At 71.2% G+C, this 56,976-nt stretch carries 47 protein-coding genes and 2 pseudogenes (1 of these 49 only partly in view); 21 read left to right on the top strand and 28 right to left on the bottom strand.

Annotation, left to right across the window (positions count from 1 at the left end; genetic code table 11):
• Positions 1-400 carry the 3' portion of a hypothetical protein gene (locus ACIREO_RS03860; protein WP_404104603.1) on the top strand. It extends 155 nt beyond the left edge of the window, so 400 of the gene's 555 nt are visible here — the last part of the coding sequence; its start codon lies off the left edge, out of view; it ends in the stop codon at positions 398-400.
• Here the strand turns inward: ACIREO_RS03860 and ACIREO_RS03855 are convergent.
• Positions 366-971 carry a DUF4291 domain-containing protein gene (locus tag ACIREO_RS03855; RefSeq protein WP_404104600.1) on the bottom strand — a complete coding sequence of 202 codons (606 nt, stop codon included), beginning with the start codon at positions 969-971 and terminating at the stop codon, positions 366-368. The two genes, ACIREO_RS03860 and ACIREO_RS03855, sit on opposite strands and share 35 nt — an antisense overlap.
• 47 nt (positions 972-1,018) lie before the next feature.
• Complete coding sequence (locus ACIREO_RS03850) at positions 1,019-1,654, bottom strand: TetR/AcrR family transcriptional regulator (RefSeq protein ID WP_404104597.1); 636 nt, start codon at positions 1,652-1,654, stop codon at positions 1,019-1,021.
• Positions 1,655-1,725: 71 nt separating this feature from the next.
• On the opposite strand from ACIREO_RS03850, the gene ACIREO_RS03845 reads away from it, so the two are divergent.
• Together ACIREO_RS03845 and ACIREO_RS03840 are read left to right on the top strand one after the other, a co-directional pair.
• Entirely contained in the window at positions 1,726-1,959 is a 234-nt protein-coding gene (locus ACIREO_RS03845; protein WP_404104595.1) for a hypothetical protein, read from the top strand.
• Positions 1,959-2,117: a hypothetical protein gene (locus ACIREO_RS03840; RefSeq protein ID WP_404104593.1), complete on the top strand. Its 159-nt coding sequence runs from the start codon at positions 1,959-1,961 to the stop codon at positions 2,115-2,117. Before ACIREO_RS03845 ends, ACIREO_RS03840 begins: the two co-directional genes overlap by 1 nt.
• A 67-nt stretch (positions 2,118-2,184) precedes the next feature.
• Here the strand turns inward: ACIREO_RS03840 and ACIREO_RS03835 are convergent, their stop codons facing one another.
• The 9 genes from ACIREO_RS03835 to iolC form a co-directional block, all read right to left on the bottom strand.
• Positions 2,185-3,225 carry an aminoglycoside phosphotransferase family protein gene (locus ACIREO_RS03835; protein ID WP_404104590.1) on the bottom strand — a complete coding sequence of 347 codons (1,041 nt, stop codon included), beginning with the start codon at positions 3,223-3,225 and terminating at the stop codon, positions 2,185-2,187.
• Between the two features lie 46 nt (positions 3,226-3,271).
• Positions 3,272-4,339: a FecCD family ABC transporter permease gene (locus tag ACIREO_RS03830; protein ID WP_404104588.1), complete on the bottom strand. Its 1,068-nt coding sequence runs from the start codon at positions 4,337-4,339 to the stop codon at positions 3,272-3,274.
• The gene (locus ACIREO_RS03825; RefSeq protein ID WP_404104586.1) at positions 4,336-5,373 is read right to left on the bottom strand and encodes a FecCD family ABC transporter permease; all 1,038 of its coding nucleotides are present in this window, start codon (positions 5,371-5,373) and stop codon (positions 4,336-4,338) included. Before ACIREO_RS03825 ends, ACIREO_RS03830 begins: the two co-directional genes overlap by 4 nt.
• Positions 5,374-5,395: 22 nt before the next feature.
• Positions 5,396-6,439, bottom strand: a complete 1,044-nt coding sequence (locus ACIREO_RS03820; RefSeq protein WP_404104583.1) for an iron-siderophore ABC transporter substrate-binding protein — start codon at positions 6,437-6,439, stop codon at positions 5,396-5,398.
• A 107-nt stretch (positions 6,440-6,546) separates the two neighbouring features.
• Positions 6,547-8,046 carry a CoA-acylating methylmalonate-semialdehyde dehydrogenase gene (locus tag ACIREO_RS03815; protein WP_404104580.1) on the bottom strand — a complete coding sequence of 500 codons (1,500 nt, stop codon included), beginning with the start codon at positions 8,044-8,046 and terminating at the stop codon, positions 6,547-6,549.
• Positions 8,047-8,058: 12 nt separating this feature from the next.
• Positions 8,059-9,975: a 3D-(3,5/4)-trihydroxycyclohexane-1,2-dione acylhydrolase (decyclizing) gene (iolD, locus tag ACIREO_RS03810; protein ID WP_404104578.1), complete on the bottom strand. Its 1,917-nt coding sequence runs from the start codon at positions 9,973-9,975 to the stop codon at positions 8,059-8,061.
• On the bottom strand, positions 9,972-10,853 hold the full coding sequence (gene iolB, locus ACIREO_RS03805) for a 5-deoxy-glucuronate isomerase (protein ID WP_404104576.1): 882 nt from the start codon (positions 10,851-10,853) through the stop codon (positions 9,972-9,974). The genes iolD and iolB overlap by 4 nt, the downstream gene beginning before the upstream one ends.
• 29 nt (positions 10,854-10,882) lie before the next feature.
• Entirely contained in the window at positions 10,883-11,773 is an 891-nt protein-coding gene (locus ACIREO_RS03800) for a deoxyribose-phosphate aldolase (protein ID WP_404104574.1), read from the bottom strand.
• Positions 11,770-12,798, bottom strand: a complete 1,029-nt coding sequence (gene iolC / locus ACIREO_RS03795; protein ID WP_404104571.1) for a 5-dehydro-2-deoxygluconokinase — start codon at positions 12,796-12,798, stop codon at positions 11,770-11,772. The genes ACIREO_RS03800 and iolC overlap by 4 nt, the downstream gene beginning before the upstream one ends.
• Positions 12,799-12,967: 169 nt before the next feature.
• Here iolC and ACIREO_RS03790 point away from each other — a divergent pair, with 169 nt between their 5' ends.
• The 4 genes from ACIREO_RS03790 to ACIREO_RS03775 all read left to right on the top strand — a co-directional run bounded on the left by ACIREO_RS03790 (position 12,968) and on the right by ACIREO_RS03775 (position 16,573).
• Positions 12,968-13,894, top strand: a complete 927-nt coding sequence (locus ACIREO_RS03790; RefSeq protein WP_404104568.1) for a sugar phosphate isomerase/epimerase family protein — start codon at positions 12,968-12,970, stop codon at positions 13,892-13,894.
• A 168-nt stretch (positions 13,895-14,062) separates the two neighbouring features.
• Positions 14,063-14,254 carry a helix-turn-helix transcriptional regulator gene (locus ACIREO_RS03785; RefSeq protein ID WP_404104565.1) on the top strand — a complete coding sequence of 64 codons (192 nt, stop codon included), beginning with the start codon at positions 14,063-14,065 and terminating at the stop codon, positions 14,252-14,254.
• Between the two features lie 274 nt (positions 14,255-14,528).
• Entirely contained in the window at positions 14,529-14,834 is a 306-nt protein-coding gene (locus ACIREO_RS03780; protein WP_404104563.1) for a heavy-metal-associated domain-containing protein, read from the top strand.
• Between the two features lie 836 nt (positions 14,835-15,670).
• Positions 15,671-16,573, top strand: coding sequence for an alpha/beta fold hydrolase (locus ACIREO_RS03775; protein WP_404104560.1), 903 nt, complete (start codon positions 15,671-15,673; stop codon positions 16,571-16,573).
• A gap of 156 nt (positions 16,574-16,729) precedes the next feature.
• Here the strand turns inward: ACIREO_RS03775 and ACIREO_RS03770 are convergent, their stop codons facing one another.
• Positions 16,730-18,028 (bottom strand): citrate synthase, encoded by a 1,299-nt coding sequence (locus ACIREO_RS03770; protein WP_404104558.1) that lies wholly within the window; start codon positions 18,026-18,028, stop codon positions 16,730-16,732.
• Positions 18,029-18,225: 197 nt separating this feature from the next.
• Positions 18,226-20,457 (bottom strand): ATP-dependent RecD-like DNA helicase, encoded by a 2,232-nt coding sequence (locus ACIREO_RS03765; protein ID WP_404105722.1) that lies wholly within the window; start codon positions 20,455-20,457, stop codon positions 18,226-18,228.
• Between the two features lie 111 nt (positions 20,458-20,568).
• Between ACIREO_RS03765 and ACIREO_RS03760 the strand changes: the two genes are divergently transcribed.
• Entirely contained in the window at positions 20,569-20,847 is a 279-nt protein-coding gene (locus tag ACIREO_RS03760; protein WP_404104555.1) for a type II toxin-antitoxin system Phd/YefM family antitoxin, read from the top strand.
• 45 nt (positions 20,848-20,892) lie between these two features.
• A pseudogene (locus tag ACIREO_RS03755) lies at positions 20,893-21,012 on the top strand (Txe/YoeB family addiction module toxin); the annotation flags it as partial.
• Between the two features lie 21 nt (positions 21,013-21,033).
• Here the strand turns inward: ACIREO_RS03755 and ACIREO_RS03750 are convergent.
• Positions 21,034-21,444 (bottom strand): hypothetical protein, encoded by a 411-nt coding sequence (locus tag ACIREO_RS03750; RefSeq protein ID WP_404105769.1) that lies wholly within the window; start codon positions 21,442-21,444, stop codon positions 21,034-21,036.
• A 58-nt stretch (positions 21,445-21,502) separates the two neighbouring features.
• Positions 21,503-21,793 (bottom strand): annotated as a pseudogene (locus ACIREO_RS03745) (hypothetical protein); the annotation flags it as partial.
• On the opposite strand from ACIREO_RS03745, the gene ACIREO_RS03740 reads away from it, so the two are divergent.
• From ACIREO_RS03740 to ACIREO_RS03730, 3 genes are all read left to right on the top strand, one after another.
• Positions 21,707-21,997: a hypothetical protein gene (locus ACIREO_RS03740; RefSeq protein ID WP_404105767.1), complete on the top strand. Its 291-nt coding sequence runs from the start codon at positions 21,707-21,709 to the stop codon at positions 21,995-21,997. The pseudogene ACIREO_RS03745 and the gene ACIREO_RS03740 sit on opposite strands and share 87 nt — an antisense overlap.
• Before the next feature lie 410 nt (positions 21,998-22,407).
• Entirely contained in the window at positions 22,408-25,953 is a 3,546-nt protein-coding gene (locus tag ACIREO_RS03735; protein WP_404104552.1) for an NB-ARC domain-containing protein, read from the top strand.
• 272 nt (positions 25,954-26,225) lie between these two features.
• On the top strand, positions 26,226-26,963 hold the full coding sequence (locus tag ACIREO_RS03730) for a class I SAM-dependent methyltransferase (RefSeq protein ID WP_404104549.1): 738 nt from the start codon (positions 26,226-26,228) through the stop codon (positions 26,961-26,963).
• A 286-nt stretch (positions 26,964-27,249) separates the two neighbouring features.
• Here the strand turns inward: ACIREO_RS03730 and ACIREO_RS03725 are convergent, their stop codons facing one another.
• The 4 genes from ACIREO_RS03725 to ACIREO_RS03710 form a co-directional block, all read right to left on the bottom strand.
• A complete protein-coding gene (locus ACIREO_RS03725) occupies positions 27,250-28,329 on the bottom strand; it encodes an NlpC/P60 family protein (protein ID WP_404104547.1) in 1,080 nt (359 codons plus the stop codon).
• A gap of 282 nt (positions 28,330-28,611) precedes the next feature.
• Entirely contained in the window at positions 28,612-29,445 is an 834-nt protein-coding gene (locus ACIREO_RS03720; RefSeq protein WP_404104545.1) for a sugar phosphate isomerase/epimerase family protein, read from the bottom strand.
• Positions 29,442-30,584: a dihydrodipicolinate synthase family protein gene (locus ACIREO_RS03715; protein WP_404104542.1), complete on the bottom strand. Its 1,143-nt coding sequence runs from the start codon at positions 30,582-30,584 to the stop codon at positions 29,442-29,444. Before ACIREO_RS03715 ends, ACIREO_RS03720 begins: the two co-directional genes overlap by 4 nt.
• Positions 30,581-31,732 (bottom strand): Gfo/Idh/MocA family protein, encoded by a 1,152-nt coding sequence (locus tag ACIREO_RS03710; RefSeq protein ID WP_404104540.1) that lies wholly within the window; start codon positions 31,730-31,732, stop codon positions 30,581-30,583. Before ACIREO_RS03710 ends, ACIREO_RS03715 begins: the two co-directional genes overlap by 4 nt.
• Before the next feature lie 110 nt (positions 31,733-31,842).
• On the opposite strand from ACIREO_RS03710, the gene ACIREO_RS03705 reads away from it, so the two are divergent.
• Entirely contained in the window at positions 31,843-32,910 is a 1,068-nt protein-coding gene (locus ACIREO_RS03705) for a LacI family DNA-binding transcriptional regulator (protein WP_404104537.1), read from the top strand.
• 60 nt (positions 32,911-32,970) lie between these two features.
• Entirely contained in the window at positions 32,971-33,759 is a 789-nt protein-coding gene (locus ACIREO_RS03700; protein WP_404104535.1) for a sugar phosphate isomerase/epimerase family protein, read from the top strand.
• A gap of 1 nt (position 33,760) precedes the next feature.
• Here ACIREO_RS03700 and ACIREO_RS03695 read toward each other — a convergent pair whose 3' ends face one another.
• Positions 33,761-34,672, bottom strand: coding sequence for an EamA family transporter (locus ACIREO_RS03695; RefSeq protein ID WP_404104533.1), 912 nt, complete (start codon positions 34,670-34,672; stop codon positions 33,761-33,763).
• 99 nt (positions 34,673-34,771) lie between these two features.
• Here ACIREO_RS03695 and ACIREO_RS03690 point away from each other — a divergent pair, with 99 nt between their 5' ends.
• The 3 genes from ACIREO_RS03690 (at position 34,772) to ACIREO_RS03680 (ending at position 38,429) form a co-directional block, all read left to right on the top strand.
• The gene (locus ACIREO_RS03690) at positions 34,772-35,680 is read left to right on the top strand and encodes a LysR family transcriptional regulator (protein WP_404104531.1); all 909 of its coding nucleotides are present in this window, start codon (positions 34,772-34,774) and stop codon (positions 35,678-35,680) included.
• 166 nt (positions 35,681-35,846) lie between these two features.
• Positions 35,847-37,703, top strand: a complete 1,857-nt coding sequence (locus tag ACIREO_RS03685) for a glycoside hydrolase family 3 protein (protein WP_404104529.1) — start codon at positions 35,847-35,849, stop codon at positions 37,701-37,703.
• Between the two features lie 99 nt (positions 37,704-37,802).
• Entirely contained in the window at positions 37,803-38,429 is a 627-nt protein-coding gene (locus ACIREO_RS03680) for a hypothetical protein (protein ID WP_404104527.1), read from the top strand.
• A 31-nt stretch (positions 38,430-38,460) separates the two neighbouring features.
• On the opposite strand, the gene ACIREO_RS03675 is transcribed toward ACIREO_RS03680, so the two are convergent.
• The 7 genes from ACIREO_RS03675 to ACIREO_RS03645 form a co-directional block, all read right to left on the bottom strand.
• A complete protein-coding gene (locus ACIREO_RS03675; RefSeq protein WP_404104524.1) occupies positions 38,461-39,933 on the bottom strand; it encodes a S28 family serine protease in 1,473 nt (490 codons plus the stop codon).
• Between the two features lie 77 nt (positions 39,934-40,010).
• Positions 40,011-40,466, bottom strand: coding sequence for a hypothetical protein (locus ACIREO_RS03670; RefSeq protein ID WP_404104522.1), 456 nt, complete (start codon positions 40,464-40,466; stop codon positions 40,011-40,013).
• A gap of 97 nt (positions 40,467-40,563) precedes the next feature.
• On the bottom strand, positions 40,564-44,334 hold the full coding sequence (locus tag ACIREO_RS03665; protein WP_404104519.1) for an ABC transporter ATP-binding protein: 3,771 nt from the start codon (positions 44,332-44,334) through the stop codon (positions 40,564-40,566).
• Between the two features lie 150 nt (positions 44,335-44,484).
• Positions 44,485-45,360: a serine hydrolase gene (locus ACIREO_RS03660; protein ID WP_404104516.1), complete on the bottom strand. Its 876-nt coding sequence runs from the start codon at positions 45,358-45,360 to the stop codon at positions 44,485-44,487.
• 214 nt (positions 45,361-45,574) lie between these two features.
• Positions 45,575-47,257, bottom strand: a complete 1,683-nt coding sequence (locus ACIREO_RS03655; protein ID WP_404104513.1) for a thiamine pyrophosphate-binding protein — start codon at positions 47,255-47,257, stop codon at positions 45,575-45,577.
• A complete protein-coding gene (speB, locus tag ACIREO_RS03650; protein ID WP_401623364.1) occupies positions 47,254-48,222 on the bottom strand; it encodes an agmatinase in 969 nt (322 codons plus the stop codon). Before speB ends, ACIREO_RS03655 begins: the two co-directional genes overlap by 4 nt.
• A gap of 85 nt (positions 48,223-48,307) precedes the next feature.
• Positions 48,308-49,771: a sodium:solute symporter gene (locus tag ACIREO_RS03645; RefSeq protein ID WP_404104511.1), complete on the bottom strand. Its 1,464-nt coding sequence runs from the start codon at positions 49,769-49,771 to the stop codon at positions 48,308-48,310.
• A gap of 120 nt (positions 49,772-49,891) precedes the next feature.
• Here ACIREO_RS03645 and ACIREO_RS03640 point away from each other — a divergent pair, with 120 nt between their 5' ends.
• Positions 49,892-51,439 carry a PucR family transcriptional regulator ligand-binding domain-containing protein gene (locus ACIREO_RS03640; RefSeq protein WP_404104509.1) on the top strand — a complete coding sequence of 516 codons (1,548 nt, stop codon included), beginning with the start codon at positions 49,892-49,894 and terminating at the stop codon, positions 51,437-51,439.
• A 46-nt stretch (positions 51,440-51,485) separates the two neighbouring features.
• On the opposite strand, the gene ACIREO_RS03635 is transcribed toward ACIREO_RS03640, so the two are convergent.
• Positions 51,486-52,154, bottom strand: a complete 669-nt coding sequence (locus ACIREO_RS03635) for a TetR/AcrR family transcriptional regulator (RefSeq protein ID WP_404104506.1) — start codon at positions 52,152-52,154, stop codon at positions 51,486-51,488.
• Positions 52,155-52,263: 109 nt separating this feature from the next.
• On the opposite strand from ACIREO_RS03635, the gene ACIREO_RS03630 reads away from it, so the two are divergent.
• The 3 genes from ACIREO_RS03630 (at position 52,264) to ACIREO_RS03620 (ending at position 56,737) form a co-directional block, all read left to right on the top strand.
• Positions 52,264-53,310, top strand: a complete 1,047-nt coding sequence (locus ACIREO_RS03630; RefSeq protein ID WP_404104503.1) for a medium chain dehydrogenase/reductase family protein — start codon at positions 52,264-52,266, stop codon at positions 53,308-53,310.
• Between the two features lie 221 nt (positions 53,311-53,531).
• Positions 53,532-54,194 (top strand): ABC transporter permease, encoded by a 663-nt coding sequence (locus ACIREO_RS03625; protein WP_404104500.1) that lies wholly within the window; start codon positions 53,532-53,534, stop codon positions 54,192-54,194.
• A gap of 605 nt (positions 54,195-54,799) precedes the next feature.
• Complete coding sequence (locus ACIREO_RS03620; protein WP_404104497.1) at positions 54,800-56,737, top strand: N-acetylmuramoyl-L-alanine amidase; 1,938 nt, start codon at positions 54,800-54,802, stop codon at positions 56,735-56,737.
• Positions 56,738-56,976 lie beyond the last annotated feature (239 nt).

The following is a 56,976-nucleotide window of genomic DNA, read 5'->3' as shown; positions in this document are numbered from 1 at the left end:
CGCCGGGGACCCGCACTGCTCGGCGATCACCGAGGCCAACCTGACGGCGATGTGGCGGAATTTCGCGGCACTCGGCCATCACCGTCTCGTGTACACGAACACGGTGAGCGTACTGTCCGGCACGGCGCCCATGTTCGAGCGGGCACTGGGCCCCGGCGTCCGCATCATCCGGGCGCTCCTCACCGCGTCGGACGCCACGGCGGTGGCCAGGCTCTCGGCCCGTGAGATCGGCTCCGCCCTGGATCGCGAGGTCGCGGGCAGTGCGCGCAAGGCCCGGCTCCTGGACGAGCATGCCCCGCCGGACACGGCGCGGGTGCCCACGGACGGCCGCACGGTGGTGGAGATCGCCTCGGACGTGCTGGAGCTCACGGGGTGGTGGGAACCGGGCGAGGAGCGCTGAGATCGAGCGGTGTCTCCACGGGCAGCAGAGCGATGGCCCTCTCCCGCTCCCCCGCCCGGACCGCCGCGTGCACCTCTCGGGCCAGAGGTGTGACATCGCGGACGGACACGGTCCATTCATCGGCGTACCGCCGGGCGGCTTCCCCGGAGAGCCCGAGCTGGAGCGAGCGGTACGGAAGCGGGTTCAGGTCCAGATCGCGCTCGGGGTCCCATTGGACGCGCGCGGGAGCGGACCGCAGCGCCTGCTTCCAGGCGTTCTGGTCCTCGTGCACCTCGCGTACGTAGTGCGAGAGTTCGGCGTTCTCCAGCGCCCAGGCGAAGCCGTCGCGGGTGATCTCGACGGCGAGCACGCTCTCCTGGCCCTCCTTCGTGCCCCAGCCGCAGCGGTACATCATCCACAGGAAGCTCGGCTTGATCCACGTCATGCGGTCGCGCTTCCAGGCCGGCGGGAAGCGCCCGTCGCGGGCGGCGGGCAGCCCGATGGCCGGTGGGTAGGCCTGGTAGACGGTGACCGTGGTGGCCGTGTGCTGGGCACGGATCTCGTAACGGGGCGGGTGGGTCCGGTCGTTCATACGCCACAGGATGCGGGACCTCGGCGCGTCACAGCATCTCGTTTTCGCTACGCGGTGCTGCCGGTGGGCCGTGACAGATCCCCCAGGTGTGTGAGCAGCACATCGGCACATGCGCGTGGGGACAGGATCTCGGGGTGCAGGACTGCGCTGAGGCCGAGTCCGTCCAAGAGGGCCGTAAGCCGCTCGCTCTCGAGGTCGAGGTCGAGGCCGGGGCGCAGGGTGTCTGCCGCGTCGAGCCGGGTGAGCACGCGGTGCGTCAGCGTTCTCGTGCCGTTGGCTGCCTGGCTCGACAGGTCGGCGAAGGCCGGGTTGGTGCGGGCGGCGGTGTTGAAGTCCAGGAAGACGGCGACTTCGGCACGGCGGTGTCCGTCGAGCGGCAGAAGTTCGGACAGGAGCCCGGCCGCGAGCTGGAGTTGCTCGGGGCGTGGGTAGCCGCCCAGGTCTCCGATGCGCTCCACGTGTTCGAGCAGCCGGCTGCCTACCCGGTCGAGCATCGACTGCATCGCGAACCGCATCAGATCGTGCTGACTGGCGAAGTAGTGGCGCAGGGAGCCGATGTTGAGCTGGGCCTCGTCGGCGACGGTCCTGAGCGAGGCGCGATGCAGACCTTCGCGGGCTACGACCCGGAACAACGCGTCGACGACGTGGCGACGGCGAGCGACCGGGTCCACATACTTGGGCATGGACCCTTTCTATCACGTCTGTGATACAACGGATGTATCACAGACGTGACAGAACGAGTGGAGGCCTCTTCGTGGAGACGTACCTCAATCTCATGCTCATCAGGTTCGGCCTGGTGGTGGCCGGTCTCGTGGTGCTGGCACTGCTGGTCTTCGCCATCGCTCTGACCCTCAGGCGCAGGGGCAAGCTCGACGAGGTGCGCCGGCACGCGGACCCCGTGGTGAGGGCCGGCCTGCGCGCCGCTGCCCGGCGGCTCGAGGGCCGGACGCACGGGGCGGTCCGGTCCCGGTGGCAGGACGGACGATGATGACAAGCCTCGGAGCGGGCTCGTCGGACCTCCTCCAGCACCTGTTGCTGGACCGTGCGCTCAAGGCTGTCATCGTGGTGGCGGCACTGAGCGTCCTGGCGCTCGGGATGGCGGTGATCTGGCGAAGGACCGGACGGGCGGAGAAGCGCCCTGACTGAGCCGACGGCACCCGGCCGATTTCACAGCTCCGGCCACGCGGTCGAGCCGGCGGCCGGAGTCCGGGGACTACGGGCGCCGCTCAGGCACCGGACGTACCGTAGGCCACCGGTCCAGGACTGCACGGCGCAAGTCCGCCGCGAGAGACCCGAGATGCCGCAGATCCCCGTCGTCCGTGGTCATGTCGGCGACCACCCCGAGCCGGTGGGCAAGTCGTTGGCGGGCGGTCGCCGTGCCCCAGGTCCAGTCCTCGTCCGGGAGCCGGGCCAGGTGGTCGGTGGTGGAGCGGTGGGCGCGCTGGACCAGGGCGTCGCCCCTGATCAGCCAGCCCGCGCAGGCGTCGGCGAGGCCGCTGTCCGGGAGTGGCGTGCCGGTCTCGGTGTGCCAGGCTGTGCGGTAGGCGGCCTCGGCCCGTTCCAGCAGGGGGCCGGATGCTCTCGTGACGCACCAGCAGGTCGGGAAACCGATGCGGAGGTAGGCGAGTTCCATCAGGCCGCTGCCGAGGGACGCCTGCTCGAAGTCGATGAACCTGACACCGTCCGGGGTGTGCAGATCGTTGCCGGGGCACGGGTCGCCGTGGAGCAGCGCGGTTCCCTCCGCCCGGCCGAGGCGGTCCACGAGGGCGTGGAGCTCGTCCCGTACTCCCTGGGTCGCGGCGACCCCCAGGGCCTCGGCCAGCGTGAGGAACGACGTGACGTCGGCGGCCGTCGGGCCCTGCCAGCGGGGCAGCGCTCCCACGTCGCCGGGGCCTGCCGTGGCGTGCAGCCTCGCGAGGGCCGCCGCGTAGTCGACGATCCAGTCGGCGGACGGCCGCCCCTCGTCGAGGTGTTCGAGGACCAGCACCCGCTCGGCCGGGTCGGTGCCGAGGAGTGCGGGCACGACCGGGGTGCCGGACGCCCGGCCGGCGATGCGCAGGGCGGCCACCTCGCGCTCGTACCGCTCGTCGGCCTCAGGACCTGCCACCAGCTGTTTCAGTACGGCCGGGCGCCCCGCGAGCTCGATGCGCCAGACCCGTGAACGGGGACTGCTCTCCAGCACGGTGGGGCATGCGGGCGGGCCCAGGCGGTCCCTCAGGGTCTCACCGAACGGCAGCTGCGGTGTCGTCACCATGCCGTCAGCCTTCCACCCGGGCACCCACCGTGAAGGTGTTACGCGGCTAGAGAGATCCGTTCCGCCATTCCCGGATCAGCAGATATCCGAGGTAGGCGCCGCCGATCGCCATGGTGTAGATGCCCACGGGGAGGTCGTCGAAGAGCGGGAGCTGCTGGGAGCAGAGGTCCGCGAGGACCAGCAGCAGCGCACCGGTCAGCGCGGAGAGCATCAGGTGCGGGCCCGTTCCCCGCGTGACGCGCCGGGCGATCTGCGGCGCGGTCAGGGCGATGAAGGAGATGGGTCCGGCGACCGTGACGGCTGCGGCGGAGAGCGCGATCGCGAGGAGCACGGCCGCGGTCTTGGTCCGTTTCGGTTCGGATCCGAGGCCGGTGGCGATGTCGTCGCCCATCTCGGCGATGTTCAGCCGCCGGGACATCAGGGCGGTCAGCGGGGCCACGGCCAGCAGGACCACCCAGATCATGGTGGTGTCGTCCCAGGAGCGGGCGGTGAGACTGCCGTTGACGTAGGCGGTGAGGGCGGAGGCCTTGTCCCGTTCCATCGCGTAGACGACGTACTGCGTGAGGGCCGTTCCCATAGCGGCCACCCCGATGCCGGCGATGACCAGGCGTGCGGGGTTGCGGAAGCCGGTCCCTGTGGACACATAGACGAGAGCCATGGCCAGGAGCGCGCCGGCGAGTGCGCCGACGACTGCCGGGACGGTGCCGGGGAACATCAGCGCCGAGAAGGCGGCCCCCGCTCCCGCGCCGGCGCCGAGTCCGATGACGTCCGGGCTGCCGAGCGGATTGCGGGTGACGGACTGGAAGAGCGCGCCCGAGAGGCCGAGGGCGGCACCGGTGCCGATGGCGACGGTCAGCCTGGGCCCGCGCAGCCGGTTCAGGACGAAACGGTTCTTCCCTTCGGCGTTCCCGAGGAGCGCGGCCGGCAGATCGGCGAGGCCGACCCCCAGGCGGCCTGCCGTGAGTGTCGCGACGGCGGCGGCCAGCAGAAGCAGCAGGAGTACGGAGGCCGTGACCACCGAGGCGCGGCGGACCGGAACGGCCACACGGGCGCCGATTCTGAGATATCCGCCGTGCGTGGCCGTCTCCACGCCGGACCCGCGTCGGTACGTCATGTGGCAGCTCGCATCCTGCGTACGGCGATGAGCAGCGCGGGAGCGCCGAGGAAGGCGGTCACGACCCCCACCATGAGTTCGCTGGGCCGCATGACGACCCGTCCCACCACATCGGCGAGGAGCAGCAGGGTGGGGCCGAGGATGGCCGAGAAGAGGATCTGGACACGGAAGTCGATGCCGACGAGGGCCCGTACGACGTGGGGCACCGCCAGGCCGACGAAGGCCACGGGGCCGACGGCCGCTGTCGCGGCGGCGCTCAGCAGGGTTGCCGCGACGAGCCCTCCCGCGCGCACCCGGCCCGGGTGTGATCCCAGGGAGGCGGCGGTGGCGTCGCCGAGTGCCAGCGCGTTCAGGCCGGGGCCGAGGCACAGGGCGAGGAGGAGTCCGGCCCCGGCGAACGGGAGCACCGACCACAGGACGTCGAAGTTCCTGCCGCCGAGCGCCCCCACGACCCAGTACCGGTAGCTGTCGAAGACCTCCGGCTTGCTGAGCGTGACGGCCTGGATGAAGGCCATCAGTACGGCGCTCAGTACGGCCCCGGCGAGAACCAGACGCACCACGCTCGTGCCCGACCCCGCCGAGCCGACGAGGTGGACGGCCACCCCGGCGAGCAGCGCCCCGGGCAGTGCCCACCACATGGTCGCGACGGAACCGGAGACACCGAACCAGGCGGTGGCGGCGACGACGCTCGCGGAGGCGCCGGCGTTGATGCCGAGAAGTCCGGGCTCGGCCAGCGGGTTGCGTGAGATGCCCTGCATGAGCGTGCCGGCGACGGCCAGGCACAGGCCGGCCAGGACGCCCAGCGCGGTGCGCGGACAGCGGCTCTCCACCACAGCGGTGACCTCGGGGCCCGCGCCCCCGGTGAGGACGTCGACAACATCACTCACGGAGGTGCTGCGACTGCCGAACATGACACTGGCGCAGAGCGCGCAGGCCAGGGCCGCGAGCCCCAGCAGGAGAAGAGTCGCCCACCGGGCGGCGCGGGTACGGGAGCCGCCCGCGGCGCCCGGTCGCACGACGGTCGTGTCGGCCATCGGAACGGTCCGTCCCCCGCGTCTACTTGCCGGCGGCTTCGACGGCCTTGTCGATGATCGGCAGGTAGCGCTCGATCGTCCAGGGAACGGTCAGCGGGTTGATGATGGAGGACGCGGTGACGAAGGAGTTGTCGCTGCTCGCGATGACCGCGCCCTTCTTGACCGCGGGGATCCCCGAGTACAGCGGCTGCGCCTCGATCTCCTTGCGGGTCTTGTCGTCGCTGTAGAAGGTGAAGACCAGGTCGCTGTCCTTGAGCTTCCCGGCGTTCTCCAGCCCGATGAGCGCGGAGTCGGTGCCCTCCGTCTCCTTGAAGGAGTTCACCACCGGGTCGACGGTCAGCCCGAGCGAGGAGACCATCTTGACGCGCTGCTCCTCGGGCTTGAAGACGCCCAGGGTGCCGGGGCCGGTGGTGTAGATGTACGAGAACGTGACGTTCTTGTAGTCCGGCCGGGTGGCTGCCGCGTCGGCGAGCTGCTTCTCGATCGTGTCCTTGAGACCCTCGGCGTCGTCGGTCCGGCCGAGGGCCTTGCCGATGATGTCGATCTGCTGGTCCCAGTCCGTGCTCCACGCCTGATCGGGGTAGGCGACCGTGGGTGCGATGTCCTTGAGGACGTCGTACTGCTTCTGTGTGACGCCCGACCACGGGGCGAGGATGACGTCCGGTTCCAGCTCCATGATGGCCTCGAAGTCGATCTCCTCACCGCCCGTGAACTGCTTGGGGAGCTTGTCGCCCGACTTCTCGACGGCCTCGTGGATCCACGGGAGGTAGCCGGTCTTGTCGCTGCCCCACTCGTAGCTCTCCATGCCGACCGGCGTCTGCCCGAGGGCTATCGCGGTCTCCGCCGACCCCTGGCCCAGGGTGACGATGCGTTCGGGCTTCTCGGTGATCTCGGCGGTGCCGAGCGTGCTCTTGATCGAGACGGGGAACGCGCCGGCGCTCTTCGCGGAGTCCTTGCTCTTCCCCTCGCCGCTGTCCGTGCCGGACGAGCAGCTGGTGAGGGCCAGCGCCAGGGCGGCGGCAGTGACGGCAAGGACGGAACGGGACAGGCGGGTCGGTCCGGGCATCGGTATTCCCTCGTCAAGTGAAAGGCAGTAAGGCCACCCTAAGTGAGAGATGGGGGTGGCTTCCGGCCACCCCCTCCGTAATGCCCCGCGCTCGTCGGGCAGCGGCCTCAGTGGTTACGGGGAAAGCCCAGGTCCACGCCCGCCGGGGCGTCGGCCGGGTCGGGCCAGCGCGTGGTGACGACCTTGCCGCGGGTGTAGAAGTGCACGCCGTCGTTGCCGTAGATGTGGTGGTCGCCGAAGAGGGAGTCCTTCCAGCCGCCGAAGGAGTGGTAGCCGACGGGCACCGGGATCGGGACGTTGACGCCGACCATGCCCGCCTCGATCTCCAGCTGGAAGCGGCGGGCCGCACCGCCGTCACGGGTGAAGATCGCGGTGCCGTTACCGAAGGGCGAGGCGTTCATGAGGGCGACGCCGTCCTCGTACGTTTCGACGCGCAGGACGCACAGGACGGGGCCGAAGATCTCGTCGCGGTAGGCGTCGGAGTCCGTGGAGACTTTGTCCAGGAGGGACAGGCCGATCCAGTGGCCGTCCTCGAAGCCCTCGACCGTGTGCCCGGTGCCGTCGAGGACGACGTCGGCGCCCTGCGCGGCGGCCCCCGTGACGTAGGAGGCGACCTTGTCGCGGTGGGCGGCGGTGATCAGCGGGCCCATCTCGGAGGTGGGGTCCGCGCCGGGGCCGATCTTGATCTTCTCGGCGCGCTCGCGGATCTTCGCGACCAGCTCGTCCGCGACGGAGTTCACGGCGACGACCGCGGAGATGGCCATGCAGCGCTCGCCCGCGGAGCCGTACGCGGCCGAGACGGCGGCGTCGGCCGCGGCGTCCAGGTCGGCGTCCGGGAGGACCAGCATGTGGTTCTTCGCGCCGCCGAGCGCCTGGACGCGCTTGCCGTTGGCGGAGGCGGTGGCGTGGACGTACCGGGCGATGGGGGTGGAGCCGACGAAGGAGACGGCGGAGACGCCGGGGTGGGCGAGGAGCCCGTCCACGGCGACCTTGTCACCGTGCAGGACGTTCAGCACACCGTCGGGCAGCCCCGCCTCGGCGGCCAGCTCAGCAAGGAGGTTGGCGGCCGACGGGTCCTTCTCGCTGGGCTTGAGGACGAAGGTGTTCCCGCACGCGATCGCCAGGGGGAACATCCACATCGGCACCATGGCCGGGAAGTTGAACGGCGTGATGCCCGCGACGACACCGAGCGGCTGCCGGATCGAGGAGACGTCGACCCGGCTGGAGACCTGCGTCGACAGCTCGCCCTTGAGCTGGGTGGTGATGCCGCAGGCCAGCTCGACGATCTCCAGGCCACGGGCGACCTCGCCCAGCGCGTCGGAGTGCACCTTGCCGTGCTCGGCGGTGATCAGCGCGGCGATCTCGTCGCGGTGGGAGTCCAGCAGGGCCCGGTAGCGGAAGAGGACGGCGGTACGGGCGGACAGCGAGGAGGTGCCCCACGTCGCGTACGCGGTCCTCGCGGCGGAGACGGCGGCGTCGACCTCCTCGGTGGAGGCGAGCGCCACCTGCGTCGTGACGGCGCCGGTCGCCGGGTCGGTGACCGGACCGTAATTGCCCGACGTGCCCTCGACGCTCTTGCCACCGATCCAGTGGTTGACGGTCTTCATGAGCGTGCTCCTTCACAGGTGGCGGCGTCGGGCTGCGATCTGCCGGTCGTACTCTTTCCTGGCCTCGACCGCCGACGGACGGGTCGCGGTTTCGGCTACCGGAACATCCCACCACGCCTGTGCCGGGGGCGGCCCCGACACTGTGTCTGCCGTTCCGGTCTCGACGTAGACACAAGTGGGACGGTCCGCGCCGCGCGCCTCGGCGAGCGCCCGGCGCAGCTCCGCCACCGACCCGGCGCGCAGTACGTCCATGCCGAGGGAGGCCGCGTTGGCGGCGAGGTCGACGGGCAGCGGGGCGCCGGTGAACGCCCCCTCCTCGGTGCGGTGCCGGTAGGCGGTGCCGAAGCGTTCGGCGCCCACGGACTCGGAGAGGCCGCCGATGGAGGCGTACCCGTGGTTCTGGAGGATGACGAGCTTGACGGGCAGGCACTCCTGCACGGCGGTGACGATCTCGGTGGGGTTCATCAGATACGTGCCGTCGCCGACGAGCGCCCAGACCGGCCGGCCGGGTGCCGCGAGCTGGACCCCGAGGGCGGCGGGGATCTCGTATCCCATGCAGGAGTAGCCGTATTCGACGTGGTACTGGTGCGGGGAGCGGGTCCGCCACAGCTTGTGGAGGTCGCCTGGGAGGGAACCCGCCGCGTTGATCAGGATGTCGTCCTCGGTGACCAGCTCGTCCAGCAGCCCGAGGACCTGTGCCTGGGTCGGGCGGGCGTCCGGGTCGCCGGTGGCGAAGGCCGCGTCGACGCGCCGCTCCCAGCGGTCCTTGGCGTCGGTGTACTCGCTCTCGTAGGCGGGGTCGACGTGATGTCCGCGTGCGGCGAGGGCCTCGCTGAGGGCTTCGATCGCGGTGCGGGCGTCACCGACGAGGGGCAGGGCGGCGAGCTTGTGGGCGTCGAAGCCGGTGATGTTCAGGTTGAGGAAGCGGACGGCCGGGTCGGCGAAGAGGGTGCCGGAGGCGGTCGTGAAGTCGGTGTAGCGGGTGCCGACACCGATCACGAGATCGGCCTCGCGGGCGAGCGCGTCGGCCGTGGCGGTGCCGGTGTGGCCGATGCCGCCGACGTCGGCGGGGTGGTCGTGGCGCAGGGATCCCTTGCCGGCCTGGGTGGAGGCGACGGGGATGCGGGTCGCTGCGGCGAACGCGGCGAGGGTCTCCTCTGCTCCGCTGTGGTGGACGCCGCCACCCGCGACGATCAGGGGGCGGCGGGCGGTGCGCACCGCCCGGACGGCCTGTTCGAGCTCGTACGGATCGGGGGCGGGCCTTCGTACGTTCCAGACGCGCGTCGCGAAGAACTCCGCCGGCCAGTCGTACGCCTCCGCCTGCACGTCCTGCGGCAGCGCGAGCGTGACGGCGCCTGTCTCCGCCGGGTCGGCGAGGGTCCGCATGGCCTGCAGGGCGGCCGGGATCAGGGCCTCGGGGCGGGTGATCCGGTCGAAGTAACGGGAGACGGGCCGCAGACAGTCGTTGACCGATACGTCGCCCGAGTGGGGCACTTCGAGCTGCTGGAGCACGGGGTCGGCGGGGCGGGTCGCGAAGGTGTCGCCGGGCAGGAGCAGCACGGGCAGGTGGTTGACGGTGGCGAGCGCGGCGCCGGTGACGAGGTTGGTGGCGCCGGGGCCGATGGAGGTGGTGACGGCGTGGGCGGAGAGCCGGCCGGACTGGCGGGCGTAGCCGACGGCGGCGTGCACCATGGCCTGTTCGCTGCGGCCCTGGAGATACGGCATAGCGGGGCCGGACTCCACGAGTGCCTGCCCGATGCCCGCGACGTTGCCGTGGCCGAAGATGCCCCAGGTGGCGTTGATCAGGCGGTGGCGCCGGCCGTCGCGCTCGGTGTACTGGCGGGCGAGGAAGGCGATGAGGGCCTGGGCGGTGGTGAGCCTGCGGGTGGGCTCCGGGGCGCCGCGGGGCGTGGAACGTGGTGTGGTCACCGGGAGGCCTCCGCTTCGGTGAGCGGCAGCCGTGGGTCGACGGGCTGCGTGGGCCAGGTGTCGCGGATCCAGCGGTGGTCCGGGTGGTCGCTGATCAGCCACTCGCGCTGCTCGCCCGGGCCGGCCATCACGTTCAGGTAGTACAGGGTGCGGCCGGGCGGGGCGATGGACGGGCCGTGCCAGCCGTCGGGGATGAGGACGGCGTCACCCGTGGCGACCTCGGCGAGTACGTCGGTGCCTCCGGGGCGGGACGGGGAGACCCGGTGGTAGCCGAGGCCGTCGCCCTCGACCTCGAAGTAGTAGATCTCCTCGAGCACGGACTCGGTGCCGGGGTGGTGCTCGTCGTGCTTGTGCGGGGGGTACGAGGACCAGTTGCCGCCGGGGGTGAGGACCTCGACGGCGATGAGCCGGTCGCAGTCGAACGTGTCGGCGGCGGCGAAGTTGTTCACCTGGCGTGAGCAGGAGCCGGCACCGCGGAGCTCGACCGGTACCTCCGGCGCGGGGCCGTAGCGAGCGGGGAGTCGTCGCTCGCACTTCGCTCCTGCCAGGGCGAAGCGGCCTCCTGCGCCGGAGGCGATCTGGGCGCGGGCGTCGCGTGGGACATACGCGAAGTCGGTCGCGGCGCTGAACACGTCTTCTCTGCCCAGCAGTTCAAAGGTCTCATCTGCCGTCTGCACCGTACAGCCGCCGGACAACGGCAGGATGATCCATTCACTCCCGCCGGTTACGAGGGTATGAACACCACCTGGTCCGAGCTCCAGGACGCGCAGGCTCGACCGCTCCCACCCGGCGCGCTCCGGGTCGATGTCAAGGGCGTAGGGGCCGCGTGCGGCCTGCCCGGCCCTGAGGTGGTGCCTGTGCTCGTCGGTCGTCGTCATGCCTGATCCCTACCCGTCGTCCGGCTCGTTCACAGAAGTCCTACGGCCGTGTCGACCGCCTCCGCCACGTCGCCGTCGGCGGGGTAGAGCAGCGAACGCCCGACCACCAGCCCCTGGACGGTCGGCAGCCGCAGCGCGCCGCGCCATTTCTCGTACGCCGTGTCGGGGTCGCCCGTGACCTCGCCGCCGAGCAGGACGGCGGGGAGCGTCGAGGCCCGCATCACCCGCTCCATGTCTTCGGGATCGTCGGTGACGGGGACCTTGAGCCAGGTGTACGCGGACGTCCCGCCCAGGCCCGAGGCGATGGCGATGGAGGTGGTGACGGCGGTGGCGCCCAGGTCGGTGCGGAGTCCGGCGGGGGTGCGGTGGCAGAGGAACGGTTCGATGAAGACCGGCAGCCGGAGGGCGGCCATCTCGTCCACGGTGCGCGCGGCGGTGTGCAGGGTGTCCAGGGAGCCCGGGTCGTCGTGGTCGATCCTCAGCAGGAGCTTGCCCGCGTCGTAGCCGTGGCGGGAGAGATCGGCGGGCCGGTGGCCGGTGAACCGGTCGTCGAGTTCGAAGGCGGCTCCCGCGAGTCCGCCGCGGTTCATGGAACCGAGGACGACCTTGTCCTCCAGGGCGCCGAGCAGCAGCAGGTCCTCCAGGACGTCCGCGCCCGCGAGCACCCCGTCGACGCCGGGCCGGGCGAGGGCCAGGGAGAGGCGTTCCAGCAGGTCGAAGCGGTCGGCCATGGCCAGGTCGTCGTCGCCGACCGCGAGGGCCCCGCGGGCCGGGTGGTCCGCCGCGATGATCATCAGGCGTCCGGTGGGGCCGACGAGGGGGCGTCTGCGGCGCGCGGCGGCGGCCTCGGCGACGGCTTCGGGGCGGTGGGCGCGGAGCCGGACGAGATCGACGACGCCTGCTGCGGCGGGCGGGGTCACGGGGTGGCCTCCGAGGGTGCCGCGGCTCCCGTCTCCGCGTCCACCGCGCCGTCGGTGAGGGCCTGTTCGACCTCGTGCGGGAACGGCATCGCGGACGAGCAGGCGAGGCGGGAGGCGACGATGGCCCCGGCCGCGTTGGCGTAGCGCATGACGTGTGCGGTGTCCCAGCCGGAGAGAAGGCCGTGGCAGAGGGCGCCGCCGAAGGCGTCACCGGCGCCCAGGCCGTTGACGACGTCCACGGGGAGGGGCGGGATCTCGGCGGTGGTGCCGTCGCGGTGGACGGCGAGGACGCCGGCCGGTCCCTGTTTGACGACAGCGAGTTCGGGGCCGGCGGCGAGCAGCGCACGGGCGGCCGCGTACGGTTCGCGTTCTCCGGTGGCGATCTCGCACTCGTCGAGGTTGCCGACGGCGACCGTGGCGTGGGCGAGCGCCTCGCGGTAGTGGGCGCGGGCGGCTACGTCGCTCCCGTTCTTCTCCTCGCCCCAGAACATGGGGCGCCAGTCGAGGTCGAAGACGGTGAAGCGCGGAGGCCCGGACGCGTCCGCCGTGCCCCGGGCGCGGAGCGCGGTGAGGGTGGCGGTGCGGCTGGGCTCCGCGCAGAGTCCGGTGCCGGTCATCCAGAAGACCCGGGCGGCGCGTACCGCGTCCAGGTCGAGCTCCTCGCCCCGGATCTCCAGGTCGGGGGCCTTGGGCTGCCGGTAGAAGTAGAGCGGGAAGTGGTCGGGCGGGAAGATCTCGCAGAAGGTGACGGGGGTCGGATACTCCGCCACGGCGCTCACCCACCGGTCGTCCACCCCGAACTCCCCCAGCGCCTGATGGAGATAGTCGCCGAACGGGTCCTGTCCCGTCCGGGTGATCACAGCCGTGCGCCGCCCCAGCCGGGCGGCCGCGACCGCCACGTTGGACGGCGAGCCGCCGAGGAACTTCCCGAAGGTCTCGACCCGGGCCAGCGGTACACCGGTCTGCAGCGGGTAGATGTCCACCCCGATCCGCCCCATGGTGATCACGTCGTACGGCTCAGGCATACGCATCCCTTCGAACCCGGTGCTCCGGCCCGGCGCATCGTCCCGGGAGTCGTCCACGGCCGGGCGGCCGCTCCCAGGTCTAGCCCTCGCCCGGAACCCTGTCAACACTTTGTCCGGACATTCGGACGAACTCTTGACACTCTTTCCCGAGGGCTGGAGGGTGGGCGATATGACCTCCTCCGTACCCTCTCCGGCCCGCATCCGCATCGGTTCGGCACCCGATTCGTGGGGAGTGTGGTTCCCCGACGATCCGCAGCAGGTGCCCTGGGAGCGATTCCTCGACGAGGTCACCGAAGCGGGCTACGAGTGGATCGAGCTCGGCCCCTACGGCTATCTGCCGACCGATCCCGCCCGTCTCGCGGACGAGACCGCCCGCCGGAATCTCGCCGTCTCCGCGGGCACCGTCTTCACCGGATTGCACCATGGCCCGGCGGTCTGGGACCGGACCTGGGAGCATGTCGCGGACATCGCGGCGCTCACCCGGGCGATGGGGGCCGAACATCTGGTGGTCATCCCGTCGTTCTGGCGGGACGACAAGACGGGCGAGGTGCTGGAGGACCGCACACTCACCCCTGCGCAGTGGCGCGACCTCACCACCCAGACGGAACGCCTGGCCCGTGAGGTCCGGGACCGCTACGGGCTGCGGATCGTGGTGCACCCGCACGCGGACACGCACATCGACAGCGAGGAGAACGTCAACCGCTTCCTCGAGGCCACCGACCCCGGCCTGGTCTCCCTCTGCCTCGACACGGGCCACTACGCGTACTGCGGCGGGGACAGCGTGAAGCTCATCAGGACCTACGGAGAGCGGATCGGCTATCTGCATCTCAAGCAGGTCGACCCGGCAGTGCTCGCCGACGTCGTGGCGAACGAGGTGCCGTTCGGTCCGGCCGTGGCGCGCGGCGTGATGTGCGAACCACCGGGCGGAGTGCCCGCCCTGGAGCCCGTGCTGGACGCCGCGCGCGCCCTGGACACCGACCTGTTCGCCATCGTCGAGCAGGACATGTATCCCTGCCCGCCGGACAAGCCTCTGCCCATCGCTCGCCGCACCCGGGAGTTCCTGCGCGTCTGCGGGCCCGCGCGGCCGTCCTCCTGACTCGCCCCCTCAGCCCCACGGCCCCCTCCTGCCGCAGCAGTCACCTCTCTGTCACGTATGTCCGCGTTCAGCTAGGCCTGTGTCACGGGCTCGCGACTCCCCCTGCCCGGCCCAGGCCCCTCTCGTTCACCGGACAGAGGCGCACGGACGTACAGAGAGGTGTCATGCATGACGGACCGAACACTCTGGTCGTACAAGGACATTGCGGCGCACATCCGGGTCCAGCCGGACACGATCCGTTCCTATCGCAAGCACGGGCTTCTTCCGCCTCCCGACGACGTCCGGCACGGGAAGCCCTACTGGTACGTGGAGACCGTCCTCGCGTGGATCGCGTCCCGGCCAAGCAACCGGGGCCGATGAGCCCGGGCGGATCCGGACCGCTCAGACCCCCTTCGCCGGTTCGGTGATCGGCCCCGCCTCCCGTGGTCCGGCGCACGCCGCCCGTCTCCTGACCAGCAGCACGAGTGTGACCGGTCGGGCGCCCTGGAGGATGACACGCCCGATGGAGACGCCAGGACGCGAAAATACCCCCTAGGGGTATAGTTGGGTGTACGGACAGGCGCACGGGGATTCACTGGCACCCCTCGCGTCACATCCGGCACACTCGATCCGTACCTGCGAAGAGGAGAACGTCATGACCGCCGAGACCGACACACCCCGGACCGCCGGCTCCTGCTGCTCGTCCACCGGCTCCTGCAACGACGGGGCGGCAGACGTCCAGGCGGGCGGCGTCACCACGGTGTACGAGGTCAAGGGGATGACCTGCGGTCACTGCGAGGGAGCGGTGTCCGAGGAGATCTCCGGGATCGAGGGAGTCACCTCGGTGCAGGCCGAGGCCGCCACCGGCCGGGTGACCGTCGCGTCCGCGGCACCCCTGACCGACGAGGCCGTACACGCGGCCGTCGACGAAGCGGGCTACGAGCTCGTCGGCCGCGCCTGAAGCGACCCCTCCGGACCGGCGCCGCGATCGACGGGGGCCGCGCACCGGTCCCCTCACGCCGGTTCATGAAGATCTCAAGGTGGCCCCTGCCGCTGACCACCCGCCGAGGCGTACCCTGTGGACCATCAGAAGCAATCCCTCCCGGGCTTGCGGCCACAGCGTGACCGCACTGCCGCACACAGCGTTCAGGCTGCTCAGCGCCATGATCGCGGGTGCGGCGACAACACCCTCACCGGCCCACATCGCGACGGAACGGCCTGGGGTTGTGCTCCTTCACATGATTTCCACAAAGAGACTTAGATCACACCGATTCGAGGGTAACCATCTGATGGGTTGGTGAGTCTAAGAGTGCGATGCCAGGGATGTCTTGGGGGACGTTCCACGGAGTGTCTTGGGGGACGCTCCGGGCAGGCGTTGGCCGGGGCACGTGCACCGGGGAGCTTTGAGCGGCCCTCCCGTGCGTACGTACCCCGGCGGCCGCACAGCAGGACCGAACTGAATACGCACCACCGGATAACAAGGGAGTTCAGGCTCCCGCGCAGACGCCCGGCCGGATCCCGTGGGGGGAATCCGCTCCGGGATATGGGAAGCGCCCCGTCCGTCGACCCGTGGGGGGATCGGCAGACGGGGCGCTTCTCGCGTTCCTGGCCGGGGGGCGTCGGCGGCCGTGTCCCCCACGTGGGGGACGGCCAGGTGTCCACCGCGAGGTGACGATCACGTGCGACGGAATCCGTAGCGTTCCGGGCAACGGCGGAACACCGGCGGAGCAGGGACGACAGTCCGCTCCACCGACCGGCCTCGCCGATTCCCCACCCTTTCCCCGCTCGGAGGACACCATGGCCCGCAAGATCACGATGACCGCCCTGGCCGCACTGTGCTGCGCCGCGCTCGGCGCAGGACTTGTGGCGTGCGAGGAGCCCACCGAGGACGGGTCGCAGCCCTCGTCCGCCGCATCCGCGGCCGGGACCGACAAGCCCGCGTTCTCCGGGACGAAGAAGATCCGCGTCGAGGGCCGTTCGGTGAACGTCTCCTGCTCCGGCGAGGCGGTGGCGGGGAGGCCCGTCGTCGTTCTGATGGCCGGCCTCGGTGACAGCCTGGCCAAGATGGCCGACCTCCAGAAGACCTTGAGCGCGAAGGACCGGGTCTGCTCCTTCGACCGCCTCGGCCAGGGTGCGAGCGACAAGCCGACGGGCCCGCAGACCGTCGCCGACAGCGGAAAGGTCCTCACCGGCGTGCTCGGCCAGGTCGCCGCCGACGGCCCCGTCGTCCTGGCCGGACACTCCCTGGGCGGGCTGCTCGCCGCACGGTACGCCCCCGACCACCAGGGCAAGGTCAAGGGCCTGGTCCTGATGGACGCCACATCGCCGACCACGAACGCAGACATCGCGAAGGTGATTCCCGAGTCGGCCACCGGCCAGGGCGCCGAACTGCGGGCGGGGACCCTCGCGGTGAACGAGGGACAGAACCCGGAGATGCTCGTGAACCCCGACGCGGAGGTCCGCTCCGCCGGAGACATCCCGGTGGAGGTCATCCAGCACGGCGTCCGCTACCTCGGCGAGGTGCCGACGTACGGGGGCGGCCTGGAGCAGGTGTGGTCCGCCGGCCAGAAGCAGTGGCTCGGGGTCTCCACCGGCGCCGGGCTCAGCACCGCCGCGAAGAGCGGCCACGAGATCTACGTCGACCGGGCCGACCTCGCAGTCAAGGCCATCCAGCGCGTCACCACCCAGGCCGCGGGCTGACCGGCCGCCCCTCCCCCGGGCCGTCGGCCCCCCGAACGCCGAATCGCCCCGTACACCGCGCTCGGTGAGCGAGCGCGGCACGGGGCGAAGGCAGTGGGCATCAGAGGCCCGGTACATCGCGGCTCCGGCGAGGCGGAACCGGCGAGTTGTCGGGCGTCAGCGGCCCTCGACCGGGACGAAGTCGCGCAGGACCTCGCCGGTGTAGATCTGGCGCGGGCGACCGATGCGGGATCCCGGCTCCTTGATCATCTCGTGCCACTGGGCGATCCAGCCGGGCAGCCGGCCGATCGCGAACAGCACGGTGAACATCTCGGTCGGGAAGCCCATGGCGCGGTAGATCAGGCCCGTGTAGAAGTCCACGTTGGGGTAGAGGTTGCGCGAGACGAAGTAGTCGTCGGAGAGCGCGTGCTCCTCCAGCTTGAGCGCGATGTCGAGCAGCTCGTCGGACTTGCCGAGCGACGACAGCACGTCGTGGGCGGCAGCCTTGATGATCTTGGCGCGCGGGTCGAAGGACTTGTACACCCGGTGGCCGAAGCCCATCAGGCGAACGCCGTCCTCCTTGTTCTTCACCTTCTGGATGAAGGAGTCGACGTCGCCACCGTTGGCCTGGATGCCCTCGAGCATCTCCAGCACCGACTGGTTGGCGCCACCGTGCAGCGGGCCCCACAGGGCCGAGATGCCGGCGGAGATCGAGGCGAACATGTTCGCCTGCGAGGAGCCGACCAGGCGCACGGTGGAGGTCGAACAGTTCTGCTCGTGGTCCGCGTGCAGGATGAGCAGCTTCTCGAGCGCCGAGACGACGACCGGGTCCGGCACGTACTCCTGGGCCGGGACGGAGAAGGTCATGCGCAGGAAGTTCTCGACGTAGCCGAGGTCGTTGCGCGGATAGACGAACGGATGACCGATCGACTTCTTGTACGCGTACGCCGCGATCGTCGGGAGCTTGGCCAGCAGCCGGATCGTCGAGAGGTGACGCTGCTCCTCGTCGAACGGGTTGTGGCTGTCCTGGTAGAAGGTGGACAGCGCGCTGACGACCGAGGACAGCATGGCCATCGGGTGGGCGTCGCGCGGGAAGCCGTCGAAGAAGCGCTTGACGTCCTCGTGCAGCAGCGTGTGCTGGGTGATCTCGTCCTTGAAGGCCGACAGCTCGTCGACCTTGGGAAGGTCACCGTTGATCAGCGTGTACGCGACCTCAAGGAACGTCGAGCTCTCGGCGAGCTGCTCGATCGGGTAACCGCGGTACCGCAGGATGCCCTGTTCGCCGTCGAGATACGTGATGGCGGATTTATAGGCGGCTGTGTTGCCGTATCCGCTGTCCAGCGTGACCAGGCCCGTATTGGCCCGGAGCTTCCCGATATCGAAGCCCTTGTCGCCGACGGTGCTGTCGATCACCGGGTAGGTGTACTCGTCATCGCCGTACCGCAGTACTACAGCGTTGTTGGTGTGCTCGCTCACGTCATCCCTCACCGACGTAGTGCCTCTTCTTCGAGGTGCCCTGACTGTCTCCACCCTCCCCCATTTGGCGCAGGAGAGTGCACTCGGGGTCGTCCATTGGACCTACCGGCGGCACTGAGTGCCGCCAACTTCCTCATCCTGCCCCCTCCCCTCCGGTTCCGGAAGGGCTCAGTGACGTATCCCACCGTTTTGATCGATCATTTTTCCGGGAAGTCTCCGGGCGCCTCGCCACGGAGCCGGAAATCCAGCGCCGTGCAGCGCCTGCCTGCGGAAACCGTGCGGACTGCCTGGCCGATGGCCTTGCGCGAACCGACCAGTACGACCAGCTTCCTGGCTCGGGTCACCGCGGTGTACAGCAGGTTCCGCTGCAGCATCATCCAGGCACTGGTGGTGACCGGAATGACGACCGCCGGGTACTCGCTGCCCTGCGAGCGGTGGATGGTCATCGCGTAGGCATGGGCGAGTTCGTCCAGTTCGTCGAAGTCGTAGGCGATCTCCTCGTCCTCGTCCGTGCGAACCGTCAGCGTCTGTTCGTCCGCGTCGAGACCGGTGACGACACCGACCGTACCGTTGAAGACGCCGTTCTCACCCTTGTCATAGTTGTTCCTGATCTGCGTCACTTTGTCACCGACCCGGAAGACCCGGCCGCCGAACCGCTTCTCGGGCAGGCCGGGGCGGCCCGGGGTGATGGCCTGCTGGAGCAGTCCGTTGAGGTGGCCCGCACCCGCGGGACCACGGTGCATCGGGGCGAGGACCTGCACGTCACGGCGCGGATCGAGCCCGAACTTGGCGGGGATACGACGGGCCGCGACGTCCACGGCGAGCACCCCGGCGTCCTCCGTCTCGTCCTCCACGAACAGGAAGAAGTCGTCCATCCCCTGGGTCAGCGGCGGCACCCCGGAATTGATCCGGTGGGCGTTGGTGACGACGCCCGACTTCTGGGCCTGCCGGAAGATGGTGGTCAGCCGGACCGCCGGGACGGGGCTGCCATCGGCGAGCAGATCCCGCAGCACCTCCCCGGCGCCGACCGAGGGCAGCTGGTCCACATCGCCGACCAGCAGGAGGTGGGCACCGGGTGCCACCGCCTTGATCAGCTTGTTGGCGAGCAGCAGATCGAGCATCGACGCCTCGTCGACGACGACCAGATCGGCGTCCAGCGGCCGGTCACGGTCGTACGCCGCGTCCCCGCCCGGCCTCAGCTCCAGCAGCCGGTGCACGGTGGACGCCTCGGCCCCGGTCAGCTCCGAGAGCCGCTTCGCGGCTCGCCCGGTGGGGGCGGCCAGCACCACCTTCGCGTTCTTCGCGCGGGCCAGCTCGACGACCGAGCGGACGGTGAACGACTTCCCGCAGCCGGGGCCGCCCGTCAGCACGGCGGCCTTCTCGGTGAGAGCGAGCCGGACGGCCGCCTCCTGCTCGGGCGCCAGTGTCGCCCCCGTACGCCCGGCGAGCCAGGACAGTGCCTTGGCCCAGTCGACGTCCCCGAAGGCCGGCATCCGGTCCTCCGGCGTACGCAGCAGACGCCGCACCTGGGCGGCGAGGGAGATCTCGGCACGGTGGAAGGGGACCAGATAGACGGCGGTGACCGGCTGCCCGTCCTCGGGACCCGGCACCTTCTCCCGTACGACCCCCTCAGGGTCCTCCGCGAGCTCGGCCAGGCAGTCGATGACGAGGCCGGTGTCGACCTGGAGCAGCTTCACGGCGTCGGCGATCAGCCGCTCCTCCGGGAGGAAGCAGTGCCCCTGGTCCGTGGACTGCGACAGGGCGTACTGGAGTCCGGCCTTGACCCGCTCCGGACTGTCGTGGGGGATCCCGACGGCCTGGGCGATGCGGTCGGCGGTGAGGAAGCCGATGCCCCAGACGTCGGAGGCCAGCCGGTAGGGCTGGTTCTTCACGACGGAGATCGAGGCGTCCTCGTACTTCTTGTAGATACGGACGGCGATGGAGGTGGAGACGCCGACGGTCTGGAGGAAGACCATGACCTCCTTGATCGCCTTCTGCTCCTCCCAGGCCGCGGCGATCATCTTCGTCCGCTTCGGCCCGAGGCCCGGGACCTCGACGAGCCTCTTGGGCTGCTGCTCGATGATGTCCAGGGTGTCGACGCCGAAGTGGGTGGTGATGCGGTCGGCCATGACCGGCCCGATGCCCTTGATCAGGCCGGAGCCGAGGTAGCGGCGGATGCCCTGGATGGTGGCGGGCAGGATCGTCGTGTAGTTCTCGACGGTGAACTGCTTGCCGTACTGCGAGTGCGAGCTCCAACGCCCTTCCATCCGCAGCGACTCACCGGGCTGCGCGCCCAGCAGCGAGCCGACGACGGTGAGCAGGTCGCCCGCCCCGCGCCCGGTGTCGACGCGCGCGACCGTGTACCCGTTCTCCTCGTTGGCGTACGTGATCCGCTCCAGGACGCCTTCGAGGACAGCCATGTTCGGCATGGTGGACATGGATCCGACGGTATCGGGTGGGGCTGACACCGGAAGCCGCTGCCCTTGACACGACCCACTGGCACCATGAGCGGTACCAGTGGGCCAGGGAAGAGGTTCGTCATGTCGATAACAGCCGGCGAAGCCAGGAAGAACCTCTTCCCGCTGATCGAGAAGGTCAATGAGGACCACGCCCCCGTGCACATCACCTCCCGTGCGGGAAACGCGGTCCTCATGTCCGAGGAGGACTTCGCCTCCTGGCAGGAGACGATCTGTCTGATGCGCTCGACGGCGAACGCCCGTCGGCTTCTGGAGTCCATCGCCGAGGTCGAGGCAGGCGAAACGGAGTACCACGAGCTCATGGATCTCCCGCGCGCCGGCGGCAACGGCAACGAGGGGTGAAGCTCGCCTTCAGTTCGCGCGGCTGGGCGGACTACACCTTCTGGTCCGCTGCGAGGTGACCTCAGCGGCTACTGGTCCCGTCGCGTCGACGACGAACACCGCCTGGTCTGCAAGGCGACGGAGTCCGAGCTGATCATCGTGCAGGCCCGCTACCACTACGGCTGACCCACCAGCAGCGAAACCGTGTCAAGCGGTTGGCGTACCTTTCCATGCCTGCGGCCGTCCACTCCACGGGACCGGTGCCTTCCCGAGGGAGCGCAGCAGCAGCGGCAGTGACCTGCGCAGTTCGCGTTCCCAGTAGAGGGGGTCGTGTGTTCCCCGGTAGAAGTGCGTGGTCAGGGGTGTGCCCTGGCGGCGGAGGCGGTCCGCCACCATGTGGCTCTCCTCGCCCATCAGGGCTTCGGTCGGCGAGATGACGTCCTCGGGGAAGGGCTGTGCCGGGTCCTCCAGGCCGGGGATCTCGGGGTCGGGCTGTACGTCCTCGGGATCGAGCGCGCCGGCTCTGCCGTCGCCGCTGGAGAGGTAGACGGGCGTGTGGCGCAGCCGCGGGGCGAGATGGTAGGGATCGTGCGCCTCCCAGACATCCCGTTGGGCCACCGGGGTTCCTGGCCGCGTACGAGAGGGCCCCGAACCCTCCCTGGGACTCCCCGGCCGCCGCGCGGCGTGTCCCCGCCCCGTAGTGGCGTTCCAGGAGCGGGCGTACCTCGCGCAGGTGGAAGGTCTCCACGGCGCGCGGTCCGTCCTCGGCCGGTCGCCGCCAGTCACTGTAGAAGCCGAACAGGGGCATGGAGGGCATCACGACCAGGGTGTCGCGCAGTTCGGGCAGGTTCTGAACCTCGTACTGCTCGGTCCAGGTGAGATGGTCCCCGTCGCCGCCGGCCAGCAGGTAGAGCACCGGCCACCTGTCACCGGGGCCGCGTTCCTCCCAGCCGTCCGGGGTGAGCAGCCGTACGGCGGCGTCCGCCGCCAGGGCCGGGGAGCGGACCGTCAGATCGACGAGACGCTCACCGGCGGGCCGCTCCTCGATGACTCGGGCGCCGACGTCACGCTCCGTCCGCGCGGCGGCTCCGGCCGGCCGGGCGGCGGGCACGGTCACGACGGCGGCGCCGAGCGCGCTCGTCGCGAGCAGGGCGGTCAGGGCGCGGCGTAGGCCTCGGGTCCGGTGCATGACTTCTCCTCGCTCAGGTGGCGTGTGGGACAAGACGGCTTGCCCCAGGAAGAAGTTGACCGACAAGCGCCCGATCCACCCCGGAGAAGACCCTGAATCACCGGTCCGCGTCGTGGGAGCACTCCGGCGGCGGCCTGTCAGCCTGGCGGCCATCGAGGCCTGTGCCTTCGGGTTCACCCCGGTGCTCGGCCGGGAACGCGAACACACCCCCGACCGGGAACAGATCACGGTACGTCTCCCACACGTCCGGCCCGAGGCTCTCGCCGGTCCACTCACCATCGCCACAGGACCGGTCCGGCAGTACCGCGAGCCGTCCGGTGCCCCGTCCCCCGCACCCCTGACCGGATACGCTCGCCACAACACACCCGTGCAGCAGAGCGGTTGGGGGAGCCATGCGGGCGCGCGAGGTCGCCGGAGGGATGATCGGGGTGACCCTCGGGGCAGCGGTGCCGCTGGCTGCCTCGCTGGCCGGGAACGCCGCCACCGAGGCCGATCGCTGGCCCGGCTGGCTGGACGTCCTGCGACGCTACCCGTGGGTGTCGCTCGCCGCCGTGCTGGTGCTGACGGGGGCGCTGCTGGCCGTAGAGCGCCGGCGTGCAGCGGGCCCGACGGGGCGTCGCTCCACAGTGATCCCGCCCAGCACCGTACCGCAGCCCCCGCGGTGGATGGTCGACCGCGAGGAGACAGCGCGGGCCGTCGATGCCGTCCTCGCCGAGAACTCCGGCACCGTCGGCCTGACCACCGGCCTCCACGGCGCCGGCGGCTTCGGGAAGACCACCCTCGCCAAGGCTGTCTGTGCGGACGAGCGCGTACGACGCCGGTTCCCCGACATCCTCTTCGTCACGCTCGGGGGCGACCTGCGCGGCGGCCCGCGGATCGCCGCCAAGGCCGCCGAGGTGATTCGGCTGGTCACCGGCGAGGAGGCCCTGTTCCACGAGGACCCGGCGATGGCGGGGGCCCAGCTGGGGCGCGTACTGGACGAGTGGGGCCGGCCGCTGCTGCTCGTCCTCGACGATGTGTGGAGCGAAGCTCAGCTCGCGCCCTTCCTGATCGGCGGGCGCAGGTGCGTCCGCCTCGTCACCACCCGCATCCCCTCCGTGCTCCCGGACCACGCCCCACGCGTCCTCGTCGACCGGATGACCGACGAGCAGGCCGGGACCGTCCTCACCACCGATCTCAGCCTCTCCGGCGACCAGACGGCCGCCCTCCTCACCGCCACCGGCGGGTGGCCCCTCCTCCTCCGCCTGGTCAACCGCCGCCTCGTGGCAGAGACGGCCACCGGCCTCTCCCTCGCCGACTCCTGCGCCGAGACCCTGGCACTGCTGTGCGCCGCGGGGCCCGCCGGGGCCGATCTGGGCAGCGACCCCGAAGCCCTCGACCTCGACGACCCCGCCCAGCGGGAGAAGGCCGTCCGCGCCACCGTCGAGGCATCGGTCCGCCTCCTCTCCGAGACCTCGGGGGAACGCGAACGGCTGCTGGAACTGGGCACCTTCGCCGAGGACGAGGTGATCCCGGTGGAGCTCGTCTGCGCCATGTGGCGGGAGACGGCCGGGTACGAACCCGTCCGCTCCCGCGCGCTCTGCCGGCGCCTGCGGGACGTCGCCCTGATCGGCCTGAACGACTCCGGCGGCCTCCTCCTCCACGACGTCGTCCGCGACTACCTGCGCGCCGAGCTCGGCCCCGACCGCCTCACCGCCGCCCACGCCCACCTGATCGCCGGCGCCCGGCCCTCCCCGCCACCGACCGCTTGGTGGGATCTCCCGGAGGGCTACCTCCACGACCACCTGGTACACCATCTCGTCGAGGCCGGGCTGGTGTCCGAGGCGGACCAGCTCGTCGGCGACCTGCGCTGGGTCGAACAGCGAATCCGGCACCGGAACCAGAGCGCACCCTTCAACGACGCCCGGCTGGTCCCCACCGAGACGGCCGCCCGTCGGGCGAGCGAAATCTCGGCGGTGGCACACCTGATGGCCCCTGAGGACCCATGGGCCATCAGAGCCGCCACGCTGTACAGCCGCCTGGGCGGGCAGCCGCACTGGGCGGACCGGGCCACCGAGCGGGCCGCCGGCCTGCCGGGGCCGGCCCTCCTCAACCACCTTCCGCCGCCGGACCTGCCCGACCCGTCGGTCCTCAGGGTGCTGCCTGCCGTCAACCCCGTCATGGACGTCGGCCTGGCCCCGGACGGCGCCACCGTGACGGCGGTGGAGGGCGGCTACGTCAGGCAGTGGGACGTGGAGTCGGGCAGGGTGCTGTGGGGGCGCCCGTTCGTCCATGACATCGGCCTCCGTGACGGGCAAATGGGCTCGAATTGCGCGCTGAGCGCGGACGGGCGCTGGTTCGTCCACGTCCGCGTCCGTGGCGACGGCGTCGCCACGGTGTGGGAGGTCGGCACGGGGAACGAGCGCACGGCGGTGTGCCCGTTCGACTTCCTTGCCGGCGTGGCGGTCTCTCCGGACGGGGAGTGGGTCGCCTTCTGCTCCACGGACGAAGTGGCGGTGTGCCGTGTCGAGGACCCGAGCGGGCATGGTCGGCAGGAGGAGAGACCTCGACGTGCCGAACGCCCCGAAGGCCTCTTGCGCTGCTTGGCAATCTCCTCGGAGGGTGCGGTCACCGTGGTCCACGCGGGCCGCGCACTGGTTCTTCACGACTGGCGGGACAGGGACGAGGAGGACGGAGCGCCCACGACCCTGGGCGCGGGGGGCGTGCGGAACGTCGACGCTGCCGGAGACTTCCTCGTCTACGGCGTCGAGGACGACGCCCGCCTCCGCGACCTGCTGACGGGAGAGGAGCGCGGCTACCCCTGCGACCGAGGGAGCAGCCAGGTCGTCGTCTCGTCCGACGGAACCACCGTCTTCGAGTGCCTGAACTTCCGGAGTGGGGAATGGCGGCAGCTGCGGCGCGAAGGCGAGCCCGCGCTGCGGCGGGGGCAACACGGCGGCGCAGGGCCCACACACAACGTCGTGGTCAACGGGCATGGCCGGATGGCCAGGGGCGTACGGAGGGGAGTGTCCGTCTCCGACCCCGTCGCGGAGCTCGGTGAGGCGACACCCGACTCTTCGCGGCGTGTCCACACGGTCCCCCTGGCCTCGGGAGCGACCCTCGTGGTCTGGTCGCCGTGGCGGTGCGACCGCTGGGTACCCCGTTCTCCGGCTCCCGGGCAGAGTCCGGACTTCGGAGTCGCGGCCCCTCGCCCCGTGGACGACCTCCCGGAGCACTGGCAGGACCCGGTTGCCCAGGTCGGTCTCGTCCACCCTGATTCCGAGGCCTCTCTGCCGCTGATGAGTGGCTTCCCGGCGGGCGGTGCGTCCTGGACCCCCGACGGCAGCCTGATCGCCCTGCAAGGTGGCGACTCCGTCGAGCTGTGGGAGGTGGCGACCGGCGCCCGGCTGTTCAGTACGCGGATCGACGGCACTGTGACCGACGGCGCGCTCCTGACGGTCGCACCGGACGGCTCCTGGGTGTCCTCCGCCTGGCGACCTCTTACGTCGGCCCCCCTGTGGCAGCGGTCCCCCTGTACCGCGGTCCGCGTCTGGTATCGCGACGGCGGCACTCTCACCTTCGGCGCCCCACCCGGCCCGGGCGAGACGGGTTTTGCCCAATGCGCCGCCGCCCACCCGGACGGAGACAGCCTCCTGGTCGGCTGGTCGGGTGTTGTGGTGCTCCACGACCTGCCCACCGACACCGTTCTCGCGAGTCTCCCTCTCACCAATCCCGTCGACCTCGCCATCTCTCCCGACGGCACCTGGTTCTGCGTCGTCACCTCCAGGGGGCTCGTCGAGATCCGCTCCCTCCCGGCCCTCACTCTCATGGCCCGTCTCCACACCCCGTCCCCCTTCACCGCCTGTTCCCTCTCCGAGAGCCCCGACGGCTTCCTGGTACACGCCGACTCCGACCGGGGCGTCCACACCTACCTCTTCCGCCCGGGCCCCGAGGCTTGAGCTCCGGGATTCGGGGTTCGGGATGCGGGATGCGAGCCGCACTCTCCTGGTCCGCGAAGTGGCGGAGAAACACACCGCGGCGTCGGGCACCACGCCCCGCCGAGGCCCCTCCAGGGCCCGCCCGGCGCCCTCCCGCCCGTGGCCGGACCACGGCGTCCAGCACCCCCGCGAACCACCTGCGGCGCCCCGCCCAGAGCCGCCGTACACTCGCTCTGACCTGGGGTGATGACGCATTTCAGCCTAGAATCAGAGCCTCGGAAAGGGGGTTCCGGATGGACCGGAACGTGCGCTCCGTCGACGACGTACTGAAGCTCATGGACACCCTGTTCGCACCGGAGGCCGACCGGTGGACCAGCGGGGCCGGCGACTGGTGGGACGGGTTCTACGAGGACCGGTCGAAGCCCGTTCCGTTCTTCGTGGCGAAGCCCGACGAGAACCTCGTCTCGTACGTCGAACGGGGGCTGGTCGCCCCGGGGCGCGCGCTGGATCTCGGATGCGGCCCGGGGCGCAACGCACTCTGGCTCTCATCGCGCGGCTTCGAGGTGGACGCCGTCGATCTGTCGCCGGGGGCCGTCGCCTGGGCGAAAGAGCGCGCCCAGGAGGCAGGCGCGGACATCCGCTTCCACTGCGGCGACGCCTTCGCCGAGGGCGCGCCGTCCGGACCGTACGACCTGATCAACGACTCGGGCTGCTTCCACCACCTGCCACCGCACCGGCGCGTCAGCTATCTCCAGCTGGTGGAACGGTCCCTCGCTCCCGGCGGGCATCTCGCCCTCAGCTGCTTCGCCTCCGGCGCGATGGGCTCCGAGCTGCCGGACGCCGAACTCTACGGCGCACACGGGCTACAGGGTGGTCTCGCCTTCACCCCCGAGTCACTGCGCTGGATGTTCGAAGGGATGGAGGAGATCGAGCTGCGCCGGATGCGGGACGAGCCGGCCGACTCCCCCTGTTTCGGCGAGGACTTCCTCTGGGCCGCGCTCTTCAGGAAGCCCCGGCCGCTCAGTCGATGATCACCGTGGTCTCGATCTCCACCAGGTGCGCGGGGCCGGCGCCGCAATCCCCCGGGCGAGCGCACTCTGCGCTTCGGCGAGGTGCGGGGCGAGGTCGGAGAAAGCGGAATGGGGCCCGGCCCACAGGCCGGACCCCCCTCGCTTTCCCCCTCCGTCGGGCTTCCCGATCCCCCCGGACCCCTCCCCGGAAGTCCCGACGCGAAGTACGACCGGGGAGGGTGGGTAAAGGTTGCCCACCTTTACCATCTCTTTACGCAGGGTGGTTCTCGGGTGCCGAGTGCCGCGATCAGATGCGGACGGCCGCCTGGAAGCTGCCGATGGTCGACATCGACTCGTAGCGGACGTTGGTGCCCGGATACGGGGCGTGCAGCACGGTGTTGTTGCCCGCGTAGAGCCCCACGTGCGTGGTGTTGCTGAAGAAGACCAGGTCGCCCGGCTTCAGCTGGCTGCGAGCGATGCGGGTGCCTGCGTTGATCTGGGTGTACGTGGTGCGGGTGATCTGGGCACCGGCCTGGGCGTAGGCCCACTGGGTCAGGCCTGAGCAGTCGAAGGAGTCGGGTCCCGTGGCGGCGCGGACGTACGGCTTGCCCACCCGGGTGTTGGCGGCCTGGAGGGCGGCGGCACCGAGCGCGGACGCGGGGACCTCGTTGCCGAGTTCGACCGAGCCGCCTGCGGTGCTCCCGTCACCCTGGCCGCCCTGCCCGCCGATGTCGACCCGTTCGGCAGCGGCACGGCTGGCGCGCTCCTCGTCCGCGGCCATCTTCGCGCGCTCGGCGGCGGTGAGGGTGTTCAGCAGCTTCTGGGCGTCGGCGAGCTTCCCCTGGAACTGCTCCTTGCTCTTGCCGAGCGTCTCGCGGACCTCCGCGAGAGCGTCGAGCTTGCCCTGCGCCTCCTTGCGCTGCTGCGCGAGGGTGCGCTGCTTCGCCTGGACCTTCTGCAGTGACTCGGTCTGCTTGGCCGTCAGCTGGTCGAGCGCGGAGGCCTGGTCGAGGAAGCTGTCCGGGTCCGAGGAGAGCAGCAGCTGGACCGACGGGTCCAGACCACCGGAGCGGTACTGCGCGGTGGCGAGCGAACCGAGCTCCCGGCGCTGGATGTTGAGCTCGTCCTGACCGCGGGCGACCTTGTCCTGGAGCGCGTCGGCCTGCTTCTTGAGCTTGTCCTGCTGCTCCTTGGCACCGTTGTACTTCTCCGTGGCCACCTCGGCCTCGTGGTAGAGCTTGTCGACCTTCGCCTTGACCTCGCTCTTGGTCGGCTTGGGGTCGGCGTGGGCCGCCTGAGAGGTCAGGGCCACGGCCGCAGCGGCGGTCACGGTGAGCACGGTCACGCGGGTGCGGGACGGCTGCTTGGGACGACGGTGGGACGCCACGAAGGCGAGCTCCTTCTTCCTCGAGCCGCCTACCGGGCCATGAGGGACGGAAATCCCCGGCTCCGTGCACGTCACGGACGCGGCGGTTACTTCGCTGCCATCCCGGCTGGATGGTCGATCGTGCGAAGGTTCGAGGCTCGACTCTAGTAACCGTCTCGTGATCTACGCAATCTTCACAGGAAAGTCGTCAACATCGGGCTGAACGAGCCCTCCGGGGCCCGGTCCTCGGTACCGGGCCCCGGAGGGCTGTCAGCGGCGTGCAGCGGCGTGTTCGGCCGGGTGTCAGCAGGCGTGTTCCAGGTACCGTGCGGCGACCTCGGCGATCACTTCGGCTCCGTCACGGGCCCAGAGCCCCTCGTTGAAGATCTCGACCTCGATCGGCCCGTCGAAGCCGGTCGCCTCGACCTGCGCGCGCATCGTCCTGAAGTCCACACAGCCGTCGCCCAGTTGCCCTCGGCCCACCAGAACGCCCGCCGGAAGCGGAGTGATCCAGTCGGCCAGCTGGAACGAGTGGATCCGGCCGCCGGCGCCCGCCCGGTCGATCTGTGCGGCCACCTGGTCGTCCCACCAGATGTGGTAGGCGTCGACGACCACGCCGACCTGCTCGGCCGGGAAGCGCTCCGCGAGGTCCAGGGCCTGGGAGAGGGTGGAGACGACGCAGCGGTCCGAGGCGAACATCGGGTGCAGCGGCTCGATCGCGAGACGGATCCCCCGCTCGAAGGCGTACGGAGCCAGCTCGGCCAGTGCGTCGGCGATGCGCTCCCGGGCGGCGTGCAGGTCCTTCTCCCCGTCGGGGAGTCCGCCGGAGACCAGGACCAGGGTGTCGGTGTTCACACCCGCGGCCTCGTCGACCGCCGCGCGGTTGTCGTCCAGGGCGCGGGCGCGTTCGGCGGGGTCGGCCGCGGTGAGGAAGCCGCCGCGGCAGAGGCTGGTGACGGTGAGGCCCGCGTCCCTCATCAGCTGCCCGGCACGCTCGACGCCGTACGCCTGCACCGGGGCGCGCCACAGGCCGACGCTGCCGATGCCCGCCTTGGCGCAGCCCTCGACGAGCTCCGGCAGGGACAGCTGCCGGACCGTCTCCTGGTTGATGGAGAGGCGGGACAGTTCGCTGGTCATCGGCTTCCTCCGTGGACGGTCAGCAGGGCACGCATACGGGCCTCGGCCAGCTCGGGGTCCGGGAACAGGCCGAGCCGGTCGGCCAGTTCGTACGCCTTCGCCAGGTGCGGCAGCGAGCGCGCGGACTGCAGACCACCGACCATCGTGAAGTGGTCCTGGTGGCCCGCCAGCCAGGCGAGGAACACGACACCCGTCTTGTAGAAGCGGGTCGGGGCCTTGAACAGATGCCGCGACAGCTCGACCGTGGGGTCCAGGAGGGCGCGGAAGCCGTCCACGTCCCCGGTGTCCAGGACCCGCACCGCGTGCGCGGCCATCGGGCCCAGCGGGTCGAAGATGCCGAGCAGGGCGTGGCTGAAGCCCCGGTCGTCGCCCGCGATCAGCTCGGGGTAGTTGAAGTCGTCGCCGGTGTAGCAGCGCACCCCACTGGGCAGACGGCGCCGTACGTCGATCTCGCGCTCGGCGTCCAGGAGCGAGATCTTGATGCCGTCGACCTTGTCCGGGTGTTCCGCGATGACCTTCAGGAAGGTGTCCGTGGCGGCGTCGAGGTCCGAACTGCCCCAGTAACCCTCCAGTGCCGGGTCGAACATGGGGCCGAGCCAGTGCAGGACGACGGGCTCCGTGGCCTGGCGCAGGAGATGGGCGTACGTCTTCAGGTAGTCCTCGGGGCCGTTCGCGGCGGCGGCCAGTGCGCGGGAGGCCATCAGGATCGCCTGGGCGCCGCTCGCCTCGACCAGGGCGAGCTGCTCCTCGTACGCGGCGCGCACCTCGGGCAGGGTGGCGGGGCCGGTGAGCTGGTCGGTGCCCACACCGCAGGCGATCCTGCCGCCCACGGACTTCGCCTCGGCGGCGGAGCGGCGGATCAGCTCCGCCGCTCCGGCCCAGTCCAGGCCCATGCCGCGCTGCGCGGTGTCCATGGCCTCGGCGACACCCAGGCCGTGCGACCAGAGGTGGCGGCGGAAGGCGAGGGTGGCGTCCCAGTCGACGGCGACCGGGTCGTCGGGGCTGATGTCGGCGTACGGGTCGGCGACGACATGGGCGGCGGAGAAGACCGTACGCGAGGCGAGGGGCGCACCGGACGGTGCCAGGTCGAGCGGGGTGGCCCGGGGTTCGTAGGGCCCCTGGGGGAGGTGGATGGTCACAGGCTCAGCTCCGGTACGTCGAAGCGGCGGCCCTCGGCCGAGGACTTGAGGCCGAGCTCGGCGAGCTGGACGCCCCGGGCGCCGGCCATCAGGTCCCAGGTGTAGGGCTCGTCCAGGACGATGTGGCGCAGGAAGAGCTCCCACTGGGCCTTGAAGCCGTTGTCGAACTCGGCGTTGTCGGGGACTTCCTGCCACTGGTCGCGGAAGGGCTCGGTGACCGGGAGGTCCGGGTTCCAGACCGGCTTGGGAGTGGCCGAGCGGTGCTGGACACGGCAGTTGCGCAGGCCCGCGACGGCGGAGCCGTGGGTGCCGTCCACCTGGAACTCGACGAGCTCGTCACGGTTGACGCGGACCGCCCAGGAGGAGTTGATCTGGGCGACGGCGCCGCCGGCCAGCTGGAAGGTGCCGTACGCGGCGTCGTCGGCGGTGGCGGCGTAGGGCTTGCCCTGCTCGTCCCAGCGCTGCGGGATGTGCGTCTGCACGTGTGCCGAGACGCTGGTGACCTGGCCGAACAGCTCGTGCAGGACGTACTCCCAGTGCGGGAACATGTCGACGACGATGCCGCCGCCGTCCTCCGCGCGGTAGTTCCAGGAGGGGCGCTGGGCTTCCTGCCAGTCGCCTTCGAAGACCCAGTAGCCGAACTCGCCGCGCACGGAGAGGATCTCGCCGAAGAAGCCGCCGTCGATGAGGCGCTTCAGCTTGAGCAGGCCCGGGAGGAAGATCTTGTCCTGGACGACGCCGTGCTTGATGCCGGCGTCACGGGCGAGGCGGGCGAGTTCGAGCGCGCCCTCGACGTCGGTGGCGGTGGGCTTCTCGGTGTAGATGTGCTTGCCGGCGGCGATCGCCTTCCTGATGGCCTCGACGCGGGCCGAGGTGACCTGGGCATCGAAGTAGATGTCGATGGACCCGTCGGCGAGCACCGCGTCCAGGTCGGTCGACCACTCGGTGAGGCCGTGCTGGCCGGCGAGTGCCTCCAGCGCGTGGGCGCGGCGGCCGACGAGCACGGGTTCCGGCCACAGCACCTCGCCGCCGCCGAGGTCGAGGCCGCCCTGCTCGCGGATCGCGAGGATCGAGCGCACCAGGTGCTGCCGGTATCCCATGCGTCCCGTGACGCCGTTCATGGCGATGCGCACTGTCCTGCGTGTCACGAAAGTTCCTCCATACAGCCGTAGCAAGCGCTTTCTATACGGTATGACGCTAGCCTGCCGACAGTGGCCCGGACAAGGGGGGCCGCTCCACAACTCCTCGGAGGAGAGCGATGACAGTCACCCTGGCGGACGTTGCGGCCCGCGCCCGGGTGTCCCCGGCCACCGTGTCCCGTGTCCTGAACGGCAACTACCCGGTGGCCTCGTCCACCCGGGAGCGGGTCCTGCGTGCGGTGGACGATCTGGACTACGTACTGAACGGCCCGGCCAGCTCGCTCGCCGCCGCCACGTCCGACCTGGTGGGCATCCTGGTCAACGACATCGCCGACCCGTTCTTCGGCATCATGGCCGGAGCGGCGCAGAGCGAGATCGGCGGGCCCGGCGACGGATCCGGCCGCGCGGGCGGCGAGAAGCTCGCCGTCGTCTGCAACACGGGTGGCTCCCCCGGCCGCGAACTCACCTACCTCACCCTGTTGCAGCGCCAGCGTGCCGCGGCCGTCGTCCTGACCGGCGGCGCGCTGGAGGACCCCGCCCACCAGGCCTCGATGGCGGTGAAGCTGGCCAGGCTCGCGGACGCCGGCACCCGGATCGTGTTCTGCGGACGCCCTCCGCTGCCGGGCACCGACGCGGTGGTCGCCGCACTGACCTTCGACAACCGGGGCGGCGCCAGGCGCCTCACCGAGCATCTGATCGCCCTGGGACACCGCCGGATCGGCTACGTCGCCGGGCCCCTGGAACGCACCACGACCCGGCACCGCCTTGAGGGCCACCGCGAGGCCATGAAGGCGGCGGGACTCTACGGGGACGAGGAGAACGTCACCGTGCACGGCCCGTACGACCGGACCTCAGGCTATGACGCCACGCTCGAACTCCTGCGCCGCGAACCCGAGGTGACGGCCGTCGTCGCCGCCAACGACACCGTGGCACTCGGTGCCTGTGCGGCGGTCCGGGACCGCGGGCTCCGCATTCCCGAGGACGTCTCCGTGGCCGGCTTCGACGATCTGCCGTTCTCGGTGGACGCCGTACCCGCCCTGACGACCGTACGGCTGCCCCTGTTCGAGGCGGGGGCGCGGGCCGGCCGGCTGGCGATGGGCAAGGAGACACCCCCGCCGGGAGGTACGGCGACGATCGCCGCGGAGCTCATGGAACGGGGATCGACGGCGCCGCCCCGGGTGGGATGAGGAATCTCCCCCGCGAACACGGGTACGAGTCAGGACCGCACCGATGAAAGGACAGACATCTTGAAGCTCGCTTTCTCGACCCTCGGCGTTCCGGGGATGCCCGTGGCGGACGTGGTGCGGCTCGCCGCCGGGGCCGGCTACCAGGGTGTGGAGCTGCGCGCCCACCCCGAGGAGCCGGTCCACCCCGGCCTCACCCCGTCCGAACGAGCCGCCGTCGCCGACGAGTTCAAGCGGGGCGGCGTGGAGATCCTGACCGTCGCCGGGTATGCGAGGGTCGCCGCCGAGGGCGACGACGAGCCGGTACTCGCCGAGCTCGCCGCGCTGGTGGAGCTGGCGCACGACCTGGGCGCGGCGTACGTCCGGGTGTTCCCCGGCGGCGGGGACCAGGATCCGGCGGACGCCGACGCGACCGCCGCACGACGGCTGGGGGCCGCCGCCCCGCACGCCGCCGACCAGGGGGTGAGGATCCTCCTGGAGACCCACGACTCGCACCGCGCCGGAGCCGACGTGGCCCGCGTGGCCGGGACCGTCGGGCACAAGCAGATCGGCGCGATCTGGGACGTCATGCACACCTGGCTGGCCGGCGAGGAGCCCGCGGCCAGTCACGCGGTGCTCGCCCCGCACCTGGGATACGTACAGGTGAAGGACATCGCCTCCGCCGAGGACACCACGCCGCTGGCCCTCGGTGCGGGGGTGCTGCCCCTGAAGGCGTGCCTGGACAAGCTCGATCAGGACGGCTGGGTCTGCTGGGAGTACGAGAAGCGGTGGTACGCCGGGGCTGCGGATCTGCCGGGTCTGCTGGCAGCGGGCCGGGAGCACGTGCTGCGGCTGGGCGCGCCGAAGCAGTAGGTCAGGCCGGCGCCCGTTCGGCCTGTTCGGCCTCCGACAGCGGTGGAGCGGCGACGCGGCGGGGCCTGGCCAGGGAGGTCAGGGCCACTCCGCCGACCAGCAGCGCCGCCGCGCACCAGCGCAGAGAACTGACCGGCTCGCCGAGGAAGAGCGCGGCCGAGGACATTCCGAAGACGGGCACGAGCAGGGTGAACGGGGCCACGGACGAGGCCGGGTGGTGGCGGAGCAGGAAGCCCCAGGCCCCGAAGCCGAACACCGTGGAGATCCAGGCGCCGAAGACGACGGCCCCTGCGCCGCCCCAGTCGAGCGCGGCCAGCGCCTCCACGTCACGGTCCCAGCCCTCGAAGAGCAGGGACAGGCCGAGCAGCGGCAGGACGGGCACGGTCGAGACCCACACCATGAAGTTGAGGGGGTCCGGTGGAGCCGCCCTGCGGGTGATCACATTGGAGACACCCCAGCAGGCCGCCGCCAGGATCACCAGGCCGAAGGCGATGACGGGTCCGTCCGCGCCCTCGTCGACTGCGGCGACCCCGATGCCCGCGAGCGCGACGCCCATGCCCAGGACGCGTGTTCTGCCGGGCCGTTCGGACAGGACCAGGGCCGCGAACAGGGCGGTGAAGACGGCCTGGACCTGGAGGACGAGGGAGGAGAGCCCGGCGGGCATCCCCTGGTCCATCCCGATGAAGAGCAGCCCGAACTTGGCCACCCCCAGGGCGAGGCCCACGCCGATGACGAACTTCCACGCCACCGTCGGCCTGCCGACGAGGAACACGGCGGGCAGCGCGGCGACAAGGAAGCGCAGGGCGGAGAAGAGCAGGGGCGGGAAGTGGCCGAGACCCAGCTCGATGACGACGAAGTTGACACCCCAGACGGCGGCGACCAGCGCGGCCAGGGCGATGTGGAGGGGACGCATGGACCGAGCATCCGATGCGGGGACCATGTAGCACCAGCGTGGATTTCTTCATGGTTGGATTGAGAACCGCTAATGATTTCTGCTCGTCCGGAGGTTCCGGTGCTCGACCTGTCCCGGCTGCGCGCTCTGCACGCCGTCTCCGTCCACGGTTCCGTCGCGGGTGCCGCCGCCGCGCTCGGCTACACCGCGTCGGCGGTCTCCCAGCAGATCACCAAGCTGGAGCGGGAGACCCGCACGACCCTTCTCGAACGGCGCGGGCGCGGGGTGGCGCTGACTGAGGAGGCGATCCACCTCGCGTCCACAGCACAGCAGTTGCTGGCGATCGTCGAGGCGGCGGAGACGACCCTGGAGGAGCGCAGGGGGCAGCCGACGGGACGGCTGTCCATCGCCGCGTTCGCCTCGGCGGCGCGCGGGCTGCTGCCTGGGGTCCTGGCGGAGCTGGGACGGGAGCATCCGGCGCTCGACGCGCGGCTCACCGAGGTCGATCCGCATCTCTCCGTCGACCTGGTCGCGAAGGGCGTGATCGATCTCGCCGTCGCCCACGACTGGGACATCAGCCCGCTGCCCGCGCCGGAGGGCGTGGCGCAGGCGGCGCTCGGTGACGACCGGTGCGATCTGCTGGTGCCGGAGGGGCACCCGCTCGCCGGCCGTGAGGCGGTGCGACGGGAGGAGCTGGCCAAGGAGCGGTGGGTGTGCCAGCCGCCCGGCACGGTGTGCCACGACTGGCTCGTACGGACACTGCGGGCGGCGGGATACGAGCCGGACATCCGGCACCGGGCGGAGGAGAACCACACCCAGCTGGCCCTGGTCGCGGCCGGGCTCGGGGTGGCGATGATCCCGCGGCTGGGGCGGGGGCCACTGCCGCCGGGCGTGGTCGCAGTGCGACTGGACCCCGTACCGGTGAGGCGGCTGTACGCACTGTGGCGCACGGAGGCGGCGCGGCGGCCCGCGATCATCGCGGCCGTGTCGGTGCTGCGGAGCCACGGCGCCGGGGCGGGCCTCATCTGACGCGGCGCCCGGCCGGCCCGGCCCGGAGAGCGGGCCGCCCACCCTCCCGGCGCCACCCGCCCTCCCGCGTGTCACGCCCGTTCTCGGGCCGCCCCCTTGACTGGTAGTTACTTTCCATATATCCGTACCTTCTTGGAAGTTTCTTTCAGCACCGGAAGGGGCTCACGTGCACCACCGCACCTCCAGACGCACCCTCCTCACCGCCACAGCAGCAACAGCCGCAGCGGCGGCGACCGGCGCCGCCGCTCTCCCCGGCACGGCGCAGGCAGCCGCGGCCGGCATCTCACCGGACGGCCGCCTCAAGCGGCTCATCGCGCGGATGAGCCTGGAGGAGAAGGTCGGCCAGCTCTTCGTGATGCGGGTGTACGGGCACTCCGCCACCGAGCCCGACCAGGCCGACATCGACGCCAACCTCGAAGAGATCGGGGTCCGTGACGCCGCCGAGCTGATCTCCACGTACCACGTCGGCGGCATCATCTACTTCGCCTGGGCGCACAACACCCGCGACCCGCACCAGATCGCCGACCTCTCCAACGGCATCCAGCGCGCCGGGCTCGCCGGACCCACTCCCCTGCCGCTCCTCGTCTCCACCGACCAGGAGCACGGCATCGTGTGCCGAGTCGGCGAGCCCGCGACACTGCTGCCGGGGGCGATGGCGCTGGGCGCCGGCGGTTCACGCTCCGACGCGCGCGCGGCCGGCCGGATCGCCGGCGCCGAGCTGGCGGCACTGGGCATCAACCAGAACTACGCGCCGGACGCGGACGTCAACGTCAACCCGGCCAACCCCGTCATCGGCGTACGCTCCTTCGGCTCCGACCCGCAGTCGGTCGCCGAGCTGGTCACCGCGCAGGTGAAGGGCTATCAGGGCGCCGGGGTCGCCTCCACCGCCAAGCACTTCCCCGGCCACGGGGACACCAGCACCGACAGCCACACCGGCCTGCCCGTCATCACGCACACCCGCGAGCAGTGGGCCGAGCTCGACGCCCCGCCGTTCCGGGCGGCCGTCGCAGCCGGCATCGACTCGATCATGACGGCCCACATCGTGGTGCCCGCCCTGGACCCGGCGGAGGACCCGGCGACCCTGTCACGCCCGATCCTCACCGGCATCCTCCGCGAGGAGCTCGGTTACGACGGTGTCGTCGTCACCGACTCACTGGCGATGGAGGGCGTCCGCACGAAGTACGGCGACGAGCGTGTCCCCGTACTCGCGCTGCTGGCCGGCGTCGACCAGCTGCTCAACCCGCCGGATCTCGAGGTCTCCTGGAACGCGGTCCTGAACGCGGTGAAGAGCGGCGAGATCAGCGAGGCCCGCATCGAGGAATCGATTCTGCGCATCCTGCGGCTGAAGACGCGGCTCGGGCTCTTCCGCGACCCCTACGTCACCCACCGGGGCGTCGACCGCACGGTCGGCGTCCCGTCGCATCTCGCCGCCGCCGACCGGATCGCCGAGCGGACGACGACGCTGCTGGCCAACACCGGTTCGCTGCTGCCCCTCTCCCGCAGGTCCCACAGGAACCTCCTGGTGGTCGGCGCCGATCCGGCCTCCCCCTCCGGCACGACCGGCCCCCCGACCACGACGCTCGCCGAAGCCTTCGAGGAGCTGGGGTACGTGGCGACGGCACTGTCCACCGGCACCGCGCCCTCCCAGGCCGTGATCGCCGAGGCGGTGGCAGCCGCCGAGGGCAAGGACGCGGTGATCGTGGGGACCTACAACGTCACGGCGACCAGCACCCAGCGCACCCTGGTCAGCGCCCTCGTGGCGACCGGCGTCCCGGTGGTCACGCTCGCGATCCGGAATCCGTACGACATCGCCCACCTCGCGGGGACGGGCTACGCGGCGAGCCTCGCCGCGTACTCCTGGACGGACGTCGAACTGCGGGCAGCCGCCCGCGTGATCGCGGGCCGGGCCCGGCCCGAGGGCAGGCTCCCGGTCCCGGTGCAGCGGGCGGACGCCCCGGCGCAGGCGCTGTACCCCGTCGGCTACGGACTGTCGTACCGGAGCTACGCCACGCCCTCGCCGTAACCACCCCAAAGAGCTAAAAACACCCCGAGCACCTGGCGTGTCCCCGCCCCGGCGGGTCACGCTGGGTGCACGCTCTTGCGGGCGTGCCGGGGGGTGTCGATGGAATTCAGCCGTGTCGCGGGGGCGTTGCGCGCCGTCCTGCCCGTCGTCGCGGTGCTCTCCCTGAGCGCCTGCCGGCAGCCGGTGGGCAGCGCGTCGGGCACGCCGGCCGGCGTGCCGCAGGACAGCGCGGCGCCCTCGGGTTACGGGGTGGAGTTCCTGGGACCTGCCGACTGCAGCTCACGAGGAGAGGCCGTCCGTGAGGTCTGGTGCGGCAGCGAGAAGGCCGCGGCGCGGGTGCTGGCCCGCCACACAGGCGCGGCGTCGGACGGACCGCAGTGCCCGCCCACGACGGACTTCGTCCTGCACATCTCCCCGGGCAGCCCCGCCCCGTCGCCGGGCGGGCCCGCCCCCGCGCCCCGCGGGTACGCGTGCATGCGCAACCTGGAGTCCCCTCACCCCGGCGATCCCGGGCAGGGCGGCGGCCCGCTGACAGTCGTCGGGGACTGTGTCCACGGCTTCCGCGAGGGTGAGGTCAGGGAGGCCGCGTGCGACGGATCGGGTGAGCGGCCGCCGGAGTTCGAGATCGGGTCGGCGGTGGCGCGGCGCGCGCTCTGCCCCGGCACCACGGATCTGTATGTGCGGTTGGGCGGGGACCTGCCGGTGGGCTGTGCGCGCCGGGTGTGAACGACCCGGCGCGCACGAGGCCCTGTCCGTACTACGGCCGCAGCGTGCCCCGGTCCCGCTGGAGTTCGGCGTCGCGCACGTCCAGGCGCGCGTCGAACTTCGCGAGGGGCTTCGCCTTGGCCGGGTCGGCCTCCACGGCAGCGGGCGCGACCCCGGCCCAGCGCAGGATGGCGGCGGTGGCCTTCGCCTTCTCGCCGTCGACGAGGCCGTCGACCTTGGAGCCGTGGTTGCCGCCCGGGACGGTGTAGACGTAGCTGTCACGTGCACCGTGGCCCAGGCGGAAGGGCTCGGCGCCCCACGGGTCGTTCTCGCCGTAGACGTACAGCATGTGCCTGGCGTTGTTCCGGACCCAGCTGTCCACGTCGCGCATGGCCGAGGGCCGGAACTTCATCGGGATGGAGCGCGGCACGAAGGTGCGCGGCGGCTGGTAGCCGTAGCGGCTGAGATTCCCGAGCCAGGGCTGCTGGATGTCGGGCGAGCCGAGCTGGGTGCCCGCCTGGTAGTAGTACGGCGTGTATGTCTCGAGGCCCTGGTCGGCGTAGGCGGAGAAGCCCGAGATGCCGTCGACGGAGTCCCAGATCTCCTGGTCGGTGGCGTTCGGGGCGTCGGCCGGGATGGAGTCGCAGTCGGCGAGCAGGCTGTACTGCCAGTACGCCCAGACGTAGTCCATGACCGTGGCCTCGTACGCCTTGTCGAGGGTGCCGACCGTGTCGAAGGTGAGACCGTTCGCGGCGGCGTACGCCTCGAACTTCTCCTCCAGCGGCTCGCGGCGTACGAGCGCCTCGCGCTGGACACCGTTCAGGCGGTCGCGGCACTCCTTCGTCCCGACGTTCTCGAAGAACCGGTCGTACGCCGAGTCCTCCTTGTTGTTCACGTCGTCGGGCGCGACATAGGCGACGACGCCGTCCATGTCCTTGGGGTAGAAGCGCTCGAAGTAGGTGGCGGTCATGCCGCCCTTGGAGCCGCCGGTGGTGAGCCAGTTCTCGGAGTAGATCTTCTTCAGCGCCTTGAAGACCCGGTGCTGGTCGCTGGCGGCCTGCCAGATGTCGAGCTTCGACCAGTCGGCGGGTGCGGGGCGGGACGGGGTGAAGTAGCGGTACTCCAGGGAGACCTGGTTGCCGTCGACGATCTGTGTGGGCTCGCTGCGGCTGGGGTTGGTCGAGACGTTGTAGCCGCTGGTGAAGAAGACCGTGGGCCGGGTCGTGTCCTTGTGCAGCAGGGTGACGCGCTGCTGGAACGTGCCCTTGGACGGGTGCTTGTGGTCGACCGGCTGGGTGTAGTTGAGGACGAAGAAGCGGTAACCGGGGTAGGGCTTCTCCTCGATCAGACTCATTCCCGGGATGGCCAGGATGCGGTCCTTGATGTCCTCGCTGCTGCTGGTGTGACCGCTGCTCTGCTTCGCGACCGGTTCCGCGGCGGTGGCCGCACCGGTCGAGGCTCCGGTCGCACTCACTGTGCCTATGAGCACGGCGAGCGACAGAACCCCTCTGAGCGCCTTGCGCATGCACCCTCCCCTTGATTCACGACAGTCGCCGTGAACCTAGCGGTGGTAACACCTGCCACGCCAGACCCACTCGCGCGTCAGCACAGGATCCACCCTGTGGAGCCGGAGGATCCCCCGACGGAACCAGAGGCGCGGACACAGCGGTTCAGCGCGTGCACCGTGACCGGGCCGGCCAGCTTGGTGAACTTTCCGCTGTCGACGACCGCCCGGCCGCCGCGCGGTTGCAGCGACACCCGCATCGCGCGGCGTGCGCCCGGCTTCTTGGCGACGGTGACGGCGCACGCGTAGGCACGGCTCTTGTGGACACGCAGCGAACCGGTGGAGAACGTCACCTCCTTGACCAGCCGTCCGGCGCAGGGCGACGCGGCGGCCTGCGCCGGGGACGATCCGACGGGGCCGAGCGCCAGCACCAGGGCTCCGAGCAGGGGCAGGACGAGGAACGACGCCACCATGCGCCTGACGGCCGGCCGCCCGGACCACCCTGCCGGTCCCGTCGTCCGCCTCGATGGCCTCAGCCGTCCCGCCACACCCATCCACCCCATTCACCACGTCGAACATACCGACCCCCGTCAGACACGCGTACGTATGCGTGTACGACGCGGGAAGCGGGCGTTCAGTTGCGGAGCGGCGTCATACGCCTGCCGGGGCGTCCTCTCCTATGCCCTCCCCTATGAAGGTGCGCCACAGCCGGGCGTACGTGCCCTCCCTGGCCAGCAGCTCGGTATGCGTGCCGTCCTCGGCGACCTTGCCCCGGTCCATCACCACGACCCGGTCGGCGCGGGCGGCGGTCGTCAGCCGGTGGGCGACCACCAGGGTGGTGCGCCGCCCCGCCAGCCGGTCGGTGGCCTGGTTGACCTGCGCCTCACTGGCGAGGTCCAGGGAGGCGGTCGCCTCGTCGAGCAGCAGGATGTCGGGGTCGACCAGTTCGGCGCGGGCGAGCGCGATCAGCTGGCGCTGGCCGGCCGAGAGATTGCGGCCCCGTTCGGCGACCTCGTGCAGATAGCCGTCCTCCAGGGTGGCGATCATGTCGTGCGCGCCCACGGCCCGTGCCGCCGACTCCACCTGGGCGTCGGTGGACTCCGGGAGCCCGTAGGCGATGGCGTCGCGGACCGTCCCCTCGAAGAGGTACGCCTCCTGCGGCACGACTCCGAGCCGGTGCCGGTACGCCGTCCTGTCGAGCTGCCGCAGGTCCGTGCCGTCCGCCGTGACCCGCCCGCTCGTCGGATCGTAGAACCGGGCGACGAGCTTGACCAGCGTGGACTTGCCCGCTCCCGTCTCACCGACGAAGGCGACCGTCTGGCCGGCCGGGATCCGCAGATCGATACCGGTGAGGGCCTCCTCCTCGCCGGTGTAGGCGAACGAGACGCCCTCGAACGCGATCTCGCCGCGCAGCGACATCACGTCCACCGGCTCGTCGTGGTCGGCCGTGGAGGTCGGCTCCCGCAGGAGTTCCTGGATCCGGCCGAGGGACACGGTGGCCTGCTGGTAGCCGTCGAAGACCTGGGACAGCTGCTGCACGGGCGCGAAGAACAGGTCGATGTAGAGCAGGTAGGCGACCAGTGCGCCCGTGGTCAGCGTGCCGTTGTCCACACGGCCGGCGCCGACGATCAGCACCGCGGCCGCCGCGACCGAGGCCAGCAGCTGCACGAACGGGAAGTAGACGGAGATCAGCCACTGGCCGCGCACCCTGGCCTGGCGGTAGTGGTCGCTGCGCGCCGCGAACCGCTCGGCACCGTCGGCCTCGCGCCGGAACGCCTGGACGATCCGCAGCCCGGAGACGGACTCCTGGAGGTCGGCGTTGACGACGCCGATGCGCTCACGGGCGAGCTCGTACGCCTTGACGCTCTTGCGGCGGAAGAAGAACGTACCGACGATCAGCACCGGCAGTGTCGCGAAGACGACCAGGGCGAGCTGGACGTCGAGGACGAGAAGCACGACCGTGATGCCGAAGAACGTGACCAGGGAGACGAAGGCGGTGACCAGGCCGGTCTGCAGGAACGTCGACAGCGCGTCCACGTCCGTCGTCATCCGGGTCATGATCCGGCCGGTCAGCTCGCGCTCGTAGTAGTCGAGGCCGAGCCGCTGGAGCTGGGCGAAGATCTTGAGGCGCAGGGAGTACAGCACGCGTTCGCCGGTGCGGCCCGTCATCCGGGTCTCACCGATCTGCGCGGCCCACTGCACCAGGACGGCGAGCAGGCCGAATCCGGCTGCCGCCCAGACCGCGCCGAGCGCCATCTTCGTGACACCGTCGTCGATTCCGTGCCGGATCAGCACGGGCAGGAGCAGACCCATGCCCGCGTCGACGGCGACCAGCGCGAGGCTCACCAGCAGCGGTGCCCCGAAGCCGTGCAGCAGCCTGCGCAGGCCGTACGACTTCTCCGGGCGCACCGCGCTCGCCTCGTCGATGCCCGGGGCGTCGGTGGCGGGCGGCAGCGCCTCGACCTGGGCGAGCAGCTCGGGGGTGGCGGGCATGCCGGCAGCCGCCGCGTCGCGCTGCTCCTCCTTGCGGACCCACAGCCCGGGGGTGAGACCGCGCTCGGCGTCGAACTCCGCGTCCAGCTCCTCCAGGAGCGCCCGGTCGTCCTCAGGCTCGGCGGGGACCGACGGCCGGTGGCCGGGTGAGGTGCCGCCCAGCTCGTCCGGGTCGGTGAGCAGCCGCCGGTAGAGCGCCGAGCGGCGCTCCAGCTCGGCGTGCGTGCCGATGTCGGCGAGCCGTCCCTGGTCGAGGACGGCGATGCGGTCGGCGAGGCCGAGCGTGGACCGGCGATGGGCTATCAGCAGGGTCGTACGGCCCTCCATGACCTGCGCCAGGACCGCGTGGATCTCGTGTTCGACCCTGGCGTCGACAGCGGAGGTGGCGTCGTCGAGGAGCAGCAGGCGGGGGTCGGTGAGGATGGCCCGGGCGAGTGCGACGCGCTGCCGCTGGCCGCCGGAGAGGGTGAGCCCGTGCTCGCCGACCTTGGTGTCGTAGCCGTCGGGCAGCTCGGAGATGAAGCCGTGCGCCTGGGCGGCGCTCGCGGCCCGTTCGATCTGCTCCTGGGTGGCACCCGGGTACCCGTACGCGATGTTGGCACCGACGGACTCGGAGAAGAGGAAGCTGTCCTCCGGTACGAGTCCGATGGCGGACCGCAGCGAGTCCTGGGTCAGCTCACGGACGTCGTGGCCGCCGACCAGGACGGCGCCGTGCGACACGTCGTAGAAGCGGGGCAGCAGGAGCGAGACGGTGGACTTGCCGCTGCCGGAGGATCCGACGACTGCGACGGTCTCGCCCGGCTCGATGGTGAGGGAGAAGCCGTCGAGGACCGGGCGGTCCTCGGCGTAGCCGAAGCGGACGTCGTCGAACTCGACGCTCGCGGGGGCATCGGCCGGGAGTGTCTTGGTGCCGTCCTCCATGGACGGCTCGGTGTCGATCAGCTCCAGGACGCGCTCCACGCCTGCTCGGGCCTGCTGGCCGACGGTGAGGACCATGGCGAGCATCCTGACCGGGCCGACGAGCTGGGCGAGGTAGGTGGAGAAGGCGACGAACGTACCGAGCGTGATCTCGCCCCGGGTTGCGAGCCAGCCGCCGAGTGCCAGCATCGCGACCTGGCCGAGCGCGGGGACGGCCTGGAGCGCCGGGGTGTAGCGGGAGTTCAGCCGGACGGTGCGCAGCCGGCCCGCGAAGAGCCTGCGGCTGACCTCGCGGAGCTTGCCGGTCTCCTGCTCCTCCTGGCCGAAGCCCTTGACGACCCGGACCCCGGAGACGGCCCCGTCGACCACTCCGGCGACGGCCGCGGCCTGGCTCTGGGCGTACCACGTGGCGGGGAAGAGGCGGGTCCTGGAGCGGCGGGCGATGAACCACAGCGCGGGGGCGACGGCGAGGGCGACGAGGGTCAGGGGCAGCGAGAGCCACGCCATGATCCCCAGGGAGATGAGGAAGAGCAGGATGTTCCCGATGGTCATCGGGAGCATGAAGAGGAGGCTCTGGATGAGCTGGAGGTCGCTGGTGGCGCGCCCGACGACCTGCCCGGTGGAGAGCTCGTCCTGCCGCTTCCCGTCGAGCCGGGTGAGCGTGCCGTACATCTCGGTCCGCAGGTCGTGCTGGACGTCCAGGGCGAGTCGCCCGCCGTAGTAGCGGCGGACGAAGGTGGAGACGTAGACGAGGACGGCCGCCCCGATGAGCAGTCCGGTCCACACGCCGAGGGAACGGGTGTGGCTGCCGACGACGTCGTCGATGATCACCTTGGTGATGAGGGGGACGAGCGCCATCACGGCCATGCCCGCCAGCGACGAGCCCAGCGCGAGCACGACGTTGCGCCGGTAGCGCCACGCGTATCCGCTCAGCCGCCGGCCCCACCCCGGCGTCCGAGCGTCCTGCTGCTCCGCGCCTTGTTTCTCCGCGCCCTGTTTCTCCGCGCCCACGCGTGCCTCCTGTGTCGCCCCGTTGCCCCGCCTGGCCTACCGCATGTCTCCAACGCGGTCAGCTGCGGATTTCATCCTCCCGCAACAATTCTCGGCCGATGGGCGGAGCCGGGGGGCGGATGGTCGTAGGACCGGGGGCGGCCGGCGGGGTCAGTTGTGCGCGGGGCGGGCGGGCCCGATGTCCTTGTGGACGGCCTTGGAGACGGCCTGGATGGTGTCGACGCCGTCCTCCATCGTCTTGTTGTCCTGCGTGAGGACGGTGATCGCGTAGTCGTGCCCCTTGCCGCTGAACGCGCCGACACTGTGCACGCGCCAGCCGTGGGTGGACCGTTCCAGCCAGCCGTTCTTGAGCTGGACCGTCGCGTCGCCCGGGGCGCCGGCCGGAACGCCCCAGCGCTGGTCAGGAACGACCTTGCGCATCCGGTCCAGGACGAAGGTCCGCGAGCGGTCGTCGAGGACCTTGTTCCTGGCCGTCACCAGATTCAGCAGACGCTGTTCGTCCTGGGCGGTGATCTGGGTGAGCCCCCAGGCGCCCTCGGCGTCGGGTGCTGTGCGGGTCATACCCGCGGCCTTGAGGAATCCCTTGACCTTCGCGGGGCCGAGCTCGTCCCACAGCTCGGTGGTCGCGTCGTTGTCCGACTCGGTGATCATGGCGGTGGAGAGCTTGCCCTCGTGCGGGGTGAGCGGCCGCTTCGTCTTCTGGGCGTCCCAGAGCAGTGCGGCGAGGACCGTGACCTTGACGACGCTCGCCGAGTCCACCTGCCGGGTGGGCCGCAGTGTGCAGTTCGTACGCGTCCGGTGGTCCTGCACCGCGAGGGCGGTGGTGGACTTGTGCCCCTTGAGGGACGCGGTGATGTCCTTGGAGAGCTTCGCGGCGAGGCCGGCCTTGTCCGAGGTGCAGGAGACCGCGGGGGGTGCGGCTGCGGCGGCGGGCGACGCCGCCACGGCTGCCGGGGCGAGTGCGCCACCGATCAGCGCGGCGCAGAGAGCGGACCGGGAGTATCCGGACATCCGTTGGTGAGCCATGCCGTCCGTCCTCCGCGCTGTCTCGCTGGTCGCCCCGGCGGAGCGCCCGGACATGATGCACGGAAACGGACAATCCGAGCTATGGCCTGGGACACAGGCGGGTGGGCGGTCCCGGTCGCCGGCCCCGCGCCGCAAGGCATCCGGGCCGCGCGCGGTGACAGACGCCACGCCGCTCCCCCTCCGGGTCCGGGCCGGACCCCGGAGGGGGCCGGGCTCACAGGTGCGTCGGCTCGAACATCTTCAGCAGGGCGGGGAGCACGACGACCGCGGGCCCCGGAGCGGCCAGGGCCTTGCCGAGATCGGCGGCCAGGGTCTCCGGCGTCGTACGGACCGCGGGGACGCCGAAGGACTCGGCGAGGGCGACGAAGTCCGGGCGGGAGAGCTCGGTCGCGGTGGCCTCGCCGAAGGCGCCCGTCATGTACTCCCGCAGGATGCCGTAGCCCCCGTCGTCGACGATCAGCCAGGTGACGGGCAGTTCGTACTGCCGGACGGTCGCGAGCTCGGCGATCGAGTACATCGCGCCGCCGTCACCGGAGACCGCGAGCACCGGCTTCGTGGGGTCGGCCGCGGCGGCGCCGATCGCGGCGGGGAAGCCGTAGCCGAGGCCTCCCGCGCCCTGCGCCGAGTGCATCGTGTTCGGATGCCGGGCGTCGAAGGCGGACCAGGCCCAGTAGGCGAGGATCGTCATGTCCCAGAAGCTGGGCGAGGTGTCGGGGAGCGCCTCACGGACCGAGGCCAGCACCTGCTGCTCCAGCGTGAGGTCCTGCGCGGCGATGCGCTCGTGGACCCGCTCCAGCAGGACCCGGACGCGCTCCCGCGCGGTGTCGTCCTCGCGGGGCTCCACCGTGTCCAGGAGGTCGGCAAGTGCCTCGCGGGCGTCGGAGTGGATACCGAGTGCGGGGTGGTTGGACTCCAGCTTCCCGGCGTCGGCCTCGATCTGGATGACCCGGCCGCGCGGGGCGAACGTGTGGTAGTTCGATGAGAGTTCACCCAGTCCCGAGCCGACGACCAGCAGCACGTCCGCGGACTCCAGGAAGTCCGTGGTGTGCCGGTCCTCCAGCCAGGACCTGAGCGAGAGCGGGTGTTCCCAGGGGAAGGCGCCCTTGCCGCCGAAGGTGGTGACGACCGGGGCGTCGATCTTCTCCGCGAGCGCGCGCAGCTTGCCGGAGGCGTCGGAGCGTACGACTCCACCGCCCGCGACGATCGCCGGACGCTCGGCGTTCGACAGCAGGTGGGCGGCCGCGAGGGTCAGCTCGGGTCGCGGGTACAGCTCACGCGGGGTGGCGTCGAGCGCGCTGACCACGGGCAGGGTGGTCCCGGCGAGCAGCACGTCCTGCGGGATCTCGACCCAGACCGGCCCGTGCGGGGCGGTCAGCGCGGACTCCCAGGCGGCGGCGATCGCGGAGGGGATCTGTGACGCCGTGCGCACGGTGTGCACGGACTTCACGATGTCGCGGAACGACGCCTTCTGGTCGCGGAGTTCGTGCAGATAGCCGTGGCGTCCGCCGCCGAGTCCCGCGGTGGGGATCTGGCTGGAGATCGCCAGCACGGGCGCGGACGCCGCTGCCGCCTCCTGGAGCGCGGCCAGCGAGGTCAGGGCGCCAGGCCCGGTGGAGAGGAGCAGGGGCGCCACCTCACCGGTGATCCGGCCGTAGGCGTCGGCGGCGAACCCCGCGTTGTTCTCGACGCGCAGCCCGACGTACGAGAGCGCGGAGCGGCGCAGTGCGTCGAACATGCCGAGCGCGTGCTGGCCGGGCAGTCCGAAGACGGTGGTGGCACCGAGGCCCTGGAGGGTTTCGACGACGAGGTCCCCGCCGTTGCGTCCTGACGGAGGGTTCAGGGCGGCCTCGGCCTGCGCGGCGGTGAGCTGCGGCCGGTCGTCGTGGTCGTGACTCACTTGGTGCGGCCCTCCGCGATCTGGCGGGACATGATCGTCGTCAGCTCGTAGGCCGTGTGCGAGGCGGCGACGGACGTGATCTCCGCGTGATCGTACGCCGGGGCGACCTCGACGAGGTCGGCCGAAACGAGGTGGCAGGAGGAGAGCCCGCGCAGGATCTCCAGGAGCTCGCGCGAGGTGAGACCGCCGGCCTCGGGGGTCCCCGTGCCGGGGGCGTGCGCAGGGTCGAGGACGTCGATGTCGATGGAGATGTAGAGCGGCCTGTCACCGATGCGCTGCCGCAGCTGGTCGGCGATCTCGTCGACGCCGCGCCGCATGACGTCGGCGGAGGTCACGATGCCGAAGCCCATCTTGGCGTCGTCGGTGAGGTCCTGCTTGCCGTACAGCGGTCCGCGCGTGCCGACGTGGGACAGCGCCTCGGTGTCGAGGATGCCCTCCTCGACGGCGCGGCGGAACGGCGTGCCATGGGTGTACTCGGCGCCGAAGTAGGTGTCCCAGGTGTCGAGGTGGGCGTCGAAGTGGAGCAGGGCGACCGGGCCGTGCTTCTTGGCGACGGAACGCAGCAGGGGCAGCGCGATGGTGTGGTCGCCGCCGAGCGTCATCAGCCGGGCACCGGTGGAGAGCAGGTCGTCGGCGGCGGCCTCGACGGTCTCGACGGCCTCGTTGATGTTGAAGGGGTTCGCCGCGATGTCACCCGCGTCGGCGACCTGGGCGAGCGCGAAGGGCGAGGCGTCCTGCGCCGGGTTGTAGGGGCGCAGGAGGCGCGAGGCCTCGCGGATCGCGTTGCCGCCGAAGCGGGCACCGGGCCGGTAGGAGACCCCGCTGTCGAAGGGGACGCCGACGACGGCGACATCGGCGGAGCCGACCTCGTCGAGCCGGGGCAGCCGGGCGAACGTCGCGGGTCCGGCGTACCGCGGGACGCGGGAGGAGTCGACGGGGCCGCGCGGCGATTCGTTGCTGCTCATGGGTGCGGGTGCCTTTCGTTGAACCATGCACGCCTTGTGGGCGTTCATACGCTGTCGAGTCTCTCAGGGAGCCGGTACCGGCTGGTCAGACGGCCACCGGGTCCGGGGTCGCGGGGTCGTCGGTCCCCCGCCCCGCCAGCCGCTCGCGCCAGGCGGTGAGCACGGCCGGGTCGGTCGGCTTCGTCGCCAGGGAGACGACGACGTACACCGCGAGTGAGGCGATCAGCCCGTAGTAGACCGGCTCGTTGGCGAGGATCCCGTAGGCGCCCATCAGCCCGATCACGGCGACACCGCCGACGGCCACGGCCGCCAGCGCGCCCGCCGCCGTGCCCCGGCGCCAGAGCAGGCCTCCGAGGATCGGCACCAGCAGCCCGCCGACCAGCAGGTTGTAGGCGACGGTCAGCGCCTCGACGACGTTGTTGAGCGCGATGGCGATCACGATGACGGCGACGCCCATGATGAGGATGAAGGCCCGGTTCCCCCTCACCTCGTCCCGCTCCTCGCCGCCGTCCTTGGCGACCACGCCCCGCAGCCGCGCCCAGATGTCGTTGTTGGCCACGGTCGCGCAGGCGATCAGGGCACCGGAGGAGGTGGACATCACTGCGGCGAGCGCGGCGGCCAGCACCAGCCCCCGTACGCCGACCGGCAGTTCGTCCTTCACTATCGTCGCGAAGGCCGCGTCGGCGCTGGGCAGCTTCGGGTACATCACCTTGGCCGCCGTCCCGATGACGGCACCGGCGACGGCGTAGACCAGACAGTACGTACCGGCGACGGTGCCGCCCCAGCGTGCCGTGCGGTCGCTGCGGGCGGTGAACACGCGCTGCCAGATGTCCTGGCCGATCAGCATGCCGAAGGTGTAGATCAGGACGTACGTGAAGATCGTCTCGCCGCCGATGCCCAGCGGGTCGAAGTACTCCGTGGGCAGCTTCGCCTTCATCTCGCTGAAGCCGCCGGCCTTGACGACGGCGATCGGCAGGAGCAGGAGCAGGACGCCGATCGTCTTGACGACGAACTGCACCATGTCGGTGATCGTGATCGACCACATGCCGCCGAGTGTCGAGTACGCGACGACGATGGTGCCGCCCAGGATGATCGCCACGGTCCGGTTCACGTCGAACAGGACGTCGAAGATGGTGGCGTAGGCGATGGTCGAGGTGACCGCGAGCATCAGCGTGTACGCCCACATGACGACACCGGAGATGACCCCGGTCCGGCCGCCGTAGCGCAGGTCGAGCATCTCGGAGACGGTGTAGACCTTCAGCCGGGCGATGCGGGCGGAGAAGAAGACGGAGAGGGCGAGCAGCCCGAGGCCGATCGTGAAGACCATCCAGGCGCCGGAGAGCCCGTACTGGTAGCCGAGGCCCACGCCGCCGATCGTCGACGCACCGCCGAGGACGATCGCGGCCATGGTGCCGGAGTACATCCAGGGGCCGAGGCGCCGGCCGGCGACCAGGAACTCGCTCTTGGACTTGGCGCGGCGCATGCCCCACCAGCCCATGGCGAGCATGCCGGCCAGGTAGACCACGATCACCGCGTAGTCGACAGCCATGGGCTTTCCTCCGTCTCGGTTCCGCTCGGGGGTGTGGTGATGAAGACGGTAGGTGGCCGGAAGCCGACGCTGAAGTGTACGTTTCCTCCATCCTCACCCAGCCGAATGGATGGACCATCCATGCCGGACTCCCCCGCCGCGCCTCCCGCCCCTCCCGTGTCCCTGTCCGAACTGCTGGGCCGGGAGGAACTCGGGCTGCGCCGGATCGCCGGTCCGGACCACGCGGATCTGCTGTGGGTGCACACCTCGGAGATGGCCGACCCGTATCCATATCTGCTCGGCGGTGAGCTGCTGCTGACCGCCGGCGTGCAGCTCACTGAGGCGGACACCTATGTGGCCCGGCTCGTCCAGGCGGGGGCGGCGGCTCTCGGCTTCGGGGTGGCACCGGTGCACGACACGGTGCCGGCCGCCCTGGTGGAGGCGTGCGACCGGCATGGGCTGCCCCTGCTGGAGGTGCCCCCGGAGACCCGCTTCACGACGATCGCCCAGGCCGTGTGGCGGCTCATGGCGGAGGCCCGGCACCGCGAGCTGCGCCGGGTGACCCGGGCCCAGCAGGCCCTGGCGACGGCGGCGGCCCGGCCGGACCCGGTGCCCTCGGTGCTGCGCCAGCTCGCCGTGCAGCTGGAGGGCCGCGTCGCGCTCCTCACGGCGGATGGTGACGTGCTGCACGCGGCGGGCGGGCGCCCGGCACCGGATGTGCAGACGGCACTGGCCCGGCTGGCCCGGGTGGTGGCGCCCGCGCCCTCCTCCGGCACGGGCGCTGTCCCGGGCGCCGCGCCTGGCGCCGGGCCGCCCACCACCTCCCCCGGCCGGAAGCCGAGCCCGTCATCGGCGACCGACACCCGCGACGGCACCCACCTCTTCGCGTACGCGCTCGCCGGCGGGCAGGGACTGGCCCTCGCCCTGGCAACACCACGGCGCGATTTCGGCGACCACACCGTGGCGGGCATCGCCGTCGTGCTGCTCTCCCTGCTCACCGCCCCACACCAGGGCGCCGACGCCGCGGGCCGTTCGGCGGCGCTCGTGCGGCTGCTGCTGGGCGCGGCCCCGCAGGACGTGGCGCCGCTGCTGGGCGACGGCGACTCCTGGACGGTGGTCCACGCCCGCCGCGCCGACGGCACCCCGGCGGGCGCCCTGAACGCCGGGGCCCTCGGCGCCGCGCTGGGCTCCGCCCTCTCGGACGTGGACCGCGAGACGGTACGGGTCCTGCTCCCCGGCCGCCACGAGGCGGTGACCCCACAGCCCGGCTGGACCCTCGGCGTCTCCGGACCCACCCCGGTCTCCGCGCTGCCCGACGCCGACACCCAGGCATCCCGCGCCCTGGGCCACGCGGAGGCGACCCGCACCGCGCTGACCACGCACCGCCCGGGCACCGGAGGCCTGGCCGCCCTCGTCCCGCCCGACCGCGCCGAGGCCCACGCCCGCACGCTGCTGGCCCCGCTCACCCGGCCCCTGGCCGAGACGCTGCGCTGCTGGCTGAGCCTGCACGGCAGCTGGGACCGCACGGCGGTGGCCCTCAAGGTCCACCGCAACACGGTCCGCCAGCGCGTCGCGCGGTGCGCGGCGCTGCTGGACATGGACCTGGACGACATGGACGTACGGACGGAGCTGTGGTTCGCGCTGCGGTCCGACGGCGCGGGTCACTGGGAAGTTGCGGACAGAAAGTAGCCCCATATGCCCGGTTCGGACGTCCGTAACTTCCCGATGACCGGAGCTACCGCCCCTCGTCCACGTGGGCCAGTGCCGTGATCACGCGGTCGGCGATGCCCTCGGGCCAGGGGAACGAGGGGCTGACGGCGCGCTGGTGGGCCAGTCCGTGCAGGCCCACCCAGAGGGCGACCGCGTCGGCGGACACGTCGGTGCTGGTGACGCTTCCCGTTCTGGCGCAGTCGGCGAGGGCGTCTATGAGGATCTGCATGCTCTCCGCGCCGAGCGTGGCCAGGTCCTGTTCGGTCAGGGAACTTCCGGCCAGGTCCGGGATCCACAGCCCGCCGAACATCGTGCGGTAGCGCTCGGGATGGAGCCGGGCGTATTCGAGGTAGGCGTGGCAGACGGCGTACAGCCGGCGCCGTGGGTCGTCGCCGGCCTCCGCCACGGCTGCGCGGAGGCTGTTGCCGAGTCCCGCGAACTCCTGGCGGACGACGGCGAGCATGATGGCCGGCTGGTCGGAGAAGTGCGGGTAGATCGAGGGGGCGGCGATCCCGACCCGGCGGGCGACCGACCGGAGGGTGATGGCGCGTTCGTCACCCGTCTCGTCGAGCAGTTCCATCGCCGCCGTGACGATGTCCTCACGCAGACGGCCGCCCTCGCCGCGCCGATTGCGTGCGCGGGCCCGCTTCGGTGTGGGTGACTCCGCCACATCCGCCGTTCCGTTGTGTTCCATCCCGTCAACTTACACCGCGAAGTTTATTGACATCCCCCCTTGGCGGCCGGACCTAACGTGTGTAGTGTTACACCCGTAAGCAAACGAACGAAGCCACAAGGAGTCCACCATGATCAGCACCGCCACCGTCACTGCCACCGAGATCGTGCTGCCCGGGGAGGTCGAGCCGGCGGGCCTGGAGGCCCGGACCCGTGAGCTCGCGGCGCCGGAGAAGGGTCAGGTCGTCCTGCGGATGGACGCGACGGGCGTCTCGTTCGCCGAGCAGCAGATGCGCCTGGGCACGTACTTCGACCAGCCGCCGTTCCCCTTCGTGCTCGGCTACGACCTGGTGGGTACGGTCACCGACGCCGGGCCCGGCGTGGACACCGAACTGGTCGGCCGCCGGTTCGCCGCGATCACCAAGACCGGCGCGTGGGCCAGCCATCTGCTGATCGACGCCGTGGACCTGATGCCGGTGCCGGACGGCGTGGACGCGGCGGCCGCGGAGACCGTGGTCGTCAACGGGGTCACCGCCTGGCAGATGCTGCACCGGACTGCCAAGGTCCGCGCCGGCGGGACGATCGTGGTGCTGGGCGCGAACGGCGGTGTCGGCTCCACGCTCGTGCAGCTGGCCCGGCACGCCGGACTGAAGGTGATCGGTACGGCGTCGGAGCGCCACCACGCGTCGGTACGTGAGCTGGGTGCGACACCGGTCGACTACCGCGACCCGGACATGTACGCCCGGATCCGGGAGCTGGCGCCCGACGGCGTGGACGCGGTCTTCGACCATGTCGGCGGAGCCGGGGTCGAGCAGTCGTGGCGACTGCTGCGCAAGGGCGGCACACTGGTCTCCTACGGCACCGCGGCGTCGAAGGGCGACAAGGGCAACTCGCAGCTGCCGGTGCTGAAGCTCTTCGGGCAGCTCGCGGCGTGGAACAACCTGCCCAACGGCAAGAGCGCCCACTTCTACAACCTGTGGGCCGGCAAGCGCCGCTGCCGCGCGTCCTGGCAGCGCCGGATGAACGAGGACCTCGCCCAGGTCCTGGAGCTGGTGGCCGACGGCACCGTCGTCCCGCAGATCGCCGCCCGGATCCCGCTGACCGAAGCCGCCTCGGCGCTGGCACTGGCGGAGTCCCGCACCGTCACCGGCAAGGTCGTCATCGTCCCCGGAGAGTGACGCCCGGAGACTGACACCCGGAGAGCGACACCGCCCCGGAGCGCGCCACCGTGACCGCCGCGAACGCGAAGCCCGCACCTCACACCGCGCCTCCACCGTCCCGCGTCACCGGTCCGGTCGAGATCCCTCGCTCACCCCTGTCTTATAGTTACAGCTGTAAGTTAACGCTGCCAAAGTTACGCATCAAGGGCTGATGCAGCCCATACCCGGAGGTCCCCGCCATGTCTGTCGCCGCCCCCCTCGCCCCGGTCACCACCACGCCGGCCACCACCGTCACACCGGCCCACGCCCCGGGCGAGGTCGACAACCGCCCGACCTACATCAGCTTCGGCCTCGCCTACCTGCTCGGCCACGGCGCCGCCGCCGTCTCCGCAGGCGACGCCCCGCTGCTCGGCCTGCCCGGCTGGCTGCCCATGACCCTCCTCGGCGCCGGGCTCGCCATCGGCACCGTCCAGGCCACCCTCGCCGCCACACGTGCCCAGCGCACCGCCACCGACCCCGACGAGCTTCTCTCCGGCAAACTCCTCGGCGCCGCCTGGGTCACCGGCTTCGTAGCCCTCTTCCTCGCCATCACCGGCCTGACCTCCACCCTGGGCAACCCCGACCTGCAGACCATGCTCTGGCCCACCGGATCCGGGCTCATCGTCGGCCTCCTCTACATCGCCGAAGGCGCCCAGCGCCGCAACCTCCTCCACTACAGCCTCGGCACCTGGCTCGCCCTCACCTCAACCGCGGCGCTCCTCACCGGCAGCACCGGCCTCTACTGGGTCCTCACCCTCGCCGGCGGTGGCGCCTACGCCCTGGCAACCGCCCTCGAACACCGCCGACTTACGACCCGCCCCGTCACCCGCCTCACCATCACCGGCAAACTCGCCCGCCAGTGACGCCGTCACCTCCGCCCGGTGGACCACCGGACGCGGCGTGTGACCGAAGACCCCGCTACGGCAAAGGCCTCCGAGACCGACGCGGACCACCAGGTCCCTCGGCCACCGGAGGTCTTTGCGTGGCAAGTGCGGAGCCCCACTATGGGAGGCCCCGCACCTGGAGCACCCATGCACGCACGGCCGGTCACGTGGTGAGCGCCGCCCGGTCAGGGGCGAGCGCCCGCGCGGCGGCCACCCGTGAGTCGATCATCTCGGCGGCCGAGCGGCCTGTGCGCCGGGAGTTGCGGGGCTTTTCCCGGCGCCTGCCACGGCGTCCAGCCCGACGGGACGGGCGACGAACCGTCCCCACCGTTGGTCCGCACTACTGGAACGCCACGGTCCTGGAGGACGGCACGCGAAGGATGACGGTCTCATCACCGTCTCCGGGGCGGGCCACGTCACGGGCAGTGCCGACGCTCGTCGCGTACCTCGCCAACATGCGTGAGAGATACATATGAAAACATATGATCGACCGTCATGGCGCCTGCTGACCACGGGGCTTGAGACCGGGCCGGCAGCGCCGTGCGTACGGCCGAGTAATTCCTCCCACACATAGTTGGAAGCTGATGACAAGAGACACCCAAACGCACCGGAAGCGGGCGCTGCGGCAGCGCCCCGTCGCGATCGCCGCCGCGGCCGTGGTGGTGGCCGGAGCCATCGTCATACCGGTGGTGGCCCAGGCGACGCAGAGTGACGCCCCCGCGGACACCTCACTGCAGCGGGACTTCGAGGCCGCGGCCGCCGAGTACGACGTGCCCCAGGAGGTGCTGATGGCGGTCGCCTACCAGCAGTCGGCCTGGGACACCCACCAGGGGCAGCACAGTGCCTCGGGCGGCTACGGGCCGATGCATCTGACCGACGTCACCCCGGAGATGATCGACGGCGGTGCCGCGGGCACCGCCGGACGCGCGGACGCCGAGGAACTCGCCAAGGGCGAGGCCAAGCACACGCTCCAGACCGCGGCGCGACTGACGGGGCTTCCGGCCGACGAACTGCGTACCAGCGCCTCGGCGAACGTCCGCGGTGGCGCGGCGCTGCTGGCCTCGTACCAGAAGGAGCTGAACGGCAAGACCTCCGACGGCCCCGGCGACTGGTACGGAGCGGTCGCCCGCTACAGCCGGTCCCCGGCGCGTCCGGGGGCGACCGCGTTTGCCGACCGCGTGTTCGCGACACTGAAGAAGGGCGTCGCCCGCAAGACGTCCGACGGACAGAAGATGCGCCTCGCCGCGGACAACGGGGCAGAACCGGTCACCTCCCAGGTGGACAAGCTCAAGCTGTCCGCCGCCGCGACACCGGACACCGAGTGCCCGGCCACCCTGGACTGCACGTACGTCCCGGCCGCCGCCGGCAACGGACAGGCCTCGAACCGGCCCGCGAACGACGCCCGGATCGACCGGATCGTCATCCACGACACCGAGTCGCCCTACGAGTCCGCCATCGCCACGCTCCAGGACCCCGCGAGCGGCACCTCCGCACACTATGTGGTGCGGTCCTCGGACGGCGCGGTGACCCAGATGGTGCCCACCAAGAACCTGGGCTTCCACTCCGGCAACTACTCCACCAACCTGCACTCGATCGGCATCGAGAACGAGGGCTACGCCGCGCACGGTGCCACGTGGTACACCGAATCGCAGTACCGGTCGAGCGCGGAGCTGGTGAAGTACCTGGCCGAGCGGTACGACATCCCGCTGGACCGGCAGCACATCGTCGGCCACGACAACGTGCCGGCTCCCGCTGACAAGTTCGTGAACGACCAGCACTGGGATCCGGGACCGTCCTGGGACTGGCAGCGCTTCATGGACCTGGTCGGCGCCCCGGTCGACGGGAAGCACGGCGTCGGCGAGGTCGGTTCCGCCGTGACGATCGCGCCGGGCTTCACCGACAACGAGCAGACCATGGAAGTCTGCCCGCAGGACGACGGCAGCGGCGCCACCGAGGAGTGCGGCACCGTGAAGCAGGCGTCGAACTTCGTCCGGCTGCGCACCGAACCCGAGGCCGACGCACCACTGTTCGGCGAGCAGACGATTCACCCGGACAACGGCACCGGCACCGACCGGATCAGCGACTGGGGGGCCACCGCCCAGGCCGGCCAGCAGTTCGTCGTCGCCGACCGCAAGGGTGACTGGACCGCCATCTGGTTCAGCGGCAGCAAGCTGTGGTTCCACAACCCGGACGGCGCCAACACCGTCCCCGCCTCCGACGCCACCATCGTGACCCCCTCGGGTGACAAGGCACTGGAGATGTACGGCACCAACTACCCGGACGCGGACGAGTACCCCGCCGATTCCTCGCCGTCGACCCAGGCCCCGCTGAGCATGTACTCCGTCCCGGTCGGGCAGGCCTACGTGGCCGCGTCGGCTCCCGCCCCGACGGATGACTTCCTGCCCTCCAGCGGCAAGGTCGTCATCGGCGCGAAGAAGATGTACACCATCCAGTACAGCCACAAGAACGTCCTGGTCTACGCCGACCAGGTGTCCACCGCGGAACGTCCGTCCGGCGCCTGAGCCGACCGGTCACCCGGCAAGGGGGGTCGTTCGGGGCCGCCGAGACGGCCAGGATCCGAACGGCCCCCTCCCCCTGTCTCCGCACCCGGGCGTACGGCCGCCGCCGCGTCAGCGTCCGCGGCGGCGGCCATCGGTACAGCCGCATCCCCGTTATCTTTTTCGCGGTCCTGCAATGGGGCCGCTGGCCTCCGGGCCCGGTATGACTGTGTCCCCCTGTCGAACGAATGACCTGGGGGGTG

Origin of the sequence: Streptomyces sp. NPDC102441 (assembly GCF_044765585.1) — a bacterium.
GTDB lineage: Bacteria > Actinomycetota > Actinomycetes > Streptomycetales > Streptomycetaceae > Streptomyces.
The sequence above is the reverse complement of the archived record's forward strand: the minus strand, read 5'-3'. Positions and strand labels throughout refer to the sequence as shown.

Bases quoted from the DNA above. Each gene is read 5' to 3' on its own strand.
- ACIREO_RS03855 (WP_404104600.1), bottom strand. From the start codon at position 971: ATGAACGACCGGACCCACCCGCCCCGTTACGAGATCCGTGCCCAGCAC.
- ACIREO_RS03850 (WP_404104597.1), bottom strand. From the start codon at position 1,654: ATGCCCAAGTATGTGGACCCGGTCGCTCGCCGTCGCCACGTCGTCGAC.
- ACIREO_RS03840 (WP_404104593.1), top strand. From the start codon at position 1,959: ATGACAAGCCTCGGAGCGGGCTCGTCGGACCTCCTCCAGCACCTGTTG.
- ACIREO_RS03835 (WP_404104590.1), bottom strand. From the start codon at position 3,225: ATGGTGACGACACCGCAGCTGCCGTTCGGTGAGACCCTGAGGGACCGC.
- ACIREO_RS03830 (WP_404104588.1), bottom strand. From the start codon at position 4,339: ATGACGTACCGACGCGGGTCCGGCGTGGAGACGGCCACGCACGGCGGA.
- ACIREO_RS03825 (WP_404104586.1), bottom strand. From the start codon at position 5,373: ATGGCCGACACGACCGTCGTGCGACCGGGCGCCGCGGGCGGCTCCCGT.
- ACIREO_RS03820 (WP_404104583.1), bottom strand. From the start codon at position 6,439: ATGCCCGGACCGACCCGCCTGTCCCGTTCCGTCCTTGCCGTCACTGCC.
- ACIREO_RS03815 (WP_404104580.1), bottom strand. From the start codon at position 8,046: ATGAAGACCGTCAACCACTGGATCGGTGGCAAGAGCGTCGAGGGCACG.
- iolB (WP_404104576.1), bottom strand. From the start codon at position 10,853: ATGACGACGACCGACGAGCACAGGCACCACCTCAGGGCCGGGCAGGCC.
- iolC (WP_404104571.1), bottom strand. From the start codon at position 12,798: ATGCCTGAGCCGTACGACGTGATCACCATGGGGCGGATCGGGGTGGAC.
- ACIREO_RS03790 (WP_404104568.1), top strand. From the start codon at position 12,968: ATGACCTCCTCCGTACCCTCTCCGGCCCGCATCCGCATCGGTTCGGCA.
- ACIREO_RS03785 (WP_404104565.1), top strand. From the start codon at position 14,063: ATGACGGACCGAACACTCTGGTCGTACAAGGACATTGCGGCGCACATC.
- ACIREO_RS03780 (WP_404104563.1), top strand. From the start codon at position 14,529: ATGACCGCCGAGACCGACACACCCCGGACCGCCGGCTCCTGCTGCTCG.
- ACIREO_RS03775 (WP_404104560.1), top strand. From the start codon at position 15,671: ATGGCCCGCAAGATCACGATGACCGCCCTGGCCGCACTGTGCTGCGCC.
- ACIREO_RS03765 (WP_404105722.1), bottom strand. From the start codon at position 20,457: ATGCCGAACATGGCTGTCCTCGAAGGCGTCCTGGAGCGGATCACGTAC.
- ACIREO_RS03760 (WP_404104555.1), top strand. From the start codon at position 20,569: ATGTCGATAACAGCCGGCGAAGCCAGGAAGAACCTCTTCCCGCTGATC.
- ACIREO_RS03740 (WP_404105767.1), top strand. From the start codon at position 21,707: ATGGTCCCCGTCGCCGCCGGCCAGCAGGTAGAGCACCGGCCACCTGTC.
- ACIREO_RS03735 (WP_404104552.1), top strand. From the start codon at position 22,408: ATGCGGGCGCGCGAGGTCGCCGGAGGGATGATCGGGGTGACCCTCGGG.
- ACIREO_RS03730 (WP_404104549.1), top strand. From the start codon at position 26,226: ATGGACCGGAACGTGCGCTCCGTCGACGACGTACTGAAGCTCATGGAC.
- ACIREO_RS03720 (WP_404104545.1), bottom strand. From the start codon at position 29,445: ATGACCAGCGAACTGTCCCGCCTCTCCATCAACCAGGAGACGGTCCGG.
- ACIREO_RS03705 (WP_404104537.1), top strand. From the start codon at position 31,843: ATGACAGTCACCCTGGCGGACGTTGCGGCCCGCGCCCGGGTGTCCCCG.
- ACIREO_RS03695 (WP_404104533.1), bottom strand. From the start codon at position 34,672: ATGCGTCCCCTCCACATCGCCCTGGCCGCGCTGGTCGCCGCCGTCTGG.
- ACIREO_RS03680 (WP_404104527.1), top strand. From the start codon at position 37,803: ATGGAATTCAGCCGTGTCGCGGGGGCGTTGCGCGCCGTCCTGCCCGTC.
- ACIREO_RS03675 (WP_404104524.1), bottom strand. From the start codon at position 39,933: ATGCGCAAGGCGCTCAGAGGGGTTCTGTCGCTCGCCGTGCTCATAGGC.
- ACIREO_RS03670 (WP_404104522.1), bottom strand. From the start codon at position 40,466: ATGGGTGTGGCGGGACGGCTGAGGCCATCGAGGCGGACGACGGGACCG.
- ACIREO_RS03660 (WP_404104516.1), bottom strand. From the start codon at position 45,360: ATGGCTCACCAACGGATGTCCGGATACTCCCGGTCCGCTCTCTGCGCC.
- speB (WP_401623364.1), bottom strand. From the start codon at position 48,222: ATGAGCAGCAACGAATCGCCGCGCGGCCCCGTCGACTCCTCCCGCGTC.
- ACIREO_RS03645 (WP_404104511.1), bottom strand. From the start codon at position 49,771: ATGGCTGTCGACTACGCGGTGATCGTGGTCTACCTGGCCGGCATGCTC.
- ACIREO_RS03640 (WP_404104509.1), top strand. From the start codon at position 49,892: ATGCCGGACTCCCCCGCCGCGCCTCCCGCCCCTCCCGTGTCCCTGTCC.
- ACIREO_RS03635 (WP_404104506.1), bottom strand. From the start codon at position 52,154: ATGGAACACAACGGAACGGCGGATGTGGCGGAGTCACCCACACCGAAG.
- ACIREO_RS03630 (WP_404104503.1), top strand. From the start codon at position 52,264: ATGATCAGCACCGCCACCGTCACTGCCACCGAGATCGTGCTGCCCGGG.
- ACIREO_RS03625 (WP_404104500.1), top strand. From the start codon at position 53,532: ATGTCTGTCGCCGCCCCCCTCGCCCCGGTCACCACCACGCCGGCCACC.
- ACIREO_RS03620 (WP_404104497.1), top strand. From the start codon at position 54,800: ATGACAAGAGACACCCAAACGCACCGGAAGCGGGCGCTGCGGCAGCGC.